This window comes from Flavobacterium sp. SLB02 (genome assembly GCF_009664855.1).
Classification (GTDB): domain Bacteria; phylum Bacteroidota; class Bacteroidia; order Flavobacteriales; family Flavobacteriaceae; genus Flavobacterium.
This window is the reverse complement of the sequence record NZ_CP045928.1, coordinates 5,496,565-5,554,235: the sequence shown is the minus strand read 5'-3', so window position 1 is coordinate 5,554,235 and position 57,671 is coordinate 5,496,565. Positions and strand designations below refer to the sequence as shown.

38 protein-coding genes (1 of these 38 running past the window's edge) are annotated in these 57,671 nt (G+C 35.7%); 12 read left to right on the top strand and 26 right to left on the bottom strand.

Annotated features, from left to right (window positions below; translation table 11 throughout):
- From GIY83_RS21005 to GIY83_RS20940, 14 genes are all read right to left on the bottom strand, one after another.
- Positions 1-1,361: the 5' portion of a glycoside hydrolase N-terminal domain-containing protein gene (locus tag GIY83_RS21005; RefSeq protein WP_208683274.1), read on the bottom strand. 1,036 nt of this gene lie to the left of the window's left edge; 1,361 of the gene's 2,397 nt are visible here — the first part of the coding sequence; it begins with the start codon at positions 1,359-1,361; its stop codon lies beyond the left edge, outside the window.
- Positions 1,362-1,715: 354 nt separating this feature from the next.
- On the bottom strand, positions 1,716-3,662 hold the full coding sequence (locus GIY83_RS21000) for a sialate O-acetylesterase (RefSeq protein ID WP_208683272.1): 1,947 nt from the start codon (positions 3,660-3,662) through the stop codon (positions 1,716-1,718).
- 105 nt (positions 3,663-3,767) lie between these two features.
- Positions 3,768-5,279 carry a cellulase family glycosylhydrolase gene (locus tag GIY83_RS20995; RefSeq protein WP_208683270.1) on the bottom strand — a complete coding sequence of 504 codons (1,512 nt, stop codon included), beginning with the start codon at positions 5,277-5,279 and terminating at the stop codon, positions 3,768-3,770.
- 309 nt (positions 5,280-5,588) lie between these two features.
- Entirely contained in the window at positions 5,589-7,829 is a 2,241-nt protein-coding gene (locus GIY83_RS20990) for a glycoside hydrolase family 3 C-terminal domain-containing protein (protein WP_208683268.1), read from the bottom strand.
- A gap of 46 nt (positions 7,830-7,875) precedes the next feature.
- A complete protein-coding gene (locus tag GIY83_RS20985) occupies positions 7,876-9,459 on the bottom strand; it encodes a glycoside hydrolase (protein ID WP_208683266.1) in 1,584 nt (527 codons plus the stop codon).
- Positions 9,460-9,461: 2 nt separating this feature from the next.
- Complete coding sequence (locus GIY83_RS20980; protein WP_208683264.1) at positions 9,462-11,618, bottom strand: glycoside hydrolase family 3 C-terminal domain-containing protein; 2,157 nt, start codon at positions 11,616-11,618, stop codon at positions 9,462-9,464.
- A gap of 145 nt (positions 11,619-11,763) precedes the next feature.
- On the bottom strand, positions 11,764-13,770 hold the full coding sequence (locus GIY83_RS20975) for a glycoside hydrolase family 97 protein (RefSeq protein ID WP_208683262.1): 2,007 nt from the start codon (positions 13,768-13,770) through the stop codon (positions 11,764-11,766).
- Positions 13,771-14,120: 350 nt separating this feature from the next.
- Positions 14,121-16,520: an alpha-xylosidase gene (locus GIY83_RS20970; protein ID WP_208683260.1), complete on the bottom strand. Its 2,400-nt coding sequence runs from the start codon at positions 16,518-16,520 to the stop codon at positions 14,121-14,123.
- Positions 16,521-16,551: 31 nt separating this feature from the next.
- Complete coding sequence (locus tag GIY83_RS20965; RefSeq protein WP_208683258.1) at positions 16,552-19,041, bottom strand: glycoside hydrolase family 2 TIM barrel-domain containing protein; 2,490 nt, start codon at positions 19,039-19,041, stop codon at positions 16,552-16,554.
- A 125-nt stretch (positions 19,042-19,166) separates the two neighbouring features.
- A complete protein-coding gene (locus GIY83_RS20960) occupies positions 19,167-20,537 on the bottom strand; it encodes a hypothetical protein (RefSeq protein WP_229029148.1) in 1,371 nt (456 codons plus the stop codon).
- 22 nt (positions 20,538-20,559) lie between these two features.
- On the bottom strand, positions 20,560-22,131 hold the full coding sequence (locus GIY83_RS20955; protein WP_208683256.1) for a RagB/SusD family nutrient uptake outer membrane protein: 1,572 nt from the start codon (positions 22,129-22,131) through the stop codon (positions 20,560-20,562).
- Positions 22,132-22,142: 11 nt separating this feature from the next.
- Positions 22,143-25,274, bottom strand: coding sequence for a TonB-dependent receptor (locus tag GIY83_RS20950; RefSeq protein ID WP_208683254.1), 3,132 nt, complete (start codon positions 25,272-25,274; stop codon positions 22,143-22,145).
- Positions 25,275-25,319: 45 nt separating this feature from the next.
- A complete protein-coding gene (gene xylA / locus GIY83_RS20945) occupies positions 25,320-26,639 on the bottom strand; it encodes a xylose isomerase (protein WP_194617268.1) in 1,320 nt (439 codons plus the stop codon).
- 2 nt (positions 26,640-26,641) lie between these two features.
- The gene (locus tag GIY83_RS20940) at positions 26,642-28,135 is read right to left on the bottom strand and encodes a xylulokinase (RefSeq protein ID WP_194617267.1); all 1,494 of its coding nucleotides are present in this window, start codon (positions 28,133-28,135) and stop codon (positions 26,642-26,644) included.
- 391 nt (positions 28,136-28,526) lie between these two features.
- Here GIY83_RS20940 and GIY83_RS20935 point away from each other — a divergent pair, with 391 nt between their 5' ends.
- Together GIY83_RS20935 and GIY83_RS20930 are read left to right on the top strand one after the other, a co-directional pair.
- Positions 28,527-29,243 carry an NUDIX domain-containing protein gene (locus GIY83_RS20935; protein WP_194617266.1) on the top strand — a complete coding sequence of 239 codons (717 nt, stop codon included), beginning with the start codon at positions 28,527-28,529 and terminating at the stop codon, positions 29,241-29,243.
- A gap of 21 nt (positions 29,244-29,264) precedes the next feature.
- Positions 29,265-29,990, top strand: coding sequence for an NUDIX domain-containing protein (locus GIY83_RS20930; protein ID WP_208683252.1), 726 nt, complete (start codon positions 29,265-29,267; stop codon positions 29,988-29,990).
- A gap of 42 nt (positions 29,991-30,032) precedes the next feature.
- Here the strand turns inward: GIY83_RS20930 and GIY83_RS20925 are convergent, their stop codons facing one another.
- Positions 30,033-30,245 (bottom strand): hypothetical protein, encoded by a 213-nt coding sequence (locus GIY83_RS20925; RefSeq protein ID WP_208683250.1) that lies wholly within the window; start codon positions 30,243-30,245, stop codon positions 30,033-30,035.
- A 519-nt stretch (positions 30,246-30,764) separates the two neighbouring features.
- Between GIY83_RS20925 and lepA the strand changes: the two genes are divergently transcribed.
- The 3 genes from lepA to GIY83_RS20910 all read left to right on the top strand — a co-directional run bounded on the left by lepA (position 30,765) and on the right by GIY83_RS20910 (position 34,682).
- Positions 30,765-32,561, top strand: coding sequence for a translation elongation factor 4 (lepA, locus tag GIY83_RS20920; protein WP_194617263.1), 1,797 nt, complete (start codon positions 30,765-30,767; stop codon positions 32,559-32,561).
- A gap of 431 nt (positions 32,562-32,992) precedes the next feature.
- Positions 32,993-33,613, top strand: coding sequence for an outer membrane beta-barrel protein (locus tag GIY83_RS20915; RefSeq protein ID WP_194617262.1), 621 nt, complete (start codon positions 32,993-32,995; stop codon positions 33,611-33,613).
- A gap of 112 nt (positions 33,614-33,725) precedes the next feature.
- Positions 33,726-34,682, top strand: coding sequence for a YafY family protein (locus GIY83_RS20910; protein ID WP_194617261.1), 957 nt, complete (start codon positions 33,726-33,728; stop codon positions 34,680-34,682).
- A 48-nt stretch (positions 34,683-34,730) separates the two neighbouring features.
- On the opposite strand, the gene GIY83_RS20905 is transcribed toward GIY83_RS20910, so the two are convergent.
- The 3 genes from GIY83_RS20905 to GIY83_RS20895 form a co-directional block, all read right to left on the bottom strand.
- Positions 34,731-35,231, bottom strand: coding sequence for a DinB family protein (locus GIY83_RS20905; protein WP_194617260.1), 501 nt, complete (start codon positions 35,229-35,231; stop codon positions 34,731-34,733).
- A gap of 66 nt (positions 35,232-35,297) precedes the next feature.
- Entirely contained in the window at positions 35,298-35,780 is a 483-nt protein-coding gene (locus GIY83_RS20900; RefSeq protein ID WP_194617259.1) for a DinB family protein, read from the bottom strand.
- A gap of 184 nt (positions 35,781-35,964) precedes the next feature.
- A complete protein-coding gene (locus GIY83_RS20895; protein ID WP_194617258.1) occupies positions 35,965-36,897 on the bottom strand; it encodes a 1-phosphofructokinase family hexose kinase in 933 nt (310 codons plus the stop codon).
- A 188-nt stretch (positions 36,898-37,085) separates the two neighbouring features.
- Here GIY83_RS20895 and thiL point away from each other — a divergent pair, with 188 nt between their 5' ends.
- Positions 37,086-38,132, top strand: coding sequence for a thiamine-phosphate kinase (gene thiL / locus GIY83_RS20890; protein WP_194617257.1), 1,047 nt, complete (start codon positions 37,086-37,088; stop codon positions 38,130-38,132).
- 115 nt (positions 38,133-38,247) lie between these two features.
- Here thiL and GIY83_RS20885 read toward each other — a convergent pair whose 3' ends face one another.
- The 5 genes from GIY83_RS20885 to GIY83_RS20865 form a co-directional block, all read right to left on the bottom strand.
- A complete protein-coding gene (locus GIY83_RS20885) occupies positions 38,248-38,946 on the bottom strand; it encodes a response regulator transcription factor (protein WP_194617256.1) in 699 nt (232 codons plus the stop codon).
- Positions 38,947-40,995 carry a tetratricopeptide repeat-containing sensor histidine kinase gene (locus GIY83_RS20880; protein ID WP_194617255.1) on the bottom strand — a complete coding sequence of 683 codons (2,049 nt, stop codon included), beginning with the start codon at positions 40,993-40,995 and terminating at the stop codon, positions 38,947-38,949.
- A gap of 98 nt (positions 40,996-41,093) precedes the next feature.
- Positions 41,094-41,333: a hypothetical protein gene (locus tag GIY83_RS20875; RefSeq protein WP_194617254.1), complete on the bottom strand. Its 240-nt coding sequence runs from the start codon at positions 41,331-41,333 to the stop codon at positions 41,094-41,096.
- 174 nt (positions 41,334-41,507) lie between these two features.
- A complete protein-coding gene (locus tag GIY83_RS20870) occupies positions 41,508-42,341 on the bottom strand; it encodes a LytTR family DNA-binding domain-containing protein (RefSeq protein WP_229029147.1) in 834 nt (277 codons plus the stop codon).
- 245 nt (positions 42,342-42,586) lie between these two features.
- The gene (locus tag GIY83_RS20865; protein ID WP_194617252.1) at positions 42,587-44,125 is read right to left on the bottom strand and encodes a glycine--tRNA ligase; all 1,539 of its coding nucleotides are present in this window, start codon (positions 44,123-44,125) and stop codon (positions 42,587-42,589) included.
- A gap of 98 nt (positions 44,126-44,223) precedes the next feature.
- Here GIY83_RS20865 and GIY83_RS25190 point away from each other — a divergent pair, with 98 nt between their 5' ends.
- A complete protein-coding gene (locus GIY83_RS25190; RefSeq protein ID WP_370514214.1) occupies positions 44,224-44,358 on the top strand; it encodes a double zinc ribbon domain-containing protein in 135 nt (44 codons plus the stop codon).
- A gap of 60 nt (positions 44,359-44,418) precedes the next feature.
- Positions 44,419-44,907: a phosphoribosyltransferase family protein gene (locus GIY83_RS20860; protein ID WP_347349831.1), complete on the top strand. Its 489-nt coding sequence runs from the start codon at positions 44,419-44,421 to the stop codon at positions 44,905-44,907.
- 52 nt (positions 44,908-44,959) lie between these two features.
- On the opposite strand, the gene GIY83_RS20855 is transcribed toward GIY83_RS20860, so the two are convergent.
- Complete coding sequence (locus tag GIY83_RS20855; protein ID WP_208683248.1) at positions 44,960-47,653, bottom strand: reprolysin-like metallopeptidase; 2,694 nt, start codon at positions 47,651-47,653, stop codon at positions 44,960-44,962.
- 195 nt (positions 47,654-47,848) lie between these two features.
- Between GIY83_RS20855 and GIY83_RS20850 the strand changes: the two genes are divergently transcribed.
- The 4 genes from GIY83_RS20850 (at position 47,849) to GIY83_RS20835 (ending at position 51,542) form a co-directional block, all read left to right on the top strand.
- The gene (locus GIY83_RS20850; protein WP_194617250.1) at positions 47,849-48,778 is read left to right on the top strand and encodes a bifunctional riboflavin kinase/FAD synthetase; all 930 of its coding nucleotides are present in this window, start codon (positions 47,849-47,851) and stop codon (positions 48,776-48,778) included.
- A gap of 118 nt (positions 48,779-48,896) precedes the next feature.
- The gene (locus tag GIY83_RS20845) at positions 48,897-49,334 is read left to right on the top strand and encodes a hypothetical protein (RefSeq protein WP_194617249.1); all 438 of its coding nucleotides are present in this window, start codon (positions 48,897-48,899) and stop codon (positions 49,332-49,334) included.
- A gap of 171 nt (positions 49,335-49,505) precedes the next feature.
- Positions 49,506-50,594, top strand: coding sequence for a biotin synthase BioB (bioB, locus tag GIY83_RS20840; RefSeq protein WP_194617248.1), 1,089 nt, complete (start codon positions 49,506-49,508; stop codon positions 50,592-50,594).
- 81 nt (positions 50,595-50,675) lie between these two features.
- Positions 50,676-51,542, top strand: a complete 867-nt coding sequence (locus tag GIY83_RS20835) for a cupin-like domain-containing protein (protein ID WP_194617247.1) — start codon at positions 50,676-50,678, stop codon at positions 51,540-51,542.
- 61 nt (positions 51,543-51,603) lie between these two features.
- On the opposite strand, the gene GIY83_RS25120 is transcribed toward GIY83_RS20835, so the two are convergent.
- Both GIY83_RS25120 and GIY83_RS20825 read right to left on the bottom strand, forming a co-directional pair.
- Positions 51,604-56,463, bottom strand: coding sequence for a fibronectin type III domain-containing protein (locus GIY83_RS25120; RefSeq protein ID WP_208683246.1), 4,860 nt, complete (start codon positions 56,461-56,463; stop codon positions 51,604-51,606).
- Between the two features lie 601 nt (positions 56,464-57,064).
- On the bottom strand, positions 57,065-57,671 hold a 607-nt coding region (locus tag GIY83_RS20825; protein ID WP_208683245.1), incomplete at its 5' end, for a T9SS sorting signal type C domain-containing protein.

Sequence of the window (57,671 nt, the reverse complement as noted above, 5' to 3'; positions counted from 1 at the left end):
CCCACCGGATTGGTCATTGCCCAAATATCTGAATTATGCGCAGCAGCCCAGCCTTGAGTTACGCCATAAAAAGTCTTTGCCGTAACTTTTCCTGTTACTGAAAGATTTTTTATAAAGCTTAAAAGCGGCAAGTGCATTTCTGAAAGATTGGTGTTTTCTGCCAGCCAGTAATTCTCTTCGAGATTGATATTCATCGTATAATTACTACTCCAGGGAGGGTTTAAATGCGGATTCCAAATGCCTTGTAAATTTGCCGGAACGCCCAAAGTTCTCGAACTGCTTATCAACAAATAACGTCCGTAATTAAAATAGAGGATTTCGAGGTTTTTATCTTCTTTTCCATCTGCGTATCTTAGTAAACGTTCATTTGTTGGTAAATCGGGGGCGGTTGTTTTGCCTAAATCTAAAGTGACACGATTGTAGAATTTTTGATAATCTTTTGTATGGTTTTCTTTTAATTGATCGAATGATTTTGCAAATGATTTGTCCAGGTTTTGCAAGGCAATTGATACATCATCCAGACCTTCAGTTGCCGGATTTTTGTCAAAACCATTAAAACTTGTCGCAACAGATACGTAAACATATGCTTCTGTTGCCTCTTTTAACCTTAAAAAGTCTCTGGAACTTGTAATTTTTCCGTCTGTTTTTTTAATTTGAATTAGAGTAGTGAATCTTGTTCCTCTATCTTGTATTTTTTGATATTTTGGTACAACCGGATATCCTGCATTTTCATGAATTGGTGCAGACCCTGTCATTACCAGAATATTATTTCTTACTTCGACATTTGATTTTAACAGGCTTTTTAAATTAATGTCAAAATTCAAACCTCCTTTTATACTGCTAGTCAATTTGATTACCATGATTTGGTCTGGTGCCGAAACAAAATACTCACGTGTAAATTTTATTCCGTTCATTTCATAACTCACCTTTGATACTGCATTCGAAATATCCAGCTCACGATAATAATTTACCGCTTTTCCTTTCTCTGAATTATTGATTTCTAATGTTCCAAGCGGAGCATAAGATTCGGAATTTTTACCTTGAACTTTTTTATTTAATTCTTCGGCTAGTTTGTAGTTTTCGTTTTTGAGTGCTTCGCGAATGGCCGGAATGTTTTTGTAGGCTTCGGGATTCATATTGGCATTTACAGGTTCGCCTGACCAAAGCGTAATATCATTCAGGTAAATTTTATCTGAATTTGCGCCACCAAAAACGGTTGCTCCCATTTTTCCGTTTCCTAAAACCAAGCTTTCCTCAAAAAATTCTGCAGGTTGATTGTACCATAAAACATGACTGGATTGGGCAGCAATGTTTACAGTAAAAAGAAAAATGAAAAATGTTTTTATTATGTTTGATTTCATTTTGCGTTATTTGATATGTGTCGTTCCTACGGAACTTTATTTCGATGTCGTTTTTTATCAACGGATTAAAATCCGTTGCTACAATATAAATCGTTCCTCCGGAACTTGGCTCGGGTTATTTTCTAGGGATGTCCCGAAGCTTCGGGATTAATCCATCCATAATCCAAGTTTTATTTCTTTATGAATCCTAAAAGATTTTTTTAACCTGTTAAGAGATCAAAACCCAATTTGCGCGCGTGAGGGATAGAAGCTGGCTACCGAACTAGCGTGGATAGCCCGACCGTACCGAGATAAGAAGGCTCATTTACGCAAAGTATATTTGCCTTCTTATCTCGGTATGGTCACGCCCTAATATTATTTACTCACCTTATATACCTCGTTTGCTGTAATCATTTCCCAATTATCGGTTCTGAAAGGCGATGCGGGAAATTTTTCTTTATTGAAAAGATTGATTTCGCTATCGTCGTCTGCCCAACCGTAATGAACGGCTACGGGATTTTTTACGTTTTCGCTTGAAACGATGACTTTGTTATTTTTTATTATGGCTTTCGCGGAATGAAAAACTTTGTCGGCTCCCGCGATTTCGAATCCTTTTAGTGCTGCATTTTCGGGAGTCGATAATCCGCTTCCGAGATTGTCGAAAGTAAGGATTATTTCGTTTCCTTTTATTTCCTGAGATTTAAAAGTTGGTCCGCTGTAAACTTGTTTTTTGCCGTAAACGTTGTTTAATGCAATTGCCGCCAAACGCAACCCTACGTCTTGCTTGTTGGTTGGGTGAATGTCTTTTGCATTACCAATATCGGTGGTTACAACCATTCCGGTATTTTTTAATTTTAAAGTTTCTGATTGTGCTTCACGAAGTTCTGCCCAACGGCTGCCGACTTTACTATTGCCTTTGAATTCGTCGAAAGTGGATAATTGAACGAAGTAGAAAGGAAAATCGCCCTGATTCCATTTTGTTCGCCAGTCTGTAATCATTAATGGAAATGACTTTTTGTATTGCTTGGCTTGCCAAACGTTTGCTTCGCCCTGATACCATAAAACGCCCTGAAACGCATAAGGAACCAACGGATTTACCATTGCATTGTATAATAACGATGGATAACTATTTGGTGAAACGGCTATTTTCACCTGAACGACATTGAATTTCCAAAGTCCTTCGAGTGGTAAACTAGTGTTTTTGAATTGGATTTTAAGATCCGCTGGATCACCGTAGATTCCGCCGCCGCCTGAATAATCTGCAATTCTTACTGCGATTACGTTTTTGCCTTCTTTAAGAACTCCTTGTGGAATTTTATAAACTCGTAGTGCTTCCCAGATTTTGTTGGTTCCTACCTGAACACCATTCACGTAAGTGATATCTTCGTCATCTACTTTAGACAAATGCAAAACGGCTTCTGTTTTGGCTTGTTCTGCAGAAAGTGTAATTGTTTTACGCATCCAGACTACGCCATCGATATTGCCTATTTGCTGGTTTTCCCAAAGGGAAGGTACTTTTATTTCGGGCCAGTTTTTATCATCAAAATTGAAGTTTTTAAACTGATCTTCATTTTCCATGGAAACATCAAAACCCTGAACTTTTTTTACATTATCCAGAACTGATTTTTTATACACTTCGAAAACAGCATCCATATCGACTTGCGGAACATCAGCAATCATGGACTTAAAATCATTGCTTTTTTCGAAAGCTTCACGGCTTGTCCAGGTTTCTACATTGGTTCCGCCCCAGGAAGTATTGATGATTCCGATTGGGATTTTTAATTCGGCATATAGTTTCTTAGCGAAAAAGAATCCTGCTGCTGTAAAATCACGAATGTTTTCTTTATTGGCTAGCAACCATTTTCCTTCTTTGAGATCTTCTTTTGGTGTTCCGCTTAAATCCTGAGCAACACCAAAATGACGAATCATAGGATAATCTGAATCGGCCATTTCTTTATCAGCGTTCATGGTTTTGTACATCTGGAATTCCATGTTCGATTGTCCGCTGCAAATCCATACTTCACCCACCAAAACATTTTTGATGACGATTTTATTTTTTCCTGTAATAGATAACTCAAAAGGTCCACCGGCTTTTTCGGCAGAAAGTTTTATCATCCATTTACCATTTTTATCGGCTTGGATGGTTTTGGTTTGTGTGTTAAAATGAACTTCGACTTTTTCGTTTGGTTCTGCCCAACCCCAAACCGGAATTTCTTTATTGCGCTGCAAAACCATTCCGTCAGAAAATAGTAAAGGCATTCTAACATTGGCATTTGCCATGATGCTGCACATTATAAAAAGAAAGATTATGTTTTTCTTCATTGTAATTATTTTTTTAAAACCATATAAGTGATATAAGAAAACATAAGTACAAACTATACGTAAAAATTAAATTATCTTATATCACTTATAGGTGAATCTATTATTTTATTGTAATCCTTCGATCATTGCATTTAAGCCCTGAGTATCAGAAACTGTATTATTAGATCTATTAATGATTCCGAAACTGTTGTCGCCAAGACTTCCTTCATCCCAATAGAACGGCAATAGACCATTTGCTTTGGCTGTTTTTACCACCGTTTTTAAATAATAGGCTCTTGAGCTGAGATGTAAAGTTAATGCATCTCCGGTTAAACTCGTACGGCGTATGGCGCCAAACTCTCCTAACAAAACAGGAATTCCTTTATCTACAAACTGATTTTTCATTAATTTGAAGTATTTCTCTAAATCAGCTTCTTCACCCCAAGTTGCATTTCGATCTGTACCTGTCGCTGAGTGATAACCTGTTCCCCAATAGTAGAACATTTTGCCCCATGATTCGTCTTTGGTTAATCCGGCGAAATTCCATGGTGTATAATAATGTACTTCGACCATCATGCGATTTACTGCTGCATCTGTTGGCAAACTAGTCATTAACTTATTTGTTTTTTCGATATCTGTTGTTGGTCCCTGAACGACTAATGTTCTGTAAGCATTTTTACCTCCGGTTGAACGAACAGCATCGATAAAAGTTTGGTGATAAGAGGTTAAAACTGCCATTTGTGCCGCGTCTTCAACTGCTGGTTCATTGGCACTTGCAAAAAGTAAATGCTCGTCGAATCCGCGTAATTGTGTTGCGATTTGTTCCCAGAATGCTTTTTGTTTAGCGTTGTTTTCTTCTTTTTTGGCTTCGGTTATATTGTTTTCCAGCCATCCACCATCCCAGTGAATGTTTACTACAACATACATATTATTGTCTACACAATATTGCACGACTTCTTTTACGCGGTTGAGCCAATCTGCTTTGATTTTTGCTGTAGCCGAATTTTCTAAATACTGATTCCATGAACATGGAATTCTTATCGCATTAAATCCACTTGCTTTTACAGCATCGATGAGCGCTTTGGTTACTTTTGGATTTCCCCAAGCGGTTTCTCCGTTAGTAGCTTCTAAAGTGTTCCCAATGTTCCAGCCCAATTTTATTTTTGCTGCAAGTTGTACAGCAGTGCTTCCCATTCCTGAAGCATCAGCCGCAATAGGGTTTGTGTTGTAACTTGGATATAAACCTGTAACAGGATTTCCTGCTGCCTGCGAAACTGCAATTTGAATCGATGGAGCTTCCGCTGAGCTTAATGTTAGGGTTGCTGTTCTAGCCTCTTTAGTAGTGTTTTCTAAAGCTGTTATTTTTACGATAACAGTTCCTTTTACTCCTGATGTCTGGCTTAATTCTATCCAGTTTGCATTTGTACTCGTAATTGTCCAAGCCTGCACATTGGCAGTAACTTTCACAATAGATTCGCTGCCTTTGCCTAAAAAATCAATTTTATTGGCATCTGCAGTTAGTGTATTTTCTACCGGTACCGGATCTGCTAAATCTTTTTCTGAACTACACGCCCAGATAGTCAAAAACGACAAACATAAAATGGCACTAAACAGGTAACTCTTAATAGTATTTTTCATTTGGTTTGGTTGGTTTAATAGTTAGTTTTAAGTTTTATTCACGCAAATTCATTTTTATTCATTAAAATAACCGTTGGGCGTAATGCGTAAAAAATTAACTAAACACATAGAAACATAGATCTTATGATTTTGAAAAAAAGCAAATCAAAAAGAAACTCGTTTCTCACACATAGCTATGTTTGTTAATGCAAGTGAAACGCCTTTTTGAGTTCAATAAATTCTATGTTTCTATGTGTTAAAAATAATTACACCCTACAGATTAAAATAATGCTCTTTAATAAAAATCAAAGAGCATTAATGTTTCAGGTATTATTTGATTGTTACAACAACCTCTTTTTTGATATCTCTTGAAGAGTTTCCTAATTTTAAAGTGTATTTTCCTGGCTCAACCGTCCATTTTTTATTGGCTACATCATAGTAAGCCAATTCTTTTACGGGAACTTTGATTGTTACAGTGTTAGAACTTCCTGATTTTACCAATGTTTTCTGGAAACCTTTTAATTCCTGTGCGGCACGTGTTATTTTAGAATCTGCTTTTGAAGTGTACAACTGAACTACTTCTTTACCGTCTACTTTTCCTGTGTTTTTTACGTCTACAGAAACTGTAATGGTTTCGTTTTGTGCGTACGATTCTTTGTCTGATTTTGCATTATCGAAAGCAAAAGTGGTGTACGACAATCCGTATCCGAAAGGATATAATGGCGCGATATTTTTAGTATCAAACCAACGGTATCCTACTAAAATTCCTTCGGCATAATTTACTGTTTTTCCTCCAGGGAAACTGTTTGTGGCGTGTGCCGGAGAATCCATGATTTGTTTAGGCATTGTCCAAGGCAATTTTCCTGACGGATTTACTTTTCCTAAAATGACATCGGCCAAAGCATTCCCTCCTTCAGATCCGTTAAACCATGTCCAAACTAAAGCTGACGTTTTTTTGCTTACAGCATCAATATCAAAAGGTGCACCGGCAACCATTACTACAATCGTTTTTGGATTTACAGCCAATACTTTCTGAATTAATTCTTCTTGTCCAAATGGTAATTTTAAGTTTCTACGGTCAGAAGCTTCTGTTTCGTAATCACGGTTTGAACCTGCGAAAATAATAGCAACATCAGATTTTTTAGCAGTTTCTATTGCTTCCTGCAATTTAGCCGGATCTAACTGATCGATTGTTACCGGACCATTTGAGGTTATGTTTCCTAAATTCCCCTTGTTTTTTTCGTCGTAACGCTCTAAATATCCTTCGGCATAATTGATTTTTACTGATGATGGTAATCTATTTTTTAAACCTTCAAGTGGTGTAACTTCTCTTTTTGTTTTTACTCCTGCTCCAAATCCGCCCAGAGCATTTTTTTTTGTTGCGTTGTTTCCAATTACAGCTATAGATTTTACTCCGTCTAATTTTAATGGTAATGCATTGTTGTCATTTTTCAATAAAACAATGGCTTCAGCGGCAATTTTATAAGCATCCTGATAATGTGCTTCGGTTGCAATGCTTCCTTTTACACGTTCTTTTCCACCCATTGCTTTTACCTGAAACAAGGTGCGAAGAATTCTTTTTACGTGAACATCAATTTCTGCTTCTGAGATTTCTTTGTTTTTAGCAGCAGCAATTAATTTATCGGCAAGAAAAAATTCATTGAATGGTTTTGGTGTTCCCATTTCAATATCTAATCCATTTTTTAAAGATTTTACTGTAGAATGCACCGCAGCCCAATCTGACACTACAACGCCTTTAAATCCCCATTCGTCACGAAGGATTTTATTTAGCATATAATCATTCTCGCATAAATATTCTCCTCTAAATTTATTGTAAGCGCCCATTACGCTATACGCATGAGCCTCTTTTATAGAAGCTTCGAATGCCGGAAGGTAAATTTCACGAAGTGTACGCTCATCGATTTGTACATCGACAAAATCACGATTGGTTTCCTGATTGTTGGCTGCAAAGTGTTTAACACAAGCCATTACATCATTATCCTGTAAACCAACAATCAATGGCACTGCAATTTTTTTGTTCAAAAACGGATCCTCAGACATGTATTCATATGTTCTTCCTCCAAGTGGCGTTCTTACAATATTTATGGCTGGTGAAAGCAACATGTCTTTATCTCTGGCACGTAGTTCCTGCCCCACACTATTCCCAAATGTATACGCCATTTCGGCATTCCATGTTGCGGCTAAACCTCCGCCTGCAGGGTAATAGGTTGCAAAATCATCTGTTAATCCTGCCGGAGCCCAATTGTCGCGCGAAATTTCTTCACGAACTCCTAGCGGTCCGTCGGCCATTTTAAGTTCAGGAATTCCTAAACGCTTTACACCGCCAGAAGTAAACATGCTGTTACCATGCAACATTCCGATTTTTTCTTCCAATGTCATTTGAGCGACTAACTTGTCGATTTCGGCATCAAATTCTGATCCTATTTCTTTTCCCTGATACTCTTTTGCTTCACCTGAATCTGAGCTTACTGAACTTTTTGCATCATTTTTACAAGAGGTAAATACTGCAAAAGCTAATGCTGCTGATAGGTATATGATTTTGTTTTTCATGCTTAATAAATTTATTTTTAGTTTTTTGATAGTTTTTTAAAAGGAATTATTGTTTTACCAAATTGAACAGCACCACATCATTCTCATTCATTTTATATGTTGTACTGTATGTTCCTTTTGTATTGATGGTTACTTTTTCTGTTGCGATCAAAGCGCCATTATTTTTTTCTTTTATCTTTTGTACTTGTTCACGGTTTAACTGACTTGGTTTTCCTAAAGCCAGATAATCGGCGTAAGCATCATTGACTTTATATCCTACTTTATAGATTTCTAAAGTGTAGTTTCCTTTTTGCAAACCATCAATTTCAATTTTTACACTTCCTTTGGGTTGAGATGGTAAATCTTTAATATAATACGATTGATTATTAACTGAATCTCCCGGATGCGTATTGGTAAAATCCCAAAACAGCAACTGAACATCTCCTTTTGCATTTTTAGTTATCCACGAAGAACTGTCTTTGTTTTGAAGTTCTGTTTCGCCTAATTTATTTAGAAAGGCATAAGAGAAATAGGCTGGTTTTTTGATTCCCTGCGTATTCAATAATCCGAAACCTCCGTGAAAAGGGGTGAACCTTGGACCTGGTTCTTCAAAAATATCAGTAAAAACCCAATACGACATCGAGTTTGCCGCATTACCAACTTGTTTGAGCTTTTGCAAAATATACGCTGCCGAATGGTAACTGTCGTGAACAGGATCTGCCGGAGTATAGGAAGAACTCCATTCTGTATAATGCAATTCAAGATTTGGCTTAGCCGAATTTGAAATTTGTTTTCGTGAGTTGATTACATCGCCACTCACACTCGATTCATCTTTATTTAGAACAGTTCCCGTAGTTCCGAATTCATCCAGAAATCCTTGTTTTACTCCGTAAGTATGTGTCGAAATAAAATCTAACGGAACATTATTTTTCGCACAAAAGTCTATTGTTTCCGAAACCCAGGCTGCTCCTGCTGATGCCGGGCCACCTACTTTGTAAGCTGGATTTACGCTTTTAATTCCTCGGACCGCATATTCATATAGTTTAAAATATTCTGCCTGAGTTCCTGTCCAGAAACCCGGCGTTAAATTAGGTTCGTTCCAAACTTCAAAATACCATGTTTTTACTTCTTCGACTCCGTAACGTTCTGTGAAATGCTGTGTTAGGTTCCTAATTAAATCTTCCCACTTTTTATAATCTTTTGGAGGCGTAACATTTCCTTTCCACCAAAAAATAGTCTGACTTCCGCTTGCTAATGCGTTGGGCATAAAACCTAATTCTACAAAAGGTTTCACTTTTATACTTAAAAGAAAATCATACAAAGCATCAATATATTGGTAATTGTATTTCGGATTTCCTTTTGAATCTTCTCTGTAAACCGCCATATCATCAGACAATAAACCGTGCATTCTGATGTATTTAAAATCACATTCTTTTTTGGTCATTGCCAATTGCTGTTGCCAGTCGGCGCGCAGGCCTTCGTTTGCTCTTCCGGCTCCAATACATTCTTTGAACATGGTATTTAATGCGCCCGAAGTTTTGTTGTAATCTACTTTTATAGTTCTGTTTTGAGCACTAGCATTTTGTCCAAACAATTGAATATTTGTCAGACAAACTAAGATATACAGTAGTATTAAATTTGTTTTCAGCATAATTATTTGACAGTTATATTTTTAGTGAGAAGAATAGTATCCGAAGCACTTCCTATCTGAATTTCAATTGCATTATTTTCTAGTTCGAATTGTTGTTTTGCTGTATTCCAATATTCTAAATCTTTTGCTTTTAAAATTAATGAAACATTCTTGGTTTCTCCGGCTTTAAAGAAAACTCTCTGAAATGCTTTTAGTTCTTTTTGGGCACGTTCTACTTTTGAATTTAATTGTTTTACATACAACTGAATTACTTCTTCTCCATCTTTACTTCCTGTATTGGTAACTGAAACAGTAACTTTTACTTCTTCATTTTTAGCAATGGTTTCAGAATTGGTTTCCACTGAATTGTATTTGAAAGTCGTATAACTTAATCCGTGGCCAAAAGCATATAAAGGTTTTCCTTTAAAATACATATAGGTTCTCCCATTTCGGATATTGTAATCTAATAATTCAGGCAAATCGGTAATGTCTTTTACCCAAGTCTGAGTCAATCGTCCGGCCGGATTATAATCTCCAAATAAAACATCGGCCAAAGCGGTTCCGGTTTCCTGACTGTTTTGGGTCATGTGTACAATTGCCGGAACATGTTCTTGTGTCCAGTTTATAGCGTATGGAAAACTGCTGATCAAAGCGACAACTGTTTTGAGATTGGCATGATAAACGACTTTAACTAAATCTTCTTGTTCTAATGTCAGGGATTGGCGATCGACTGCTTCTTTTCCTTCACTTGGAACGGGACAATTTGCCCAGCCTGCATTGCAAACCGGATGATTCCCTACAATAACAATTACAGCATCTGCCTTTTTGGCAATCTTCGCTGCCTGACCATCAATGTTATTTTTAGCATAAAGAACCTCAACATTATTGCCCAGTTTATTTTTAATGCCCTGCAAAGGGGTAATAACATAAGGTGGTGTTCCGCTGTACCAATCCAGCAATACTTCATCAGCGCGAGGTCCGATGATGGCAATAGTTTTTAATTTGTCTTTTTGCAAAGGCAGTACTCCTGCATCATTTTTGAGTAAAACAATCGATTTTTGTGTGGCTTCTAAAGCGATTTTTTTATGCGCTTCGGTTTTCCACGGATCAATGGTGTCCTTTCCTGTTCCGATTTTCGAATATGGATTATCTTCTGAAACATCCAACATACCAAGTTTGATCATGACTCTGTAATTACCGCGAATTACGGCATCGATGTCTTTTTCTTTTAAATATCCATGCGAAAGTGCTCCGTAAACGCCTTCGATATATTCATCTAAAAACTGATTAATTCCTGCTTTTACAGCCGCTGCAGCTCCCAAATATGGATCCGGATAATATTTATGATCTGAAAGCAATAGTTTGAATGCGCCTCCATCTGTACAAATAATTCCGTTTTGTCCCCATTCTTTTTGGGTAATATTTTTAAGCATTGGATGTACCATGGCCGGAATTCCGTTTACTTTATTATAAGCCGACATATAGGCGCGGGATCCTCCTTCGACCACGCCCATATAAAAAGGCAAAGCATAATACTCTCGCCAAAGTCTTTCATCAAAATCAGATGATGTATAGGTTCTGCCATCTTCGTTGCTGTTGGCTAAAAAATGTTTCATTAAGGAAGCTGTTTGCCAATATTTCGGATGATTTCCCTGCAGTCCTTTTACAAAAGCAACGGTCATTTTTCCATTAAAGAAAGCATCTTCTCCATAACTTTCTTCGGTACGTCCCCAACGCGGATCTCTGGCGATATCAGCATTTGGAGCCCGAACAACTAATCCGCCGCGATGGTATTTCTGAAATGCATAACGTGTTTCGTAACCTTCAACCTGAGCCACCTTCTGAAGCAAGTCAACATCCCATGTTTCTCCTAAACCGTAAGCCTGAGGAAAAGTGGTTGTCGTAATGGGTTGTTTGTTTTTTCCACCCCATTCTCCCGGTCCGCCAAGTGCTAAACCGTGCAATCCTTCTACATGTCCTGTTCCTGTAACGCCTAATCTTTTTATCGACGGATTTGTGCTTAACGCCTTAACTTTTTCATCCAGGGTCATCAACAATAACAAATTATCAATACGCTTTTCAGTATCTAATTTAGAATCCTGAAAAGGATATTGCTTTTGCTGTGATAACACCAAATTGACCGACAAAAGAAAAACAATATGCAGAGTTAGGTTTTTCATTTAAAAAATTGTGGTTATTAGACCCAAAACATTTTTTAAAAATTATCGGGTCTGAATTTTTATAAATTATTTTTTTTTAAAATCTAATCGTTACGTTAGAATACCTAACAGGTTTTGGAAACCTGTTAGGATATCAATATTATAATTATAGTTTTTTAAATCTAATAGCTGTTCCTCCTGCTCCACCTAAATGCAATTTTAGTGAGTCTGAAGCTTTAACGGTTTTCTTCGAAATTGCTACTGCTTCCGGATTGTGTTTTTGATCTGTTCCTTCGGCATCAGCATAAATTTGTGCTTCGTATGTGGCATTTTTATCTAAGAAGGATAATGAAATTTCAAGATCTCTTGGGTTTTCATTTGTAATACTTCCTAAAAACCAATCGGCGCTGTTTCTGTCTTTACGAGCTGTGGTGATATATTGACCAATTTCTCCGTTCAGTACTTTTGTGTCTTCCCAATCTGTTGGTACATCTTTCAAGAATTGTAATGCTGGTTTCCCTTCGTAGTTTTCAGGAAGGTCGGCTAACATTTGAATTGGAGAATAGGTTGTTACATAAATGGCCAATTGCTGCCCCACAGTTCCCTGAATTCTTTTTCCGGGATATCCTTGTTTTACCTCAACATCAAAAATTCCAGGCGTAAAATCCATTGGTCCTGAAAGTAATCTTGTAAACGGAATAATACTTAAATGATTTGGCGGATTTCCTTCGCTCCAGGCATTGTACTCTTGTCCGCGTGCTGCTTCTCTAGAAACCATATTGGGGAAAGTTCTGCGTTCTCCGGTATCTTTTATCGATTCGTGGTATAAAACAGCTAAATCATATTGTGCTGCTTTTTCTAAAATATATCTGAAATAGTTTACTCCAAATTGCCCGAAGTGCATTTCTTTCATGTTTAATTTAGAACCTACGTGGCCAATTTTTACGGTATGAATTCCAAGTTTCTTGTATAAAGCAAAACCTTCATCAACTTGTTGCAAATAATTGATCAGGTTTGAACCTGTTTCGTGATATCCAATTAATTCAATATCTTTTTTCTTAGCATATTCTACCACTTTTTCTAAGTCGAAATTGTCTGCATTTTTCGTAAAACTGAACATGTGCATACGGTTTTCGTACCAACCCGGTGTCCAGCCTTTGTTCCAGCCTTCGATCAATAAATGATGAAATCCTTCTTTTGCTGTAAAATCAATATATTCTTCGGCGTGTTTTGTGGTCGCACCTTGTTTGTCGCTTTCCCAGAAAGTGTATTTTCCAATATGCATTCCCCACCAAATTCCAAGATATTTATAAGGTTTAAAATAGCTGTCGGTATTTTTTAATTTATTTGGTTCGTTCAGGTTTAAAATCAGATAGGATGTAATTAAATCTGTTGGTTTTTCTCCAATCTGAATGGTTCTCCAAGAAGATGTGAAGGTATCTTTTACACGAACTTTTACGCCGTCTGACCAAGGCACAAGATCTGTTTTTAGTTGTGTTCCTACATTGTTTACCAAGGTTGTACTAGCATAATCAATAAGGTTTGCCTCGTGAAAACTTAATGCTAATCCGCTTTTACTTTCAATTGTTAATGGAGTTAAAACGGTATCGAGTTTACTAACCGGTGCTTCTTCAAACAAGTACTCATCTCTGTTTTCTCTGTTGGCCGGAATCCACCATGCTTTTCCATCTTCTTTCAGGTTAAAAGTCGTTTTTTCATCCATAATGAAAATACTGTCTTTTACATTTTGTTTTGGATATACATATCTGAAAGCCACTCCGTCATCGAAAGCACGAAACTGGATTTCTAATTTACGTTTGTTGCCGCTTTTTTGCTGTAACTCGACTACTAATTGATTGTAGTGATTTCTGATGTTTTTCTTTTCTCCCCAAACTTGTTCCCAGGTTTCATCGAAGGTTGAGTTTTTTACATTTTTGATTTCAAAATTAGAACTAAAGTCTTCATTTCCTTTTAGTAAAAATCCTAAATCTGATGGTGTAATCACTTCAGTTCTGCCGTGTGACACTACATACTTTGGAGCATTTTTTACTAACTCAAATTTAATTTTGTTTTGCCCGTTTGGCGATGCCAATTCGTAAGCATTTTTGTTTTTCTGACTGTATCCCATCGAAACTGAAAGGATTAAAGCGGGAAGAATGAGGTAATTTTTCATGATATTTTTCTTAATTCATTTTTAATAAATCGGGTGTTGCTTGTGCTTTCACCCGATTTAGAAACTCAACAAAAACTTATTTTTATCCTAAGTTGGGATTATTTTATTTTAAACACATAGAAACATAGGATTTTGTAGACTCAAAAAAGGCGTTTCACTTGCATCAACAAACATAGCTATGTGTGAAGAAACTGGTTTCTTTTTCGTCTTCTTTTTTAAAGAATAAGAAAACCTATGTTTCTATGTGTTTAATTTTTTTCACGCAGATCTCACAGATTTAAGCAGATTTTTAATTTTTAATTCTCAATTTTTAATCCTTTTAATCTGTGTAATCTGTGGCATACATTTCTTTACTTTATCCACTCTGTTTTAAAAGTGGTTTTTCCTTCTAGTGCATTTGGTGCAACATTAAAATTGTTTCCGTTTTTGGTTACTTTTATTTCTTGTACTACATCGCCGTCCGGTAAAAATACTTTGGCTGTTGCCGAAGTTGTTTTGTCGCTGGCATATACTTTTAAGGTTAATTTACTCCAATCCATATCTTTTGTAGATTGTGCTAAAGCGATGTGGGGCAAAGCTGTTCCGTCTTTTACTAAAACTACGATTGGTACTTCTCCGGCTTTAATTTTATGCCAGCCAGATTGGTATACTTTTTTGGTTTGATAATCAATCCATGTTCCTTCAGGAAGATAAACGTCTCTTTCGGTCACTTCTTCAAAAAGTGGTGCAACCAACATACTTGAACCAAATAAATATTCGTTATCAACTAACCAGGCTCCCGGATCATTTGGATATTCTACGAATAAAGCACGCATCATTGGTAATCCTTTTTGAGAGCTTTCTTTCGCCTGAGCGTAGATATACGGCATCAGTTCATAACGCATATTATCTGCTTTTCTAAATCCTTCAAGGAAATCTTTGCTGTACAACCAAGGTTCGCGAGGAGGTTCTCCGTGGCTTCTTACGTGTGATGTAAACATCCCGAAAGGTGCCCATCTTCTGTATAAATTCTCCGGTGATTTTGTGGCAAATCCTCCTACGTCATGACTCCAGAAACTGAATCCGCTTAGACCTAAAGAAAGTCCACCGCGTAATTCTGCCGACATTGCGCCGTTTGTAGTTTCGGCATCTCCACCCCAATGCAATGGGTAACGTTGCGATCCTGCCCAGGTACTTCTTGCCCAGATAAGCGTATATCCTTTTTCTTTTTGAGTAATTTCGGCTACAGCCTTATTGTATCTTAATGGATATAAATTGTGTTCGTAGAAACCTGTTCTTCCGGAATGGTAAATTCCGTCCGGTGGTGCTGCCTCTCCAAAATCTACTTTGAAAACAGCCACCCCCTGATCGAACAAATGTTTTAGCTTTGCCTGATACCAGGTTACGGTTTCAGGATTTGAGAAATCCAGAACTGCATCTTCATACGGAAGATTTCCTTTACGGTCTCTTACGGCTAAATTCTTATCCATGATTTCATTAAACAATGAGTTTTTTGGTGAGAAATAAGGCAATTGCCATAAACAAACCTGAAAACCATCTTTCTTTAAATCGGTCATCATTTTTTCTGCATCCGGGAAACGTGATTTTGCAAACTCGTAATTGTTTCTCCAGTCTACATCGAACCAACCGGTGTCAAAGTGAATTACATCTGTTGGAATTTTATATTTACGCAAATCTCTTGCTACATCACGACCTTCTTTTTCTGAAAAATATGTGATTCTACTCATCCAGAAACCAAATGACCAAAGTGGCGGCATCGCTGCTTTTCCCGTCAAATCTGTGTATTGATCCAAAACATCTTTTGGTTCTCCTATAAAGAAAAACAAATCGGCTTCGTCATCGCCAATGTACATTTCGTTAGCACTTGAATAATATCTCCCAAAGTCAACTGTAATGGGTGTCGAATGGTGCATGAAAACTCCGTAACCACGGCTGCTCATATAAAACGGAACGGGTTTGTACATGGTTTCGTTCTGAATTCCGTTAGCATCATCTGCCCATAACACTACTTTTTGTCCGCGTTTATTGAATTGTGTGAAAGATTCTCCACAACCAAATATTTTTTCGTCCGGTTCTAAGCTAAAAGCAGCTCCCATACTTCTGGAATAATCGCTGTTTCTGCGCACATACGAAAACGGAAGTGTTGGTGTATAGGTATTTTTGAAATCAGAATCGTGAAGTGTACTGGTCAACAGTTTTCCTTTTTCATCGTAAATTTTTACGTGCCACGGTTTCGATAAAATCTCTACTACTCCGTGTTTGCTGGTGTATTTGTGTCCGCCTTCTATTTTAGAATATTTCCATAATTCAGGATGATTGGGCGCAACACCGTTAATCAACATTAACGATTCCTTTTCAGGATGAAATTGTGGTCCTGAAGTCGTTTTGATTCTAATGGTTCGATCTGAAACAAACTGAATTTCGAATGGCAATAACGGCGAAGCTTCATATTCTGTGGTTGGAAATTCGTTGGCTTCGACCACATCGGGCTTCATCATCATGTTGTTGAAAGCCTGACGTGTTTTGTAATTGTATCTCAGATATTTTATAGTTCCTTTTCCTGTTGCAGGATCAAAAGCTGTAAGTTCATCAGCGAAATAAAAGGTATTCAGGTAATTCTGAAAATCCTTGCTGATATCTATCGGAGCGTTTAGCACATCTGCGTTCTGAATTTGTGCGGACGCTTTTGGCGAAAGCAATAATCCAAAACCCATGAATAGAGATAAAGAAGCTATCTGTATTTTTTTCATTGTGTGGTTATTTAGTTTTATTAATAGTCTTTTATTCTGCTGTAATTACAATTGTAGCTTGTTTTAATCCATTTGCTTTAGCGGTTAATTCCAGTCTTCCTGTTTTTGTGTCAGACTGAACAATGACTAAACATTTTCCGTTAAGCGCGGTGTGTTTTGAACCTTTGTATGATTCGTGACTTACCGGATCTCCACTGCAAACACCTACAATTTTTCCGTTTCCTTTTAAGGAGAAATTAATTTCGTTATTGGCATTTGGAGCCAAAATTCCTTTAGCGTCGAGAATGTCTACCGTTACAAATGACAGATCATTACCATCGGCTTTAATTGTACTTCTGTCTGCTGTCAGTTTTAAATTGAATGGATTTCCGGCTGTTTTAATTTCGGTTTCCAGAATTGTTTTTCCGTTTTTACGGGAAACTGCTTTTAGAGTTCCGGGTTGAAAAGGAATTCTCCACATTACATGCAAATCATCTCCTTTTTTACTTCGAACTCCAACTGATTTTCCGTTAAGAAAAAGCTCAACCTCATCTGCTTTATTGTAATATGCCCAAACGTCTACAGTTTGCCCCGCTTTCCAGTTCCAATGCGGGAAAATATGCAAAACGGTTTTGTCTGTCCATTCGCTTTGGTACATATAATACACATCTTTTGGAAAACCGGCTAAATCTACAATTCCGAAATAAGAACTGATCGATGGCCATTCATAAGGAGTTGGTTCTCCGATATAATCGAAACCGGTCCAAATGTACATTCCGGAAAGGAAATCGTGTTTTTTGATCACTTTCCAGGTGGCTTCATGCGTAGAACCCCAAGGTGTTTGTACCTGATCATAAGCTGAAACGGTGTTGTCCGGATTTCCTCCAGTAAATTTTTGATCCCATCTTACCGGCCACTTTTTTATGGTATCTGAAACGGCATCATAATAACCACGGGTTTGCAAGCCTGAAGTAGTTTCGGTTGCAATGAATGGTGTATTTGGGAAATTTTTTTGATGATACTCGTAGGTCTGATGTGCATAATTGTAACCAATTAAATCTAAAACTCCAGATGCAGCGAGTGGATTAATCGACACATTTTTTTTCTCAAATTGTAAGGTTACGGCATCAATATTCATATTTACCGGCGGATTCATCGCTGCAGTCAACGGACGTGTTTTATCGTACTGGCGAGTAATTGCGGCTAATTCTTTGGCAATTTCAACTCCTTTTTCATTCCATTGTTCCGGAATTTCGTTACCAATACTCCAAACAAAAATACTTGGATGGTTACGGTCGCGCAGCAATTGATCTATTAAATCTTTTTTGTGCCATTTGTCCCAATCGTTTCCATAATCGTATTTGGTTTTGGTTTGTTTCCACATGTCGAAAGCTTCATCCATGACAATGAAACCCATTTTATCGCATAAATCTAAAAGTTCCGGAGCGGGTGGATTATGAGAAGTCCTGATTCCGTTTACGCCCATTTCTTTCATGATTTCTAACTGACGTTCGATGGCGCGTGTATTAATCGCAGCGCCCAAAGGACCTAAATCATGATGTAAACAAACTCCTTTTATTTTTACCTGTTTTCCATTTAAAATAAAACCTTTATCGAGATCAAATTTAAAATCCCGGATTCCGAAATTGGTTTTGTATTGATCTACAATTTTATCGTCAACCGAAATTTCTGTAACGGCTGTATACAATTCAGGTTTTTCAACAGACCATAAAGTTGGTGTTTCGACCTGGGTTTCTTGTTTAATGGTTTGATTGGCATTGGCACCAATTGTTATATTTTGAGTAACCGATGTTACTTTTGTATCTTCTTTAAAAATAGTAGTGGTTACTGTTGCTTTTTTTGAAGCTGTGTTTTGGTTTTGAATAGTAGTTTCAAAATGTACCGAAGCTTTTTCGGCAGTAACTTTTGGTGTTGTCACATAAGTTCCCCATTGTGCAACGTGTAGTTTATCAGTGGTTTCGATCCAGACATTTCTAAAAATTCCTGATCCTGAATACCAACGTGAATTGGGTTGTTTTGAATTGTCAACCTTTACAATAATTTCATTGTCTTTGTCTCCGTAATTTAAGTATTTGGAGATTTCATATTGAAAACCAATATATCCGTTTGGACGTTTTCCTAAATAATGTCCGTTTACCCAAACTTCGCTGTCTTTGTAAACGCCATCAAAAATAATGGATGTTACTTTACTGCTATCTGCAGCGGCAACTTTAAATGTTTTTTTATACCAGCCTAAACCTCCGTTTAGTGCTCCGCCTCCGTATCCGGCAGGACTTTTTTCATCAAAATTACCTTCGATACTCCAATCGTGAGGAACGTTTAATGTTCTCCATTTGGTTGAAGCTCCAATAGTATCTTTGTCTTGTATGCTATCATTTAAATGAAAACTCCAATCTGAATTAAAAGAAACTTTTCTGTTTGCAAAAGCATCCTCCTTTTTACTGCAAGAGCCCAATAAGATAATTCCGATTAGCATTAATAATGGTAGTCCATTATTGAAATATTTTCTTTTATGCTTCATTTTGAAAGGATTTTTAATATTGAAAAACAAATATAAACATACCGATAGGCGACTTTATAAATCCCCTACCGGTTGTTTTATACTTTTAAACAATCTGGCTTTTAGTTATAAAAAGCCACAATTATTTAAGGGATGATGTAATGGAAAACAAACCACTCATCTTTACCGGCATCATAAGATGTCCCTAACCAAATACCTTTTTGAAGATAATCTTTATTGTATGCTTTTACTACTTTAATCACATTTGCAGTTGGACTCATCCAGCTCGCTGAATTTTGAATCAGTGTTTCTTTTCCTAAATTAATTTCGTTGGTTGCTGCATTTATCGTAAAAATTCCTGTAGTTACAACACCTTCCTGACTGCGGGTATAGTTTAATTTACCACCCCATTGATCAAAACGTATCCATGAATTACCTGCAACAGCTGCCCAGCCAGGATTCCATCCCCAATCTGAAGAACTACCTGGTCCAGTTGTCCAGCCTTTACCTGCTGCAACCCAGTCAACAGGATTACCTGCTGCGTCTAAGTTCCAAACTCTTCCTGCACCAGCGCCTCCTGTTAGCATTGTCAACAATTCGCCAGGAGCAAAAGTAGGATTGAAACCTTCGTCAAGAACAGGCACTGTAACCGGAGGAACGTAGGTATCTGCATGTTCTTTAGAAACAAAATTCCAGATATACCACCATGGTCCTTCGCTGTTGGTTCTCTTAATAGCAATTCGTAACTGATTGTCTGTAAGTGTTAATACTTTTATTTCACTCGTCCAGTTGCTTGCATTTGCAATATAATTGTCCGGTCTTAAAATTGTAGCTCCGGTTGTAGTCAAAGTATGTGCATTAACATCTAAGAAATAGGCTCCGCTTTCAATACTAGTTCCGTCAGCTTCATGAACCGTCATAAAAGGTCCTCCATCAAGGCTGAATGTCATGTATCTTCCCCAGTGCATATCTGCATCTGTACTTGAATTGGCATTTCCTGCAGGTTCCCAGTTTGGAGAGAATTTATTCCATTCTACTACTGTGCTAGGATCTGCATAAGACATTGCCCCCTGCGCTAAACCATATTTACCGTTGTCAAGTACCCATGATTTTTTATGACCAACTCCACCAGATAATGCAGTCCAAAGTGGATCATTAACATAATTCAAGTTGTCCTGACTTACTGTAATGGTTACCGGATCTAATTCGACAATACCACCATCTGTTACTGCTGAGATTTTAATAGTATAAGAACCTTTAAAAGCATATTGTACTTTTTGTTCCGCTTTATTCGATTTTCCTGTAACATAGTCCCAATTTAACACCACTCCTGGAGTTGTGTTTTTTAATAGTACTGTATTTCCTCCCGGATCTGTAACTAAATCCTGTGTGATTTCAAAATGTATATCTGATTTATTCATTGGTTCATCCAGAGAATAGGTATCTGGAGAACAAGATGAAACCAGCATTAGTGCTAACACCAAAAATGATGTAATTAATAATTTAATATTTTTCATTTCTTTGATTTTTTAGTTAAAATTACCAACCAGCATTTTGTTTCAAAAGTCCTCCTGATAATGTAATCTGAGTATTCGGGATTTGCATCAATCCTTTTGTTTCCTGAATTTTACCTGCCGAAATTGTTTTTGTTGTAGGAACTCCACCATTTAATAATGTTGTAGTTTCTGCAATACTTGTAGATGCTTTTCCAATTCCCTGACGTAATAAATCATAATATCTTACTCCTTCAAGAGCAAATTCAAGGCGTCTCTCGTTCAAAATATTATCAGCATTTACCGGTAATGAAACAAAATTTTCTTTGTAAGCTCTTTCTCTAACTTCATCAAAGTAACGCTGAGCATTTCCGCTTCCTAATTCTGCAGCCATTAATAAAACATCTGAGTATCTTAACACCACATAATCCTGAAATTGGCTTATGTCCCAAAATTGGCTTCCCATAGCAATAGGAAGATCTACTCCATCTTTATTCACCATTGGAGAATACTTTTTATTGTAATATCCTGTGTATTCTCTTTGGCTGTTCTTTTTATCAAATGGTATCTTTTCTTCATCAACTCCAATGATACTTGCAGTACGTCTTGTATCTGTTGCGCTGTACGCATTCCATAATTTTGAGTTTACAGTAACTCCCCAACCACGGCCATACGGATAAGATGAAAATTCTCTCATCCCAAACATTACCATCCATTGGTTACTATCTGTATTTCCGTTGTAGTCACTTGTGTAAGTGTATTTTATTGAAAACACAAATTCTCTATTGCCTTCTCCTGCATATTTATCTACTGAAGCTGCTGGCCAAAGAGTAGAAAAATCAGCTAGTAACCCATGACCACTAGAAGAAATAACATCTTCTAAATGTCCTAAAGCCTGAGTTTTATTTACTACACCAACTAAATCAGATTTTCCGTAATATCCTGTGTAATATAAATAAACACGTCCTAGTAAAGATTTTGCTGCCCATTTTGTAACGCGTCCGTTTGGTTTCGCATTATAAGCTTCTGTAGGCAAATTGTTTGAAGCAAATACTAAATCATCTGCTATTACTTTATAAATTGCTTCAGGAGTAGCTTGCGGAACATCTTCAGAAGAAGGTGTTGTTACCAAAGGCACATTTCCCCATACACGAGTCATTTCAAAATAAAGATAGGCTCTTATAAATCTAGTCTCAGATTCGTATGTATTTCTTAAAGCAGTATCTCCCTGCCATTCGATCTGATCCATTTTGGATAATAACATATTACAACGATAAATTCCTTTGTAGTAAGCGATCCAATTGGTATTAAGTAAATCAGTATCTCCAGGAGATCTTGAAATATCAAACTCATCCATTACTGCATAATTGTAACCATCTGAATTTCCTGTACCTCCAAAACAATCATCAGACATAACTTCGCTTAATACAGGAATTCCCACTCCTGCACCACCTGTTGCCACCTGCATTCCGTCATAACAACCTACTAATGCTGTATAAGCATCGTCTTTGGTTTTGTAAAAACTTGTATCTATTGGAGTCAAAGGCTCTGTTTCTAAACTACAAGAACCCAGAGACAATAAACTCAAACAGAAAATATATAAATATGTATTTTTCATCTTTTTATTTATTAAAGTTTAACATTTAATCCTAACATGAAGGTTCTTGGTCTTGGATAGTATCCTACGTCTACACCTGATGAGAACTTTTGGTCATCGTTTGAAGAACCAAATCCAATTTCAGGGTCCATACCATTGTATTTCGTGAAAGTGTAAAGGTTTAATACTGAAAAGTAAACTCTGAACTGGCTGGCAAAAAATGGTTTTGCTTGTTTCATTTTTGCCAAATCAAATCCTAATGTTACAGTACTAATTCTTAAGAAATCACCATTCTGAACATATAAATCCGAAAATTGTGTGAAGTTTCTATTGTCTTCTGTTACTCTTGGTACTGTGTTAGAAGATCCTTCTCCGTGCCAACGATCTAATATGGCAGACGTATAATTTCCGTAAGCACCAGATTGATTTCTATACGATTGTACGATTTGATTTCCTGCTACACCATTAGCTAAAAGCGAGAAGTCAAAAGCTTTATAACTTGCCGATAAAGAGAATCCGTAAGTAAAGTCAGGATTAGGATTTCCGATACTGGTTTTATCCGAAGCGTCGATTTTATCGTCTCCGTTTGTATTTATATAAATAACATCACCAGGAGCTGCAGTTGGCTGTAATACTGCACCGTTTGCCGATTTATAATTGTCAATTTGCGCCTGATTCTGGAAAACACCTCCAGTTTTATATCCCCAGAAATAGCCTAACGGATATCCGTTTTGCGCTCTGTAAAATTCAGGTGAATTATCATACAGTTCATTAGGTAAACCGTGAATAATTCCACCGTCTGCAGGTATCTCACCTACAGTGTTTTTATTATAAGCCCCATTGGCGCTCACACTGTATTTAAAATCTCCAATACTGTTTTGGTAATTTAAACTTACCTCAACCCCTTTATTTACCACATCTCCTCCGTTAATAAATGGTGGGTTCGCTCCTTTAATTCCTGAAATTGGCGCTAATATTAACCAGTCTTTGTTGGTTTTCTTATAAAAATCAACCGTAAAGTTTAATGCATTGTCTAAAAATCTTGCATCAAGACCAAGGTCAATTTGCTCTGAAGTTTCCCATTTTAAATCCAGATTAGATAATCTGTCCGGATATGCTCCTGGAGTAAGAACCCCTTCTTCATCTCCAAAATTGTAATTGGTATTATTTACTTTTATTGGTGATAAGTATTGAAAAGCTCTTGCATTCTGATTTCCAACTTGTCCCCAAGAAGCTCTTAACTTAAGAAAATTGATCACTTTTGAATCTCTTAAAAATTCTTCGTTTGATGCAATCCAACCTGCTGAAACTGATGGGAAATATCCCCACTCATTCTCTTTAGAAAAAATGGAAGATCCATCAACTCTAAAAGTTGCATTTAACAAATAAGTTTCTTTAAAATTGTAATTTAACCTACCAAAATAAGACATTCTTTTAGTCTGTTGCTTGATACCATTTAATGCTATTTTAGCTCCGTCTTTATTAGTCGTATTGTCTAACCACGCATGCTCTAAATCATCAAAAAACGAATCTGCATTTGTAGCCGATATAGACGTTCCGTCAAAATTAATAGACGATGTTCCCACCATTGCTTCAAAATGATGCGTTTCGGCAACATTAAATTTATACGTCAATAAGTTATCCCAGGTAAGTGTTTTACCCTTGTTCATGTTTTGATTTACTCTATCAAAAGCACTGTTTGCATAAATCGACAATTGATATTTAGGAGAATATGAATGTCCTTCACCTGCATAATAATCAAGACCTAAAGTAGTTTTGAATGTTAAGTTTTTTATTGGCTCAATTTGCAAATAAACATTACCAAGCAATTTTTGATTGTTATTTTCATTTTGATTGTTGTATTCCATTAATGCATAAGGATTTGCCTGACCTGCTAACCAAGGCTCGCTGTTTTTAGTACTATCGTAATAGTTACCATTTGCATCGTACATTGGTAATAATGGCGATACCTGAAAAGCACTTCTTAAAGAATTGCTGTACTGATTTCCAACCCCAATTCCGTTTTTATTGATGTAGGCAAAACTCAAGTTCTGACCAAAAGTCAATATATCTTTGTATAATTTATGTTCTGAATTGAATCTGAAATTATAACGCTCATAGTTCGATAAATCTTTACCTCCTACAACTCCTTCTTGTCCTAAATAAGACAAAGATGACGAATAAACAGAAGTATCTGAACCTCCAGAAACACCAAATGAGAAGTTTTTAGTCGCGGCGTTATCCACCAACATTTTGTCCATCCAGTTTGTTCCTTTTCCCATTGCAGCAATTTGACTGTTGGTGAAATATGGATTTTTTCCTGAATTTACAGCTGCTTCATTTAAGATAGTAGCATATTCAGTCGCATCTAATAAATCTACTTTTCTGGATACTGACTGTACTCCATAATACTGATCAAAAGTAACTTGTCCTGAAGAACCTCTTTTTCCTTTTTTGGTTGTTACCAAAACAACTCCATTAGAAGCTTGCGAACCATAAATGGCTGCAGATGCAGCATCCTTTAATACAGAAATAGATTCAATATCTGAATTGCTTAAATAAGAGATATCATTAGTAAGGATTCCGTCTACAACATATAACGGACTGCTTCCTGCTGTTGAACCAACACCTCTAATCACCACATTTAATCCTTCTCCCGGTTGCCCTGAAGTAGATGTAATCTGGATACCGGCTGCCTGACCCTGAAGTGCCTGCAAAGCATTTGTTGTATTGGTTTTGGCAAGATTTTCTCCACTAACCTGAGTAACAGCATTAGTTACAAGTGTTTTCTTTTGTGAACCGTAACCTATAACGACAACTTCTTTAAGATCTGCCGCTTCTGTTTGTAAGGTAACAGCAATCGTTTTTTGAGTTCCAATGGTAATACGTTGCGTTTTAAATCCCATAAAACTGATTACGATTACGTTACCTGTTTTGGCATCTAATTTAAAATTTCCATCAAAATCTGTTGATGTTGCTGTCTTCGTGCCTTCGATAGCTACCGTAGCACCGGGAACGCTCATACCATCATCTCCTGATTTTACATTTCCGGTTATCGATTGGGATTGCTCCTGGGCAAAACCGGACTGCATCATAAATACACTAAGCAACAGCGCCATACAAAACGAGAGCGGTGATGTTTTAATACAATGTTTGCTTTTCATAATAGTTAAGAATTGGTTTAAATTATAGTTAGTAATTTTTAATCGTTAGTACGCATTCGAAATAATCTGTTCGAATAATTCCTGTCTTCCACTTAGTGATTGAGGTTCTCCACTTGCACGGGCAATTTTGCTAAGATCTTCAAGAGATAATTCTCCGTTTTCGAACTTCGCTCCGTTTCCGCCGTCAAATGAACTGTAACGCTGCGTGCGTAATTTTCTGTAATCTGTATTTTGTAGTATCTGATCTGCGCAGATTAATCCTCTTGCAAAAACATCCATTCCTGCAATGTGTGCAATGAATTTATCTTCTAAATCGATTGAATTTCTTCTCACTTTAGCATCGAAGTTTACACCTCCACCCTGAATTCCGCCACCTTCAAGGATAACCAACATAGCCTGAGTCACTTCCTGAAGATTAATAGGGAACTGATCTGTATCCCAACCGTTTTGGTAATCTCCTCTGTTGGCATCAATGCTTCCTAACATTCCTGCATCAACAGCAACTTGTAATTCGTGTTCGAAAGAATGTCCTGCAAGAGTCGCGTGGTTTACTTCAAGATTTAATTTGAAATCATTTTGAAGTCCGTATTTGTTAATGAAACCTAATGAAGTCGCTGCATCATAATCGTATTGATGTTTTGTTGGTTCCATTGGTTTTGGTTCGATCAGGAAGTTTCCTTTAAAACCTTCTTTACGGGCATAATCTTTACAAGTATTTAAGAATCGTCCTAAATGGTCTAGTTCTCTTTTCATGTCTGTGTTTAACAAACTCATATATCCTTCACGTCCTCCCCAGAAAACATAATTTTCACCGCCTAATGCAATAGTTGCATCTATTGCAATTTTTGCCTGAGCACCTGCATAGGCCAAAACGTCAAAGTTTGGGTTGGTTGCAGCACCGTTCATATAGCGAGGATTACTGAATAAGTTTGAAGTTCCCCACAACAATTTAATTCCTGATTCTTGTTGTTTTTGTTTGGCATATTCAACCATAGTCTGAATACGAGTTTCAAATTCAGCCAATGTTGGCGCATCATCTACCACATCAACATCATGAAAACAATAATAAGGCAAACCTAATTTGGTCATGAATTCAAAAGCCGCATCCATTTTGTCTTTGGCTCTTAAAATCACATTCTCATTTTTATCCCAGCAGAACGTTTCAGTCGAAGCTCCAAACGGATCTCCTCCTGTGTTACATAGCGTGTGCCAGTATGCCATCGAAAAACGTAAATGTTCTTTTAAAGTTTTTCCCGCAACGACACGATTCTCATCATACCATTTAAAAGCTAATGGGTTATCACTTTCTCTGCCTTCGAATTTAATCGCGTCAATGTTTTTAAAATATTGATTAGTTGTGCTCATTATTATTGTTCTATTTTAATTTGATTTTTCCATTCCTGATATAAATCCTGATATTGAGAAGTCAGGATTTTGTTGGGTTCAATTCGGTCTAAACATTGCAATCCCTGAAAAGCTTCGTCTAGCGAATTGTAGTATCCGTAACCGTAAGCAGCGCCTCTTGCAGCACCTTCAGCTCCGGATGTATTGTATAATTCTAAAGTAGTTTGTGTTGTATTGGTGAAGATTTCTCTAAAAACCGGACTTAAAAAAAGGTTCGCATTTCCTGCTCTTACTATAGTTCCTGAAACTCCCGTTTCTTTCATCACATCAAAACCGTAATTCATGGCAAAGACAATTCCTTCACAGGCTGCGCGCACTAAATGTGACGGTTGGTGAATATTGAAGTTTAAATTCTGAATTCCGGATGTTGCATTTTTATTATTGAAAATACGCTCAACACCATTTCCGAAAGGATAAAAACGAAGTCCGTTGCTTCCTACTGCTACTTTTACAGCTTCGGCATTTAGTTTATCGTAGGCAATTAATTCAGCTCTGTCAACCGACATGATTTTGCGTAGCCATTGGTATAAAATTCCAGAACCGTTAATGCATAACATTACGCCATTACGCTTTTCGGCTTCGGTATTATTGACGTGTAAAAAAGTATTGATTCTGTTTTGTTTGTCGTAAGCATCCTGATCGCTTACGGCATATACAACTGCCGAAGTTCCGGCTGTTGTAGCAATTTCGCCGGGTTTCAAAACATTCAATGACAATGCATTGTTGGGCTGATCTCCTGCTCTATAGGTGATTTTTGCATTAGGATTTAATCCTAATTCTTGTGCTATTTCTGAGTGAATGGTGGCCTGTATTCCAAAATTTGAAACAATTTCAGGAACAATATCTGATGATAATCCCATTTGAGAAAGTATTTCGGTCGCCAGTTTTCCTTCAGAGAAATTCCACAAAGCCGCTTCTGATAAACCCGAAGTACTAATTTGAGCCACTTTTGACAATTTCGCAGCAATAAAATCGCCCGGAAGCATCATGTATTTTGCTTTTGCAAAAACTTCTGGCTGATTGTCTTTTACCCATTTTATTTTTGATGCGGTAAAGTTTCCAGGGCTTCCTAAAATTTGATGCTGACAATTTTCAGCACCCATCTGATTGTAAATTTCATCTCCAATAAGGGCTGCACGACTGTCGCACCAAATAATCGAAGAACGAACGGGATTCAAATTTTCATCGGTTAAAACCAAACCGTGCATTTGATAGGCAATCCCAATTGCGTTGATCTTTTTTAAATCAATATTCGATTTTGCACCTAATTGCTGGATTCCGTCTTTTACAAATTGCCACCACGATTCAGGATCCTGTTCTGCCCAGCCAAATTCCTGGGCAATAATTGGCATTTCAAAATCAGGAACGCTAACGGCTCCAATGGTCGCTCCTTTTTCAGGATCGAAAACTGATAATTTTATCGAAGAGCTTCCTAAATCAATTCCTAAAAAAAACATTTGGTGGTATTTTAAGTTAGTTATAGATTTGTCCTTTTTAAACTTATAGTCAAACTGAACTTATCTTATGGTTAATTTGACTACAAGTGTAAAACATTTTTTCTATATTAACAAAATATTAGGGTTATATTTTTTCAATTCTGATAATTGGATCCTCATTTTTATGAATACAATAAAATATTGGCTTAAATAGAATAAAAAAATATCAAAAAAATAACGAATTAGCAATTTGACAATCAGTCATTTAGGAATTATAATTTTAGAATAGCATTTTCTAACAATTCACAAACAACTGATTGTCAGAAAATTATTTCGTTAAAAAAAATATAAAGGATTTATAAAAGCAACTATTCATTTTATTTATTTAATTTGTTTAAAATTTAAGTAGCATATGGTCAAAAATGTAGCCGACGATTCAGCTTTAAAAGGTGAACAAACCGCAATGAATGCAATCACGATTGACTGTGTCATATTTGGATTTGATAAAGGGAGTCTAGAAGTACTATTGGTACAACACGGAGAAGGTATTAGTAAAGGAAAATGGGGACTTCCGGGAGGATGGATTTATAAAAAGGAAAGTACAGACAATGCCGCGCATCGTTTACTGAACGAACTTACAGGTCTGGATAACATTTACTTAGAGCAGTTAAAAGCGTTTGGAGATCCGGATCGTTTTCCGCTTCGACGCGTTATCACTATAGGATATTATGCTTTGGTAAAACGAGAAGATTATAATATTAAAGCAGGTTTTACGGCTTCTGATGCCAAGTGGTATAAGATCAATAGTATTCCGGATTTGATTTATGATCATAACGAAATTTTGGCTTATAGCTTAAAACACCTTCAAAACAGAGTACGCCAGGCACCGCTTGGATTCAATCTATTGCCTGAAAAATTTACTTTATTGCAATTGATGCATTTGTATGAAGAGATATTAGGGATCGAAATGGATAAATCTAATTTTAGAAGAAAAATTCTTCACATGAAATTATTAGTCGCATTAGACGAAAAACAGCAAGATGTTTCGCATCGGGCTGCTAAATTGTATAAATTTGATCCGGAGATTTACAACAAACTCACCGAGAAAGGATTCAATTTTGAATTTTAAAACTATCGACAATCTTAGCAAATGACTTTTCTATCTTCTAAAAACATTTCGGATACTACCAATAAAACGACTACTCCGGAAATAGATGGAATGACGATTGACTGCGTTATTTTTGGTTTTAATAAAGCAAGCCTTGAAGTACTTTTAGTACAACACGCTGAAGGAGAAAGCATAGGAAAATGGGGACTTCTTGGTGGATACATGAAGAGAGAAGAAAGTGCTGATGATGCCGCACATCGAATCGTGTATGAACTTACGAGTCTGGACAATATATATTTAGAGCAGTTAAAAGCCTTTACCAATCCTGCTCGTGTGCCTCAAAGACGAGTGGTGACTATTGGTTATTATACTTTGGTCAATCGTGAAGATTATAATATCAAAGCCAGTTTATCTGTAATCGAAGCCAAGTGGCACAAGATTGATACGATTCCCGAATTAATTTTCGACCATAGCGAGATCCTCAACTTTAGTTTGATGCAGCTGCGCAATCGCGTTCGTCAGGCCCCAATTGGTTTTAATCTTTTGCCTGAAAAATTTACTTTATTGCAATTAATGCATTTGTATGAAGAGATTTTAGGAATCGAATTAGACAAATCTAATTTCCGAAGAAAAATTCTTCATATGAAATTGCTTGTTGAACTCGATGAAAAACAAAAAGCCGTATCGCACAGAGCAGCTAAATTGTACAAATTCGATTCTGATACTTATAAAAAACTTACTGAAAAAGGATTCAGTTTTGAGTTTTAATAAAAAATGCCTGAAGGAAATCTTCAGGCATTTCTCTATATTCTAGATACATAAAAATATTACATTGCAGTAACCGCCCACAATACCCGGATATTTCGTGGGATCTTCTGTACCAGAGTTTGCTGCGACTCCCATTCCGCTGGCACAAATAGAAGTGGGCACAGGTCTGGGACCACAAATTGTTCCTAATGCACCGCCATTGATACTTTTCATTTCATCTTTACTAAGCCTGCTAAATTTTTCAGTAAGCTGCATGGTTTGTTTTTTCATAATTTGTTTGATTTAATTATTAGTAAAAAATAAACACTCTCTTTTGATCTACTTTTTATAATAAAATCCTGCGCACAGATCTTTAATAAAAACCCATATCAAAAAATTAAATTATAATACGATCATAATTATAGTCACAAGGACTACAAGTGTAGTCATATTTTCACGAATCGACAATTATTCGTACAAAAAATACAGATTATTCAAACAAAAGTTATTTATGGTATTTTTTCAGCAAAGATGTTTTGTCCCGAACACAATAAAAAAGATAATCCTTACATTTTCGGGTATAAAGTTGCAATTGATAATGAATGAATTAGCATAATTTCATCTCCTAAAAAACAGCTTTCCGGCTTCAAAACTCAAAATCGGACAACTACATTCCAGAATCCAAAACTTTGCGCTATCTTTGCGGCTTAATAACACGCTCAACAGCAATTGCTACAGCGCAAATTTATACCCTGAAAATTACTTAAAACTCGCTAAGAGAATTGAAATATTAAAATGAAGAAGATACGTAACTTTTGCATTATTGCACACATTGACCACGGTAAAAGTACATTGGCAGACCGCTTATTGGGCGCTACACAAACCGTTACAGCTCGTGAAGAGAAAGCTCAATTGCTTGACAACATGGACCTGGAACGTGAGCGTGGAATCACCATTAAGAGTCACGCCATTCAAATGGAATATACCTATAAAGGAGAAGAATATATTTTAAATCTTATTGACACTCCTGGTCACGTTGACTTTTCATACGAAGTTTCAAGATCTATTGCTGCTTGTGAAGGGGCACTTTTGATTGTCGATGCTGCACAAAGTATTCAGGCACAAACGATTTCTAACTTGTATTTGGCTTTAGAGAATGATCTTGAAATTATTCCGGTTTTAAATAAAGTAGATTTACCAAGTGCAAATCCTGAAGAAGTTAGTGATGATATTATTGATTTATTAGGATGTAAATTAGAAGATATTATTCATGCTTCAGGAAAAACAGGTTTTGGTGTCGAAAATATTTTAGCTGCCATTATCGAAAAAATCCCACCTCCGTCAGGAAATATTGACGAGCCATTACAAGCTTTGATTTTCGATTCGCATTATAATCCGTTTCGTGGAATTGAGGTAATCTTTAGAGTTGTAAACGGTGAAATCAGAAAAGGGCAAAAAATTAAATTCATGGCCACTGGAAATGAATATTTCGCCGATGAAATTGGAACTTTAAAATTAAATCAGGTTCCTAAAAATGTAATTTCTGCTGGTGATGTTGGTTATTTAATTTCAGGAATTAAAGAAGCCAAAGAAGTAAAAGTTGGTGATACACTAACAGATGCTAAAACACCAACTACTAATATGATTACTGGTTTCGAGGATGTAAAACCAATGGTTTTCGCCGGAATTTACCCAGTAGATACTGAAGATTATGAAGATTTGCGTTCTTCTATGGAGAAACTGCAGCTAAATGATGCTTCGCTTGTTTTTACTCCTGAAAGTTCTGCGGCGTTAGGATTTGGTTTCCGTTGCGGATTCTTAGGAATGTTGCACATGGAAATTATCCAGGAACGTCTAGAGCGTGAGTTCGACATGACGGTAATTACTACTGTACCTAACGTTTCGTATTTGGCTTATACCAAAAAAGATCCTGAAACTGCATTTGTTGTAAATAATCCTTCTGACTTGCCTGAACCATCTCGTTTAGACAGAGTTGAAGAACCTTTTATTAAAGCAACCATCATTACCAAATCTGATTTTGTTGGAAACGTAATGAGTTTATGTATCGAAAAACGTGGTCAAATTACCAATCAAACGTATTTGACAACAGAACGTGTTGAATTGAATTTTGATATGCCATTGGCGGAAATTGTATTCGATTTTTACGATCGTTTAAAAACGGTTTCTAAAGGTTATGCTTCTTTTGATTACTCTCCTATTGGAATGAGAACTTCGAAACTGGTAAAACTGGATGTTCTTTTGAATGCTCAAACGGTTGATGCACTTTCTGCTTTGATTCACGAAGACAATGCGTATAACATTGGTAAAAAAATGACCGAAAAATTACGCGAGTTAATCCCAAGACAACAATTTGATATTCCGATTCAGGCTGCAATTGGGGCTAAAATCATTGCTCGTGAAACGATAAAAGCACTTCGTAAAGACGTTACCGCAAAATGTTATGGCGGTGATATTTCGCGTAAGCGTAAATTACTAGAGAAACAGAAAAAAGGTAAAAAACGTATGAGACAAGTAGGAAACGTTGAGATTCCTCAGGAAGCTTTTATGGCTGTTTTGAAACTTAACGATTAATTTTTTTTTTAGAAGAAAGAATATAGAGAATAGAATACAGATTGAACCCGATGACGAAAGTTGTCGGGTTTTTTGTTTTAAAAAATAATTTAAACACGAATTCCACGAATTTACACCAATTTTATGAGCTGCTATTAATTCATTTGTGCAATAATTTATAACAAAAAAAGCCAAATATGATTTGTGAAAATTAGTGAAATCCGTGTTTGCTTTTTATAATTTGTTACGATAAATATCCTGCTCACTTCAGGATTTATGCCTCATTAACAAAAATAAATCATAATAAAACCTCAAAATTAAACACGTAAATACTTATAAAAAAGTAGGATTATTAACTCAATAACTGCATTTTTAATGCTATTGATTGCAATTCTAAAAGTTTTAAAATGAAAAACATAATTTTAATCTTACAACTTTTAAAAGCAATTATTATGAAAACTAGATTTTTTGTTATTTTATCAATGTTAACTTTCTCATTTGCGAACGCGCAACAACAAGAGGTTGATGCTGAAATGAACTCTGCAAAAGGAATAACTTTTGAAAAAGGCGATATGTTCCTTGAGGGTTCTATCAAAATTAGCACAGGTGGAGAAAGCGACTATTATGGATTTAGTCCAAAATTCGGGTATTTACTAAATGACAAATTTGCCGTTGGAGCAAAACTAAATTATTCAAGTGAAAAAGAAGAGACTGTTCCAGAAACAAAAACCAACGTATTCGGGGTTGGTGCTTTTGCCAGATACTACTTTTTAGAATTAGACAAAAAACGTTTTAAAGCTTTTGCTGAGGCTGGTTTAGGGTTTGGTCAAAATAAGACTAAAATTCAAGGATTCGAAGACGACACTGATAACAGCATTACAGCAGATATTACTGTTGGTTTAAACTATTTTGTGACCAAAAACATTGCGGTAACTTTTACATTGGCTAATGTATTAGCGTATAATAGTGTTTCTCCTGAAAATGGTGCATCATCAGATACTTTTAATTTAAATATTAATTTATTTGAAAACATTTTCGATCAACCACAATTTGGTCTTTTGTATAGATTCTAGATTTGTACAAATCTCAATCTTTAAAAAAGCTGTCCCAATTTGGGACAGCTTTTTTGTTTCTCTAAACTTTGAACCTTTGTATCTTTGAACCTTGCATCTATAAAAGAAAAAAATGGACGAAGCCCCAAAACGATTTGACCGCATCATTGCTATTCTTATTCAGTTACAATCTAAAAAAATTGTAAGGGCTCAGGAATTAGCAGATCGTTTTGAAGTGAGTTTAAGAACGATATATCGTGATATACGTACTCTCGAAGCATCGGGAGTTCCTATTTATAGCGAGGCCGGAGTAGGTTATGCTTTAATGGAAGGCTATAGATTACCGCCGGTTATGTTTACCCGTGAGGAAGTAGGTAGTTTTATCGCTGCCGAAAAATTAATGCAGAAATTTACAGATCCTTCTATGGGGTCTCATTACGCATCAGCGATGTATAAACTGAAATCGGTTTTAAGAAGTACTGATAAAGACTGGCTTTCGAACATTGAATCAAGCATTTTAATGCAAAATAAGGAGCCACTATTTCATACTAGTTCACCTAATACTTTGCCTGTTTTGTTCGAAAGCATCTCTGAGAAAAAACAAATTCTATTATCATACAAAACCCTTGAAGCCGAAGAACCTACCACAAGAAACATCGAACCGGTTGGTGTTTTTCACGATCACAACAATTGGTATTTTTTGGGTTATTGCCATTTACGAAAAGATTACAGACAATTTAGAACAGACAGAATTCAGGGTATTAAAAAAACTGACTGTTGTTTTACAATAGAACATGATTCCTTAGAAACTTACCTGAATAAAAACGAAACAATCCCGACAACTAAAGTCAGAATTTTGATTGATAAAAAAATTGCCCGGTATTTAGAGTTCGAAAGAAAATACCACGGTTATATTTCAGAAAAAGAAACAGACGGGCAAATAGAAATGACTTTTATGTGTCGCGATATAGAAAGCGGTTTTCCGCGTTGGTTTTTGATGTTTGGCGATTATGCCACAATTCTGGAACCAGAAAGCCTTAAAACCCGGGTTCTGGACTTACTTGACATTAATAGAAAAAGACTTTTATAAAAAAACTCCCAAAGACAAATGATAAGTTAGTCAGTGGGAGTTTTTATTTTATTGTTGATTTTTTACGACATTATAAAAATTATAGTCCGTATTTGAAGCGTCGGTTATACCAATACTTCTTCCGATGGTTACAATTTGACCTCTATGATAAGTGCCATGATTTACTACTTGCAATAAATAATCAGAAATTGGCAACTCGCAATGAAACCAGGGATTCTCAATTTTAATCGTTTTATACAATTGTTCGTCTGATAATGATGAAATAAACTCCGATAATTTTGCAGACGTATTTAATAAACCTTCAAGTATCTCATTTTTACCTAAATCAGCGTTTTCATTCCTTTCCGGCAAAGCAGTTTCGGCTATTATAGAAAACCAATATTGCTCTGTTTCCCAAATATGGTTAAGTGTTTTAATAATGCTCGTATAGCTCGAAGGAACATCTTTGCATAACAACTCATCAGATTTTGTTGTTAGCCAATTCACAAACTGTTGATTTACCCATAAATTGTAGGCAGCATAATTTGCCATTATTCTTTTTAAACTCATGATGCTTGATTTATATTATACCTTGAACAGATGATTTGGTTCATCAAAAACGTCTTGATTATAATGCTATCTTTCCCAGAAAAAAGGAGGTTCAATATTTAAAGCTCTTAGATACACATAGCCTTGTCCGCGGTGGTGTACTTCATTATCAATAAAATAAAGAATATTCTGGATTACCGGAAATTCGTATTGACCAAAAAGATTAAAGTTTTCATTAAAATCTTCAATTGATAATTTTTCCCAATACTGATTAATTTCTGCAGTTGCTTCGTCCCATTTTTCAAGATATTGCGCTTTAAAAATCAATTTTTCTGATCCTTCTTCGCTAAATGGTTTCACTTCTTTATTTACAATTCCTTTAAGTCCCGGAACTGCAATGGCCAAAAGTTCATCAGCCAGTTTAGAAAAAGTTCTCATTCCTCCTATCGAAAATTCAAAGAAATCTTTTTCAGGAAACAATTCAATTACGCGACGTGTAAGGGCGCGGTGACCTTGCCAGTGTTTCAACAAATCTTCAGGAGTAATTACTTGGGCAGCTAATGTTTTCATAGTTTTAAAGTTTTAATTATTTTTAATACTCCAAAATTATTGAGGGCCGGTGACAACAGTTTGTCAGCAGGAAAAAAAAGATTGATTTTTTTTCCTGCTGACAAACGTAGAGACGCACAGCAGTGTGTCTCTACGATATAGATTGTGGTTACATTTCGTTTTTCTTAAATCTTCGATTGAATCTTTATTTATTTCTTAGCCATTCAAACAAACGATGTGCATCTTCATACTTAAACAATTGCGTTCCTTCGTTCATTGTTGCAGCAGATCCGCAGGCAACTCCCCAGCGAATTACTTCTTTCAGGCTTTTATTTTGAGACAGTGCCCAAACCATTCCGCCTACCATACTATCTCCGGCGCCAACAGTACTTTTTTTGGCGACATTAGGCGCAGGAACATATTCGTATTCATCTTTAGTAACCAAAACAGCTCCTTGTGGTCCTAAAGAAACTACGACAATTTCGGCTCCGCCTTTTGCAATGATTTTTTTGGCGGCTTCATTTACTTCTTCCATTTCCAGACGCTCTACTCCAACTAACTTTGCGAGTTCACCAACATTTGGTTTTATAAGGTATGCTCCGGTTTCCAAAACTTTCTTTAAGGCTTCTCCTGAAGTATCTATGATTAATTTTGAATTTGATGCTTTGGCAATTTCAGCTACTTTTTGATAAAAATCAGTAGATAAACCTTCGTTTAAACTTCCGCTTGCTACGAGAAACTTTATTTTTAAATTCGAAATTGTTTTTAAAACTTTCTGAACTTCTGAATCAGATAAAACATCTCCAGTAAACCCAAAACGATATTGCGAATTGGTGTTATCATCGACAGCAATAAAATTTTCTCTGGTTGCTGTTTTAGTTTCAATAGTTTCAAAATCTACCTTTTCCTGTTGTACTAAATCTTTCAGCATTTCGCCAACGGGTCCGCCTGAAGTAAAAATGGCTAAGGAACTTCCGCGTAAGCGGGCAATAGCTTTAGAAACATTTATTCCGCCTCCGCCTGCATCGAATTGTGGTGTTCCACATCTTATTTTCTGCTCGGCAATCAGGCCTGAAAAATGGGTGCTTTTATCTACCGAAGGGTTTACGGTTAAGGTAACTATATCGAATGTTTTCATTTTTGTGTTTTCTTTAGATCTTTTAAAGATCCGAAAATATCATTTCTAAAAGAAGGAAATTCATAAAAGATTGAGACGCACCGGTTGCGTCTCTACCATTCATATCATATCTACATTTTCGTCTCTACCATATTACGGAATTAAAATTTGTACCTTTGCCGCTTAGAAACTTTGGAACTTAAAAAGAAATGATCGAAGATAAAAATCCGCAACGTACCAGTATAGCGCAATTAGGCGAATTTGGCTTAATTGAACACTTAACCAAAAATTTTGATGTTACTCAGGAATCTACCTTAAAAAGTATAGGCGATGATGCCGCTGTTCTTGATTTTAAAGACAAAAAAGTAGTTGTTTCTACTGATTTACTGATCGAAGGTGTGCATTTTGATTTGGCTTATATGCCTTTAAAACATTTAGGATATAAGGCAGTTGTTGTAAACATATCTGACATCTGTGCCATGAATGCCAGACCAACGCAAATAACGGTTTCTGTAGCCGTTTCTAATCGTTTCCCACTAGAAGCCTTAGAAGAATTATTTGAAGGGATTACACATGCTGCAAAAGAATATAAAGTCGATGTTATTGGCGGAGACACTACCTCATCACAAAAAGGATTAATCATAAGCATTACTGCTATTGGTGAAGCCAACGAAGATGAAATTGTATATAGAAATGGTGCTCAAAAAACCGATTTACTGGTCGTAACAGGAGATGTTGGTGCTGCTTATATGGGATTACAGGTTTTAGAACGTGAAAAACAGGTTTTTCAGGTAAACCCAAACAGTCAGCCTGATCTTGATATGTACAGTTATTTAATCGAGCGCCAGTTAAAACCTGAAGCACGAAAAGATGTTCGTACTTTACTACACGCTCTTGAAATTAAACCAACATCGATGATTGACATTTCAGACGGATTATCTTCTGAGATTATTCATTTGTGCAAACAATCAAAAGTGGGCTGTAATTTGTACGAAGATAAACTGCCACTGGATCCTCAATTTATTTCGACTTGCGAAGAGTTTAATATTGATAGTACAACGGTTGCTATTAATGGTGGTGAAGATTATGAATTGTTGTTTACGATTGACATTAATGACTTTGATAAAATAAAAGGAAATCCAAATTTCTCTATTATTGGTCATATGGCTGACGAAAGCGAAGGAATTAATCTGGTAACACGTGCCAACACTCAAATTCCTTTAAAAGCCCGTGGCTGGGATGCTTTGTCTGAATAAATTTTTAAAAATTTAAATAAAAAAAATCCAAATTCCAATGACATAATTAGTATTGGAATTTGGATTTTTTTAATTGGAATTTCTTTAATGTGGAATTTTCTATTTTGGAATTTATCTACAAAAGTCCTTTGCTTCTGGCTTCTTTCAATAAATCTTCATCAGAGCCTGATTTTACTTTGAGTAATTCTTTAAGGCTTACTTTACGCTTTTCGATTGCATTAATAGAAATCGGAATATACTGTGGCATATCTTCTACATCAGTTCCTTTTGATAAGTGAAATAAAATTTGCTTGTCGAACTCATCTATTTCAATCAAATTATGAGGCGACTGATTGATTATTTTCTGAACAGACTGACTGTAATATTTATCATTTTTCATCACTTTATCAAATGCAAAAAGCAATTCGTCAAAAGTGAGATCGTTTTTAATAACTAAACCATTGGGCTGAATGGTCCTGATAATTGTTTTTATTTTTAGCAGCTCCGTATACATCGTTAATAAAATAACCTTGCAATTTGGCATTTTCTTCAAGATTAGCTTTGCCAGATCTTCACCGGAAAAAATATCTTTTTCCTCATAAGCCGGCATGCTAATATCTAAAAAAGCGACATCAAAATGCGGTGTTTTTTCATCTTCGATTAAATCATATCCTGATTTACAGTCATGGGCCTGCGAAATTAAAAATTCATATTGGTGAGGATGGTAACGTGTTATCGCATTTTTATACCCCTCGATAATAAAAGGGTGGTCATCGACAATTAATATGTTCTTTTTAATTAATTGAGGATCTGGGGCGTTTGAATCAATTGTCATCTATTTTTGTAGGTTAATTTTCTGATCGATAGGGATTTTAATTAAAAGAAGCGTTCCTTCTCCTTTGGCAGACTTTAAAGTTACTGTGCCTTTACATTCTGCGGCTCTGTATTGAATATTATGCAAACCTATACCATCTTTTGATCTTTTGGCATTAAAACCAACTCCATCATCAGAAATAGACAAAACCAGATGATCTATTTCGCTTTTAAACTCCACTTTGATCGTGTTTGCATTTGCATATTTATTACAATTCTGAAGTGCCTCCTGAACAATTCTGTACAAATTAATTTTAACGGCATTACTAACCAATTCCCATTTAATATTAGAATCAAAAGATACTATTAATTTTGCCTCATAAGTGTTTTGTTGGTCTTCGAACAATTTGTTTAAAATCGCGATAAAATTATTAATTAAATCGGATTTCTCTCTATTTAGATCGTGTGAAATTTCACGAATATCTTGTTCGATATTTTTAAGTTCTGATAGATATTTTTTTCTTTTAGGAGCTGCCTCTGCTTCGTCGACTTTATCTAAACTATCCAGACTTATCCTGACCCCAAACATTCGACCTAAAACACCATCATGCAAATCCTGGGCTACTTTTTTCTTTTCTTTGATACGGGTGAGTTCGATATCGTTTTGCTGCGAAATCATCAAATTATAAATATCTTCGTTTGCTACTTGCTGCTGTTGCTTAAAGAGCAATTCTCTGTTTTTGGCTTGTTGCGTTTTATAAACATAAAAAAACAAACCTATTAGGGTACAGATGCTAAAAACGTAAATTAAGGTTTTATTTTTGTCTTGCAGGTTTGAATTTTGATCTTTTATTTCGTTGGTTTCATACTCAATACGAGAGAACTTTTCTCCCATTTTTCGTTCTGATTTTACCATCTTATCATTTAACTTAATATATTCTTCAGAATATACAGATGCATGTGTAGGATCAACCAAAGCAATTTGCTTTAGCGCTTCTAGTGTATTGATGAATTTATTTGATTTACGAGACAAAGTCAGTGCCTGTCTCGAAAACTGAAATGCTTTGAAAGTATCTTTTTGGAAAGCAAAATATTCTGAAAGGTGAATTTTACTGGAAACTACTCCCGAAGCAATATCAAGACTATCTCTAATTCTTAAAGATCTGTAAAACAAATCAGGTAATTGATCTTTTTCTTTTAATTTGAATTTCGAATAAGCCAGGTTATCTAAAAGAATTGCATACAAACTGGCTCTGTCTTCGAAAAGATTTTCTTGTTCCAATCCTTTTTCGAAAAAAAACTTTGCCTGTTTATAATCACCCATATTCATATAGATAAAGCCTATATTATTGAGTGAAGCTGCTTTATACTGATAAAATGATAATATTGATTTATCCTGTAAAATTGCTAAAGCCTTGTTTTGAAATTCTAATGCCTTTGTATATTCTTCTCTTTCATTATATAATATCCCTAACAGGTTATAACTTTCGTAATAAAGATCATTTACTTTTTCCTGTTTTTTTAAACTCCGTAACGCCTTAAAAACCCCTATTTCACTTTCAAAAAAATCACCTTCGTTATATTGCAGGCTAGCTTTATTTAAAAACGTTTTTGCTAAATTGTATTGATCATTTGTTTTTAAATAAAGTTTTTCGGCCTTAAAATAATTCATAAACGCACTATCAGAAATTGACTGTGATTCATAATAATCCCCTAAATACATATAAGCCTTGGCTATGTGCACTGAATCGTTAGATTTTTGTGCCCTTTCGAGAATTAATTTAGTTGTTTTAAGGTACGCTTTCCAATCGCTCATGTTGTAGTAACGATTGGCAACTTTAAAAAGATTTGCTTTATTAATCGAATCATCTTTCTGGCTTAAGATGATAGTTAAAGCTTTCTGACAATAGTTTTGTTTGATTTGTAAAGGCAAATTATTTTCGTTTGCTAACGAAAGATAGGTAGGAAGACTGTCTGCGGAGGAATTTATATTTTTATCTAATGATGTTTTCTTGGTACATGCCAGTAAAACGAAGAATAAAATTAATATTATTTTACATTTCTTTTTCAATTTGTGTCTTTGAATTTTACCAAAAATACTAAAAGTATAGACACAAAAAAAGGCTGTTAAAAATTAACAGCCTAATATAAATTTATTAAAATTGTAGCTTAATCTACTTTTTTATCTGTTCCGATAGATTGATTAACACTTGCAAAATTTAATTGTCTTGTAGTATAAGATGTTGATTGTTGATCACCTTTTTTTTGTTTACCTGTAGCACCTCCATCTATAGGCACGATTTTAATAGAATCTGAAGCTGTTAAAAAATTTGTAGTTTCAGGTGTAGCGAATGATGTTGCTACCATTACTAAAGAAAATAATCCGAATGTTAAAGCTGCTTTTTTCATGATCTGAGGTATTAAATGTTGATTTTTTTTGTTTTGGAGAATCATCGCTCTGTGCGAATCATGGTGTAAAACTAACTCCGGATTCAGAAAAAATTTACACAAAAAAACAGGTTTATGGTAGAACATACCCAATTGATAGTCAATGGGCACCAAATTTATGTAAATGCCTAATTTTTAGACTTCTAAGTAATTTCCTATAGAAAAATCTGCGATAATTAAGTCTACATTCGATTTGTAGGTTTTAGAAAAAGGGATCTTTTTAATCGAATTTTTGATGTAACAAACTGAGCTTCCGTTATGAATTCTCGCTATGTAATTTTTGTTGATGATATAACTATTATGAATTCGAATAAAAGGATGCGATAAAATAGCCTCAAAATGCTTTAAAGTTTTAAAAGCAGTGATCATTTCTCCGGATTTCAAGTAAATGTCTGTCGAATTATTATCAGCCTGAAAATAACAAATATCTGCGGCATCTATATATCGATAATCACCATACGATTTAATACACAAAATAAGTGGTTTCTCTATATTTTGTGTTTTTTGCATCAATGGAAGTGCGGGAGAAATAATTTCGTTTCTTATTTCGACAGCATTCATTTCCGGAATTGTTTTTTCAAGTTTTAAAATTGCTTTTAATAAGTCGATTGACTGAGCCGGTTTTAAAACATAATCAAATACACCGTATTGAATGGCCTCAAAAGCCAGTTCTCTTTTTGTTGTAGTAACAATGATCTTAGGTAATATGGATAAAAACCTGTAAAGCTCGTTTATAAAACCGAGCGACAGATTACTGGATAGTTCTGCCGGATCAATTTCTAAAAAAATAATCGAAGGCCGGTGTTCTAACACTAAATGCAAACCATCCTGATAATTCGTAGCCGAAGCCAGAAAAGTTAACTCCGAAAAACCATCTGCAATTGTTCTGGTTTTCAAAATACTTTCAGCATCATCGTCAATAATAATATACGAATACTTTTTCAATATTGGTCTTTGTTGATTTTTCATGAATCCCCGACAACTATCCCTTTAGTTTCATGAATACTTTTGAAAAAATTTATTTTAGTGTTTTATCCGCAATTAAAAATACGAATTTCAATTATTTTGGCATTTCATTGTTAATACATTGCAAACAAATGTTAACACATAAGGATGAAATGCAAAAAAATCCGTTGAAATGCGTTTGTAAAATTAAAAAAATCCCAAATTCCGATATGAAATTTGGGATTTTTTATAGTGTTGTTTTAAGAAAATTACATTTTCATCAACCAGTTTTTCATAGAAACTTCGTTCTCGATAATATCTTTCAATTCAGAAATTTTTACACGATCCTGTTTCATTGTATCTCTATGACGAATTGTTACTGTTTCGTCTTCGATTGTTTGGTGATCTACTGTAATACAAAACGGAGTTCCAAGAGCATCTTGTCTTCTGTAACGACGACCTACAGCATCTTTTTCATCGTATGCTACAGTGAAATCCCATTTTAAATCTTCGATGATTTTTTTAGCAATATCCGGTAATCCGTCTTTTTTAACCAATGGTAAAATAGCCGCTTTTGTTGGTGCTAAAACTGATGGTAATTTTAGAACTGTTCTTGTAGAACCATCTTCAAGAGTTTCTTCTTGTAATGAAGTTGCAAAAACAGCCAGGAACATACGGTCTAAACCAACTGAAGTTTCTACTACGTATGGCACGTAATTTTCGTTCAGTTCCGGATCAAAATATTGTAATTTTCTACCAGAATATTGTTCGTGCGCTTTTAAATCAAAATCAGTACGAGAGTGAATTCCTTCTAATTCTTTGAAACCAAATGGGAAATTAAACTCTATATCTGCCGCAGCATTTGCGTAATGTGCTAATTTTTCATGATCGTGAAAACGGTAATTCTCTTTTCCTAATCCTAAAGATAGGTGCCAGTTTAAACGTGTTTCTTTCCAATGGTGGTACCATTTCATTTCGTCACCCGGGCGAACGAAAAATTGCATTTCCATTTGTTCGAATTCACGCATACGGAAAATGAATTGTCTTGCAACAATCTCATTTCTAAATGCTTTACCCGTTTGAGCGATTCCAAAAGGAATTTTCATACGACCTGATTTCTGCACATTCAGGAAATTCACAAAAATACCCTGAGCTGTTTCCGGACGTAAATATAAATCCATTGCAGAGTCTGCAGAAGCTCCTAATTTAGTCCCGAACATTAAGTTGAACTGCTTTACGTCTGTCCAGTTTTTAGAACCGGTTTCAGGATCAGCAATTTCTAATTCTTCAATTAAAGCTTTTACATCCTGAAGATCATCAGTCATTCCTTTTGCAAGTCTTGATAAAATTTCTTTGTATTTCGAAAGATATTCTACAACGCGTGCATTTGTGGTAACAAATTCTTCTTCATTAAATGCATCTCCAAAACGAGCTCTCGCTTTTTCGATTTCTTTTTGAGCTTTTTGATTGATCTTTTCAGCATGATCTTCAACCAAAACGTCAGCTCTATATCTCTTTTTTGAATCTTTATTATCAATTAACGGATCATTAAAAGCATCAACGTGGCCTGAAGCTTTCCAGGTTGTTGGATGCATCAATATTGCAGCATCAAGGCCTACAATATTCTCATTCATCTGAACCATTGATTTCCACCAATATTCACGGATATTCTTTTTTAACTCGACACCATTTTGTGCATAATCATACACTGCACTCAATCCATCGTATACTTCGCTTGACGGAAAAATAAATCCGTACTCTTTTGCGTGCGAAACCACATTCTTAAATAAATCTTCTTGTTTTGCCATAGTGATGCAAAAATATAAAAAGTACGTTTAAAAAAAAGAAAAATTATAAAGATTGAGAGATTGATTTCGTTATTTTTGTAACTAAATTCTGTCTATTTGTGTTTAATTATATTATTGACCTGTTTTTTCCCAAAGTTTGTGCCGGATGTCACACTATTTTGGTTAGCAACGAAAATGTATTTTGTACCAATTGCCATCATGAATTGCCTCTTATCCAATACCATTTAGATTAAAAAAACGAAGCGGTCAAGAAATTTTATGGCAAGATTGCTATCGAACATGAATAGGCGCTTTTGTATTTTAACAAAAAAGGAATCGCTCAGGAACTTATTCACAACCTAAAATATAAAGGCCACGAAGAGATTGGAACTGTTTTAGGAAATTGGTATGTTGAAGATTTAAAAGAACTCGTTTTAGAAACTCCTTTTGATGTTGTTATTCCTGTTCCGTTACATCCTAAAAAATTCAGGGAACGCGGCTACAATCAGGTTACAACTTTTGGGAAGGCTTTAGCCAAAGGTTTCAGCATTCCTTACAATGATGCTGTTTTATATCGAAAAAAATATTCCAAAACACAATCAAAAAAGAATCTCGTGGGGAGATCCGATAATATCGAAAATATATTTGATGTGATTTTTACAGAAGAAAATCAAAACAAACATTTTTTAATTGTAGATGATGTTTTAACAACCGGTGCCACTCTCGAAGCATGCTCAAAAGCTTTATTAAAAATTCCCGCGGCTAAAATTAGTATTGTCTGTATGGCGATGGCGAACTCCTAGAATTAAATTCCAAACTTTTACACGAAATTTAAAAATTCCAACTTTTATAGTTTTAATAAACAATCAATTTCTTCACAGTTCTGTCGTCTCCATCAATAACGGTCACAAAATACATTCCTGCAGACAGATTTGTTACATCGATGTTCTGATTAAAATGATGCGCTTTATCAAAAGAATTATAATATACTTTTTGACCAGCAATGTCATGCACAAAAACCTCAATTCTGTTCAAAGAATCACTTTCGAACTGAATGGTAAGATTACCTCTGGTTGGATTTGGATGTATTGCAAATTCTATTTTTTCCAGACTAGGTTCTCCCAGACTAAAAGTTTGATTACAAATATTTACCGCAGCTGAATTTATTGTTCCAAACCTGCCTGTAACTGCATCGCGAACTTTTAAAGTCCACGTACCTTTAGGATCCTGCCCATTAAATACACTTAATAAATCTACCGGAATAACAATTTGGCTGGTTATTTTAGAACAATCTAAAGGAACTCCGGCATCGTCAAACTGCAAGGCCAAAGTAGACTGGATTCCACCACAGCTTTTATTGTTATATAAATTAACTGTTGTTCCTTGTGGGCTTACGATCTGAATTTCGACATCAGAAATTCTTTCATGTGTAAAATTCACCATCACATTTACGTCAGAAACAGTTCCTGTCGAAGCGGGTACATTCACGGTTTTGGTCGTAAATGAACTTGAAAACGGAATATCAAAAGCGTTTCCGAAACTATAAGAATCACAAGTTGTCGTAGAGGTATAACCAACTGCGAATGACTGGCTATTTATGGCATAATAGATATTAGCTGTTGGTTCAACCAAAACCCTGCAATTTGTTGAAGCTTCTACACTTGTTGGAATCTGTACAGATTGAGAACCATCGTTTGGAGTATTTGAAGCCAGAACAATCGGAAATGTCAATCCGCCATCTATAGATAATTTGATATTTACATTTGAAGAGCCTTGCAAAGTATTGGTATTATTCACACTCCATGTTATGGTTTGAAATGATCCTGTTTGCCAGCTTACATCATTGGTGTTTTGTGAGGTTACTGCAAAAGGGCCGGCATTACCAGCCACATTCACCACCATTTCGTCACTATTCGTTTGCGCCAGTCCCTCTGCTCCATTATCTCTAGCTGTTAGAGTAAAATGCAACGTTCTTGCAATAGATGAAACAGACTCCCAGGTTGTGGTTAATTTATTTCCAAGAACAGTGCTTAAAGCCGGCATATAGCGAACCAGAGAATTAGACGGAATTATAGACCTAAACAATGGTCCGTCAGGTTTTGTGGGGTAAGCAACACTATTACTATTTGCCGTTGATGACGATATTGCACTATCAAATTGTTCCCAGGTATAAGTTGCGGCAGCACCATTAGAACCTGTACCTGTTAAAATAAACGGTGTACTTATTGGAATTGTATAATCTGTACCGGCATAAATCGCAGGCGGATTATTTTCTATTGCAGTGCTTGCCGGGCAACTTTTTGTGGCAAGATTGCTCTGAATTTGCCAAATACTCGTATAGGCAAAATAATCATCTGAATTATCTTGAACATCATAGTTTGTTATTCCGGCATAACCCATAATAGTAGATCCGCTTCCTGGCTCCACATTCATGCCTGTTCTTTCTGTACCATCGAAAGAAAAAGTGTGATTTGCTCCCAATTGATGTCCCATTTCATGTGCAACAAAATCAATATCAAAAGTATCTCCCTGAGGTTTATTATTAGATGGTGAAGTATAACCACTACCCTTACCTATAACATTTGATGCTGTTGGGCTTTCGCAAACGCAACCTATACAAGCTGCATTACCACCGCCTCCAGAAGCTCCAAACAAATGTCCTATATCATAATTTGCATCGCCAATAACGGTTGTTAATGTACTCTGAAGTTCCTTGCTCCAGTAATCATTACCATCTGATTTATCTTCTGATGTTCCTTTGGCAGCATCAGAATAGGGGTCTGTTGCGGCATCGGTATAAATAACTGCATTGGTATTGGCAATTAAAACCAATTTTACAGCAAGATCTCTATTAAAAACTCCATTTACTCTTGTCATGGTAGCATTCATTCCTGCTAATGCACCCTCTTTTGTTCCTCCAAAATAAGCAGTATATTCACCTGTACAGGAAATTGCTAGTCGTAAGGTTTTGAAAACTTTATTATTTGCAGCTGACTTTGCTGTTTTTGACGAAGTATTTACATCTGGAATTGCATTTGTTGTTTTACACTCTAATCGTGCTGTAGATGGCAGATCATTTTTTGTAAACAAAACATACCCTGACTTATCTTCAGGATCTTGCTCAATATATTCGGAAGGTTTCTCAGAACGAAATACCATGGTCTGAACACCAATTGGTGCAACGCTAAAATGAATTTTAGCCGATTTATCATCTACCCCTATTCCTTCATAAGCTCTTATCTCAGGATATTTTGATTGCAGTTCCGGTTCAAAATTAGAAGATTCCCACACTGTAAATCTTTCCAGAACACCATTAGGATTTGGTATTGTAATTTGTGTTGTATTCTTTTTTGATGATTTATCAGTTGTACCGGAAAGTTTCGATTTTAAAAAATCGGTATTAAGTTTATAGTAAAGTCTTTCTGAATCAGACGAATTTATCCTCTTGCTAACAGAAGCTGAACTTACTTTTTGCCACAAATTATCACTTTGAGCATAAATATTTGCACAACAAAAAATAAAAAATAAAAGAAGTAGATTTTTTTTCATACCCAAATGATAATTGACGAATCAAAATTAAGTGAATTAAATTAAACTCTTACATATCTGCGACAATTAATGCTTTTTAGTCGACAAGTTGTTACATTTTATATAAAATAGCCCGATTCTCATTAAAAATCAATTCGGCTTAGTATAAAATTTAAAATAGATAGTATAAATTTGCACCATCTTAAATTATTTGTTTTGAAGCTCTTTCATTCTATAAACGATTTTCAGTCAACCAAGAAAACAATTTTAACTCTTGGTACCTTTGACGGCGTACATATTGGTCATAAAAAAATTCTTGAGCGAATTACTCAAAATACTGAAAACGGAAAATACGAAAGTTTAGTGCTCACTTTTTTTCCGCACCCAAGAATGGTTTTACAGGAAAAATCAGAAATAAAACTTTTGAATACTATTGCTGAAAAAACAAAACTTCTGAAAGCAACCAGCATCGAAAATCTTGTTATTCATCCGTTTAATGAAAGTTTTTCCAGATTAACCGCTGAGGAGTTTGTACATTCTATTTTGGTAGATCAATTTCATATTCAAAAAATAATTATTGGTCACGATCACCGTTTTGGAAGAAACAGAACAGCCAATATTGATGATTTAATTGCTTTTGGAGCTGAATACGGTTTCGAAGTCGAACAAATTTCGGCTCAGGAAATTCAGGATGTATCTGTAAGTTCTACCAAGATCAGAAAGGCTTTAAACGAAGGAAATATGGATTTGGCCAATGACTATTTGGGATATTCTTATTTTTTAACAGGTGAAGTGGTTAAAGGAAAACAATTAGGAAGAACAATTGGTTTCCCTACTGCCAACATCAAAATTGAAGAAGAATACAAGTTAATTCCAAAAGTTGGTGTTTATGTAGTGAAAGCTTTAATAGAAGAAAAAGATTTTTTTGGGATGATGAATATTGGTTATAACCCAACTGTAAATGGACAAAACCAAACTATCGAAGTCAACTTATTTGACTTTGATGCTGATATTTATGGTCAAAAAATCGAAGTTTCGTTGCTGCAATATCTTCGCGAAGAACAAAAATTTGGTTCGCTCGATTTACTGAAAGCCCAATTAAAACAGGATAAACAAGATGCTTTGGCTTTTGTTAGTCAGCTTTAAGAAATACCTGAATATACTTTTCACCATTTTTAAATCATTGTAGTTATTTTTTTAGTAAATTTGACATAGAACTCTGTTTGTCAAATATTTACTATTAACTTCTTTAAAAATAACCACTATGAAATTACCTAAAGAAATAACCAACGGTTTCCTGATATTCCTTGGTATAGGAATTTATTTTTTATTGATGAACGTATTAGGTTTAGCTCATTTATTCTATTTACGTACGCTGAATGTATTTTTTATATTTTACGGCGTAAACAAAACAATGAGGATGAACCTGCAGGAAGGAGAAACTAATTTTGTATCGAATGCCGTTTCTGCTATGGCAACTTCTGTGGTTGGTGTGGCGATGAGCGTTTTCGGGTTACTGGTTTATAGTTATGCACGAGGCGGTGACGCTTATGTAAAAACACTATCAGAAGCTTTTATGTTTGGAGGAAATCCTTCGGTACCTACTTACTGTATTTGTTTATTATTTGAAGGGGTTGCTTCTTCGGTAATTGTCACTTTAATGATGATGCTGTATTGGAACAACAAGTATGTAGCCGATTAATATTTTCAAAATAAATAATCATTTAAGCATTCTAAAATCATATAATAACAAAAAAATATGATTTTAGAATGCTTCTTTTTTGAAATTTAATGAAGAATATTCATTTAAAGGAATCTATATTATTGATTAGAACAATTTAATTACATTTGAAGCTACAAAAACAATAAACCAATGAACGCCACAAAACATAACTGGACTAAAGACGAGATAATCGCCATATATAATAAACCTATGATGGACCTGCTGTATGAAGCAGCAACGATACACAGGCAAAAACATGATCCTAACGTCGTTCAGGTATCGACTTTACTTTCTATCAAAACCGGCGGCTGTCCTGAAGACTGTGGTTATTGTCCGCAAGCTGCACGTTACAACACTGGTGTCGAAGGAAATGATTTAATGAGTGTAAGTCAGGTAAAAGCTCAGGCTTTACGTGCCAAATCCAGCGGATCATCCCGCGTTTGTATGGGTGCTGCGTGGAGAAACGTAAAAGACGGTGAAGAATTTGATCAGGTTTTAGAAATGGTTCGTACCATAAACAAACTTGATATGGAGGTTTGCTGTACTCTGGGTATGATTACCGAAAACCAGGCACAACGTTTGGCAGAAGCTGGTTTGTATGCTTACAATCACAATTTAGATACTTCTGAAGAATATTATAAAGATGTAATTTCTACCCGTGGTTTCGAAGATCGTTTGCAAACTATAGAAAATGTTCGTAAAACGAATGTTACGGTTTGTAGCGGAGGAATTATTGGTATGGGAGAAAGCATCGAAGACAGAGCAGGAATGCTTGTTGCTCTTTCTACTTTAAATCCGCAACCGGAATCTGTGCCCATCAATGCTTTGGTTGCAGTTGAAGGAACTCCGATGGAAGAAGAAAAACCGGTTGAAATCTGGGAAATGATTCGTATGGTTGCTACAACAAGAATCGTAATGCCGGATACACAAGTACGTCTTTCTGCGGGAAGAACCAATATGAGCCGCGAAGGACAGGCAATGTGCTTTTTTGCCGGTGCAAATTCTATTTTTGCCGGAGATAAATTGCTTACAACGCCAAATCCTGATGTTCAGGAAGACATGAAAATGTTTGACTTATTGGGGTTGATTCCGCAAAAACCATTTGTTAAAGTTTCACAGCCTCAAACCGTTGAAGCAGCTGACTCTCAGTTCGCTCCGTTAGGCGAAAAACCTAAATGGTCGAGACCCGGACATACGATTGAAAGAAACCTTGAGGCTTCGATCAAATCAAAAAATTAATTAAAAGAGTTAACAACTTTCAAGAAATATTTCTAAATTGCTTATAGCAGAGAGCTATAAGCAATTTTTTTATTTAAAGAGATGAAGTTAACACAAATCGAAAGGGTAAAAAAGATCTCAAAATCTGATTTTATTTCCCAATATGTAAAAAAACAAATTCCAGTTGTTATTGAAGAGCTAACCGAAGATTGGCCGGCTTATCATAAATGGAAACTACACTATATCAAAGAAATCGCCGGCGATACTATCGTTCCTTTATACGACAATAGACCCGTAAATCATGAAGATGGCTTTAATGAAGCGCATACTACAATGAAAATGAGCGATTATATCAATCTATTAGAATCAAAACCAACTAATTACCGCATCTTTCTTTATAATTTAATGAAGGAAGTGCCAACATTAAAAGATGACTTTTTATGGCCAGATATTGGTTTAAGATTAGTCAAACAAATGCCGATGTTATTTTTTGGCGGAGAAAACTCGAAAGTGTTCATGCACTATGATATTGATTATTCGAATATTCTGCATTTTCATTTTCATGGCGAAAAACAATGTATGATTTTTGCGCCGGATCAGTCGAAATATATGTACAAAGTTCCGCATGCATTAATTTCAAGGGAAGACATTGATTTTGACAATCCTGATTATGAAAAGTTTCCCGCGCTTCAAAATGCCGAAGGTTATATCACGAATCTAAAACATGGCGAAGTTTTGTATATGCCCGAAGGTTATTGGCACTACATGAAATATTTAACGCCCGGATTCTCTATGAGTTTGCGTGCTTTCCCTAAAAACATTACCAATTTATCCAAAGCCGTTTACAACGTTTTTATCATGCGTCATTTTGATATTTTGATGCGTAAATTCAAAGGCCAGAAATGGATTGATTATAAGAATGAAAAGGCGATTACTAATACTCATGAGAACTTGCGAAAGAGTGCCTGAAAAAATTAAATAAAAAAGCTCCTATAGTTTTATAAAACTACAGCTGCTTTTATCTTAATTCTTAAAATAAAGTTTTTTTGGTTGTTGTAAAATCATTTTCCAAAGTTACTTTCACCAACAAAACCTGATTAGCAGATTGCAGGTTCTGAATTTGTAAAGCTTTATTTCCAACTTTATTTTTATTATAAAGTAACTTTCCGGAAATATCGTAAATCATAACTTCTTTTATATTTTCGATGGAAGACGATATATTTATGGCTTTATTTTTTACAGAAACGGAAATTCCGTTTTCATGATTTTTAAAGTCTTCAGTTCCTAGTGATTTATCTGTGTATCTTAAAATCAAACGATCTGTAAAAGTTCCTATTGCGGTAGTAAAAGTATAATTACTTGCTCTTAGATCATGGATTACTCCGGTTATTTTATCTTCGAGATAAATTGCTTGAGTTGTCATATATCCATCTACTTCGTCTATCGAAATCGTAAAATCACCTTCAATTGTCGTTCTGTATCCTAACGGAACAATATCAGTATCTACAAATGGCAAGGCACGACCTTGAATTACAAGTTTAGTGGTATTAACCATACTATAAAAATCAAGATATGGATTACCATTAAAACTTACTCCATCAAATTTGCTTTCATAAGCATTAGTAGCACCTTGTATATAACCTATCAAAATTTGTTTAAAAACTCCTTCTGCATTAGACATATTTAGCCAGATGCGATTTTTTTCAACAGTAGCTTCTTTTGAAGTTTCGGATGATTTGAAAAATTGACTATTATTAGCTCCTCCTGATCGCATTGAATTATTGTAAATCACAGGTCCTGCTAAACGTCCACTGGCAAAAAATGCCTGACCAGCCCCTATTTTACCTGTTGGTTTTTTACCATTATCATTTGCAGGATCGTCTGAATGTCCAGGATCTGATTTTGCAGATTTTGCAGTTGCTACACCACCACTAAGGTTATAACTGGCATAATCGTTTGGATTATAATCATAATTTCCAACAGGGGTTACAGCCGTGTTGTGCGTCCAAAAATAAAGAGTTCCGTTTAAAACCGTATTACCCAATATAAGAGCGTCTGCACTTAAAGCCGATGGATAAGGATTTCCAATTAAACGATATTTACCCACCTCTAATGGTTCGCCTGTTAGATTTCCGTTATTCGGAACTCCAATAAAATTAGCAGTGTAATCCGTTTTTGAATCATTTGGATAATTTTCAGGACCACGAATAATATATCCTTTTCCAACAACCATATCGGCGTTTCTATCAGCATCAATCCAGCCCGAACCATGATGATAATAAAACATATCCGGCTTGGTATCAGGTGAGACTTTAAGCAATTGCTGTGGTTTTACAGGTGTTGACCAATACACAAAATCAGCCTGACGAATACCAATTGTACGCATGTATTTGATATTCCCTGAATTAGTTGCATTATTAATCTGAACTAAACTTGCATTATTTTGAAATGTCAATTCCGTCCCTACTGACAGATCAACGACCAATTCATTTTCAATCGTTAAGGTATGCAATTGATTTATGCTCACTTTTTTACCTGCGTTAACCTTACATGTACAACCATTTATATCACCACTTGAAGAAAAATCATCGGCAAAAATAATATTTTGATCCAATGTTGTTGTTGCTCCATTCGACCAGCCTCCTGCGATGGTATAGGTATTTGTTATTAAAGGATTTATTACAATATTTTGTAAAGGCAGCGAAACACAGCTTCCCGGGTATTGAACAGAAAAATTATAGGCGCCAGGAATTAATCCCGTAATAGTATACCTAGTTAAATCGGAGCCGATTCCTCCTATATACATATTAGAAGCCGTTCCGCTTTGAATAATTGTATAATCATTTCGATTTGGTAAATTTTTTAAAACTACACTACCAGTTGGAACAAGACATGTGGGCTGCAATGGAGAATTATTTTGTGGGGTAGATGGCACAGGTTGCACTAATAAAGGATAAGTTGATGTTGCAACATAAGGAGTTGAACAAGTTGGTGAAGCTGTCACTGTCATTGTTAACATTACCTGATTCCCTCCATCCGCTATTACAGAATTATATGTTGGTGTTAATGTTGTTGCGTTTGTAATTGATCCTGCCCCATTATGTGTCCATAAAATAGTCCCGTTCGTTGCTGAAGTTCCACTTACAGTAGCTGATCCGTTTGCACAAATTGTTTGTGAACCTGATGAAACAGCTGTTGGTGCGCCCTGAATATTGACTGTATAAGTAGCTGTTGCTATTTGTGGCGAACAGGCATTATTACTGGTAACAGTCATTGTTAAAACAACTGTTCTCGCTGTTCCGCCTAAAGAAGGAGTGTAAGTAGGGCTGAGTGTTGTAGGATTAGACAATATTCCAGAACCTCCACTAAAAGTCCATTGAATACTACCGTTTGTTGCTGAAGCTCCAGTTACAGTAGCTGAAGCATTAGAACAAATTGTTGTACTACCTCCAGCCGTAGCTGTTGGTAAATTAGAAATTGTTACTGTAGATTGTAAAGAAGAAGCGCTTTCACAGCCTCCGGGATTGACTATTTTTACAGTATAACTTCCTGCAGCTGTAACTACAATACTTTGCGATGTAGCACCTGTTGACCATACATTATTTGTAGCTGAACTGGAAGTAAGGGTAACATTACTAGTTTGACAAATATTTAAGGATCCGGAAGCTGATATTGTAGGGGCGACAGGAAGAGCAAGAGTAGTTATAGAAATTGGAGATGGCACTCCATAAGGACTAATCCCACAACCATTTCTTGCGAGAACTCTATAGTAATAAACAGTTGCCGGTGTCAATCCTGTAAAATTATAATTTGTCGCGGTGATTCCTGTATAAGTTTGAGTCGCTGTAGTGGCAGGAAATGTATTATTTGTAGAAATCTGTACCTCGTAAGTTAAAGCATTTGTTGCAGCACTCCAGGACATTGTAAACTGAGTACACAAAACCCCCGAAGAAGCTACGGCTGTTGGAGCCAAAGGAGCGCTATTTAATGTTGTTGCTCCTTGCACAGTAGAGTAAGCTACACTATTACCACAACCATTTCTACCTTTTATTCTGTAATAATATGTAGTTGAGGTTGATAAACCTGTAACTATATAGCTAGTTACATTACCAACATCAAAGGAATTATAGCCTGTAACAAAAGTACCAAAACCTGGATCAGTTGAAACATCTAATAAATAACTTGTTCCATTTGTTTGTGTATTCCAGTTTGCAGTAAATACAGTACAAAAAATATTTGTAGCTGCAGTAGAAACAACAGTTGCCGGAATAGCACTTGTAGTTGTTATATTTTGCACTGTAGCTGTTGATGAAGAACTGGCAGCACAACCATTTTGCGCCCGGATGCGATAATAATAAGTAGTACTTGGAGACAAACCAGTTACTGTATAACTTGTTACATTACCAATATTAAGGGAACCATAACCTGAAACGAGACTAACAAAATTGACATCTGTTGAAACGTCTAATAAGTAATTTACTGCATTTATTTCGGCCGTCCAGTTGGCTGTAAACACACTACACACTACATTTGTAACTGGTGCTAAAACAACATTACCCGGAACAACTGCAGGTTTATATGTTATGGTATTAGAATTTGCACTAATGCAGGTTCCGCTATATGCTCTGACTCTATAATAATAAGTAGTTGCGTTACTTAAACCTGTAACATTATATGTTAGCACGTTTCCAACGTTTAAAGCGTTATATATACCTACAAAACTACCAAAATTAATATCTGTCGAGACATCAAGCACATAATAACTTGATCCTGAAACGGCTTGCCAATTTGCTGTTATTTGTGTACAGGTAGCTACTGTTCCAGCCAAAGCAATTGGTGCAGTTCCAGAAGAGATTGTAGTAACTGTAACAGTATTACCTGAAGTTAAAGGTCCGGTAGTACAATTATCAGCAGCATTTGTACTAGTCCCTGATGTTAACGATGTAACGGCTAAACTTTTAGTTCCTAAAGTTGTAAAACCGGGAGCTATAAATGACCCCGTATTTCCGGCTCCGGTTACATTCATATTAACAGGAGTTTGTGCCACTCCGTTTACCTGATAAGCAACACTATAAAGACCAACTGGTAAATTACCGTTAAGTACTATACTTGATGATGTTCCTGAACATAAATCAACAATTGATGCTGTAATACTTGTTAAAGTATAGATAGGACAATCATAAGAAATCGTCACCATTCCTGCTCCTCCTGCTCCTCCTGTTCCTATTGCACCTAATAAAAGAGAAGATTTTGATCCACTTCCTCCACCTCCAGGTTGAGTACCTGCAATCCCATTAGAATTTCCTAATAAACCACCTCCAACCGCTGCCCCTCCATCTCCACCATTATTTCCACCTTTACCACCAGCTCCTGAAAAAACATTAACCAAGGCAGTTTGCCCCGTTCCACCAGGAACTCCGTTCATATTTGATTGACCAATGCAATCTGATGCAGCTCCAGCTAAACCTCCAGCTGCAGTACTGCCTGCTGAATTCAATGTATTTTGCTGACCGCCTTTACCACCAACTGCAGAAATATAACCCGCAATAATTGAAGAATTTCCCGTTTGTCCGATATTATTTCCAATACCTCCTGCCCCCCCCGCGCCTACTATCACAGATAAATTTGTTATACCGGGAAGCATCGTATATGTACCACTAGCAAAAGCGCCGCCGCCGCCGCCGCCGCCGCCTCTTTGCAAACTTACCAAAGGAACGGTTGTACCTCCACCTCCACCTCCACCTCCCCAAGCGTTCATAGTTACGGAAGGAACACCAGCTGGAACGTAAAAACTACTCGTTACTGTATTTGAAAAATTAACTGTTTTGGTTTGTGCGTAAAAATATAAGGGAAATGCAACTAACTGAAGCGTAAGTAAAATTCTTTTCATTGTGGTATTTTTTTATATTAAAAAACATAAACTATTGATCAGAAAAATCTAACAGCATGATTTATAAATACCTCAATAAATAAAACAAGAATACAGGAAGAGCTGATCCTAAAATTACAATTGAAAGAATAATGTAATAAGTACTTTTTGTTTCATTTAAGTGGGGTAATTAAATTCAGCAATCAGCATTAGGGCAAATAAAAAACTAAAAAACAGATGTTCGTTTTAGTTCAAGTGGAAAGTATAAGAATTGTCTTAGTTGGCTTTTATACAAATATAGTAACAAGGTACGATTTTATTTACATTGAAATCAAAAAAAACAATCAAAAATGTAGGAATTTAACACTTCTAATGATTTTATATCGACTAAAAAACAATGGGTTAGCCTTTAAAATAAAGATATAATGACTTATTGAGTATCAAAAAAACGAATGAAAGAATTATTTTTTTTATCAAAATTAAAACATGTAAGAATTAACCTGAGTTTATATCTCTATATTAAAACCTGCAATACCCACTTTTAGTGATATTTTAATAACAAAAAAATCCATCAACCGAGGCTGATGGATTCTTTTTTTAGGATTAATATATTATCTGTCTGTTATTGAAATATGATTTTTCTGGTCGTTGTAAAATCATTATCTAAAGTCACTTTTACCAATAAAACCTGATTGCTTGATGGCAGGTTTTGAATTTGAAGTTCAGTATTGGAAACTTTTGTTTTGTTGTAAAGTGTCTTTCCTGTGATATCAAAAATGGTAATCTCTTTTATATTTTCTTTTGATGAAATTATGTTAATTACTTTGTTTTTTACCGAAATTAAAATTCCGTCCTGGGTATTTTCAAAATCACCTGTTCCTAGTGTTTTGTTGGCATATTTTAAAACGAATCGGTCAGTAAATGTACCACTAGCACTTTTAAAAGTGTAATCACTTGAGCGTAAATCATGAATGACACCAGTTTTTTTATCTTCTAAATAAATAGTCTGATTGGTCATTTTACCATCGACCTCGTCTATTGCTATGGTAAAAGTATCCTCAACTGATGTTTTGTATCCTAACGGAACAACATCAGTATTTACAAATGGCAAAGCACGACCCTGAATTACAAGTTTAGTGGTATTAACCATACTATAAAAATCAAGGTATGGATTACCATCAAAACTTACACCATCGAATTTATTTTCATAGGCATTGCTTGCTCCTTCG

Bases quoted from the DNA above. Each gene is read 5' to 3' on its own strand.
- GIY83_RS20940 (WP_194617267.1), bottom strand. From the start codon at position 28,135: ATGTTTTTTTTAGGAATTGATTTAGGAAGCTCTTCGATAAAATTATCA.
- GIY83_RS20955 (WP_208683256.1), bottom strand. From the start codon at position 22,131: ATGAAAAATACATATTTATATATTTTCTGTTTGAGTTTATTGTCTCTG.
- GIY83_RS21000 (WP_208683272.1), bottom strand. From the start codon at position 3,662: ATGAAGAAAAACATAATCTTTCTTTTTATAATGTGCAGCATCATGGCA.
- GIY83_RS20970 (WP_208683260.1), bottom strand. From the start codon at position 16,520: ATGAAAAAAATACAGATAGCTTCTTTATCTCTATTCATGGGTTTTGGA.
- GIY83_RS20885 (WP_194617256.1), bottom strand. From the start codon at position 38,946: ATGACAATTGATTCAAACGCCCCAGATCCTCAATTAATTAAAAAGAAC.
- GIY83_RS20855 (WP_208683248.1), bottom strand. From the start codon at position 47,653: ATGAAAAAAAATCTACTTCTTTTATTTTTTATTTTTTGTTGTGCAAAT.
- GIY83_RS20965 (WP_208683258.1), bottom strand. From the start codon at position 19,041: ATGAAGCATAAAAGAAAATATTTCAATAATGGACTACCATTATTAATG.
- bioB (WP_194617248.1), top strand. From the start codon at position 49,506: ATGAACGCCACAAAACATAACTGGACTAAAGACGAGATAATCGCCATA.
- GIY83_RS25120 (WP_208683246.1), bottom strand. From the start codon at position 56,463: ATGAAAAGAATTTTACTTACGCTTCAGTTAGTTGCATTTCCCTTATAT.
- GIY83_RS20925 (WP_208683250.1), bottom strand. From the start codon at position 30,245: ATGCAGCTTACTGAAAAATTTAGCAGGCTTAGTAAAGATGAAATGAAA.
- GIY83_RS20960 (WP_229029148.1), bottom strand. From the start codon at position 20,537: ATGAAAAATATTAAATTATTAATTACATCATTTTTGGTGTTAGCACTA.
- GIY83_RS20950 (WP_208683254.1), bottom strand. From the start codon at position 25,274: ATGAAAAGCAAACATTGTATTAAAACATCACCGCTCTCGTTTTGTATG.
- xylA (WP_194617268.1), bottom strand. From the start codon at position 26,639: ATGAGCACAACTAATCAATATTTTAAAAACATTGACGCGATTAAATTC.
- thiL (WP_194617257.1), top strand. From the start codon at position 37,086: ATGATCGAAGATAAAAATCCGCAACGTACCAGTATAGCGCAATTAGGC.
- GIY83_RS20930 (WP_208683252.1), top strand. From the start codon at position 29,265: ATGACTTTTCTATCTTCTAAAAACATTTCGGATACTACCAATAAAACG.
- GIY83_RS20985 (WP_208683266.1), bottom strand. From the start codon at position 9,459: ATGCTGAAAACAAATTTAATACTACTGTATATCTTAGTTTGTCTGACA.
- GIY83_RS20915 (WP_194617262.1), top strand. From the start codon at position 32,993: ATGAAAACTAGATTTTTTGTTATTTTATCAATGTTAACTTTCTCATTT.
- GIY83_RS20980 (WP_208683264.1), bottom strand. From the start codon at position 11,618: ATGAAAAACCTAACTCTGCATATTGTTTTTCTTTTGTCGGTCAATTTG.
- lepA (WP_194617263.1), top strand. From the start codon at position 30,765: ATGAAGAAGATACGTAACTTTTGCATTATTGCACACATTGACCACGGT.
- GIY83_RS20995 (WP_208683270.1), bottom strand. From the start codon at position 5,279: ATGAAAAATACTATTAAGAGTTACCTGTTTAGTGCCATTTTATGTTTG.
- GIY83_RS20910 (WP_194617261.1), top strand. From the start codon at position 33,726: ATGGACGAAGCCCCAAAACGATTTGACCGCATCATTGCTATTCTTATT.
- GIY83_RS20935 (WP_194617266.1), top strand. From the start codon at position 28,527: ATGGTCAAAAATGTAGCCGACGATTCAGCTTTAAAAGGTGAACAAACC.
- GIY83_RS20835 (WP_194617247.1), top strand. From the start codon at position 50,676: ATGAAGTTAACACAAATCGAAAGGGTAAAAAAGATCTCAAAATCTGAT.
- GIY83_RS20875 (WP_194617254.1), bottom strand. From the start codon at position 41,333: ATGAAAAAAGCAGCTTTAACATTCGGATTATTTTCTTTAGTAATGGTA.
- GIY83_RS20865 (WP_194617252.1), bottom strand. From the start codon at position 44,125: ATGGCAAAACAAGAAGATTTATTTAAGAATGTGGTTTCGCACGCAAAA.
- GIY83_RS20900 (WP_194617259.1), bottom strand. From the start codon at position 35,780: ATGAAAACATTAGCTGCCCAAGTAATTACTCCTGAAGATTTGTTGAAA.
- GIY83_RS20905 (WP_194617260.1), bottom strand. From the start codon at position 35,231: ATGAGTTTAAAAAGAATAATGGCAAATTATGCTGCCTACAATTTATGG.
- GIY83_RS20845 (WP_194617249.1), top strand. From the start codon at position 48,897: ATGAAATTACCTAAAGAAATAACCAACGGTTTCCTGATATTCCTTGGT.
- GIY83_RS20990 (WP_208683268.1), bottom strand. From the start codon at position 7,829: ATGAAAAACAAAATCATATACCTATCAGCAGCATTAGCTTTTGCAGTA.
- GIY83_RS20870 (WP_229029147.1), bottom strand. From the start codon at position 42,341: ATGAAAAATCAACAAAGACCAATATTGAAAAAGTATTCGTATATTATT.
- GIY83_RS20975 (WP_208683262.1), bottom strand. From the start codon at position 13,770: ATGAAAAATTACCTCATTCTTCCCGCTTTAATCCTTTCAGTTTCGATG.
- GIY83_RS20895 (WP_194617258.1), bottom strand. From the start codon at position 36,897: ATGAAAACATTCGATATAGTTACCTTAACCGTAAACCCTTCGGTAGAT.